This is a genomic window from Actinoplanes sp. NPDC024001, from assembly GCF_040638955.1.
Lineage (GTDB): Bacteria > Actinomycetota > Actinomycetes > Mycobacteriales > Micromonosporaceae > Actinoplanes.
Window position 1 is genome coordinate 1 of record NZ_JBEZZB010000030.1, and the last position, 57,671, is coordinate 57,671.

Below are 57,671 nucleotides of genomic sequence, written 5' to 3' on the forward strand. Positions count from 1 at the left end.
GCGGCGGCGGCGCGCACCGGCCGGTGCCGGCTGCCGAGGGCGGCGCCGGTGGCGAACGCCTCGGCGGTGCGGTGCCCGGCGGCGATGTCGTGGCCGGTCAGCCGGTAGACGGCGGAGACGCAGCGAACCTGTTCGCCGGGGGCGACGGTGTGGCGGGCACAGGTGACCGCGGCCGGCAGGCCGGTGACGGTCAGCCCGGTCACGGTGACGTTGCCGGTGTTGGTGACGACCACGGTGGAGACGACGTCGTCGCGGACGCCGAGCACCCCGTCGCCGTCGGTGTCGGTCCAGGCGGCCCTCTGCCGGGCGGTGAGGCGGGGCGCGGCCGCGGCGACCGGCACGCCGACGACGGTGGTCCGGGCCTCGACCGGGGCGCCGCCGCGGCGGGTCGCGGTGGCCGCGACGGTGGTGGCGATCCGGCGGCCGGCGTCCAGGTCGGCCTGGGCGACGCGGTACGCGGCGGACACGCACGTCACCGACGCGTCCGGGCCGAGGGTGGTGGCGGTGCAGGTCGCGGTTCCGGTACGCGAGTCGCGCGCCACCAGGTCCCCGACCGTGACGTTGCCGGTGTTGGTGATCGTGTACCGGTAGCGGATCTCGTCGCCCGCCTCGACCGCGGCGCGGTGCGCGGACGGGGTGACCGCGGCGGTCACGCTCATCCGCAGGGCGGCTGCGGCGGCGACCACGGGCACGCGCGCGGTGAACGGGCCGAAGCGGCGGGCGGCGGCCGGGGCGGGTGGGGTGCCGGTGACGTACGCCTGGTTGGTGACCGGCCGGTCCGCGTCGACGTCGGCCTGGGTGACCGGGACCGGCCGGGTGGCGGTGCAGGTCATGCCGGCGCGCACGTGCAGCACCGTCTGCGGGCAGGTGACCGGGCCGGCCGGGGCGTCGGTGACGGCCACCGCGGACATCGTCGCGTTGCCGTTGTTGGTGACCCGATAGCGGTAGCGGATGGTGTCGCCGGCGCGGACCGCGTGCTGGTGGGCGTCCGGGTCGACGTCGGCGGCCACCGCGACGGTCAGCGCGGGGGCGGCGATGCGCAGCGGGACCTGGCCGTGCGCCGGGCCGAACCGGACGTCGGTGGTGGTGCCGGGGCGCCGCCCGTACGCGGTGGCGCTGTTCTCGATCGGCCGGCCGGCGTCGACGTCGTCCGCATCGACGGTGTGGGTGCGGGTGGACGCGCAGGTCACCGACTCCCCCACCGCGAGGGTGCGCTGGGGGCAGCCGGCCTCGCCGAGCCGGTCGTCGGTCACGCCGACCCGCTCGACCGTGGTGTTGCCGGTGTTGGCGACGGTGTAGCGGTAGCCGATCTCGTCGCCCTCCTCGACGCCGGCGGCGGCCTCCGGCGGGGTCACCACCGCATCGAGGGTGAGGGTCAGGGCGGTCTCCGGGGCGGCCAGCCCGACGGTGACGGTCTCCGTGCCGTAGCCGGCCGGGGCGGTGGCGGCGGGGGCCCGGCCGCGGGTCTCGGCGGTGGTCGTCAACGGGCCGCCGGTGTCGATGTCGTCCTGGGTGACCCGGTACGGGCCGGTGGCGCAGACCATGTCGGTGGTGGCGGGCAGGGTCGTCCGCGGGCAGCTCACCGGCCCGGCCAGCGGGTCGGTGACGCTGACGTCCTGCATGGTCACGTTGCCGGTGTTGGTGACCGTGTAGTGGAAGATCACCGCGTCGCCGGCCGCCGCCGCGCCCTGCCGCTGCCCCGGGGTGACCGTCGCGATGCCGGCGAGACCCAGCGCGGGCGCCGCCGCGACCACCGGAACCGGCACCGAGTCCTGGGCGGTGACCGGCAGGCCGGCCGGCGCAGGCCCGGTGGCGGTGACCACCGCGTCGCCGGCGATCGCCGCGCCGGCGTCCACGTCGGCCTGCGTCACCGTGTACGGGGTGGCCGCCGTGCAGACGCGGCTGGCGGCCACGGCCAGGTCGCCGGGCGCGCAGGTGACCGCGCCGGCCCGGGTGTCGGCGACGGCGAGCGCGCTGAGCGTCACGTTGCCGGTGTTGGTGACCCGGTAGGAGTAGCCGATGGTGTCGCCGGCCCCGGCGGGCGCGGTCCGCGAGGGGGTGACGGCGAGGGTGAGCGCGGGCGCGGCGGCGGCGACCGGGACCCCGGCGGTGAACGGCCCGAACGCGTAGCCGATCCCGGTGCCGGTGGCGGTGACCGAGGCGGCGGCGGTGACCGGCTGGGCGGCGTCCACGTCGGCCTGGGTCACCGTGTACCGGTCGCCGGGGGCGACGGTGCAGGTCATCGCGTCGCCGACGGCGAGCGACGACTGCGGGCAGGAGGCGCCGGTGGCCCGGGTGACGGTGAGCGCGATCGCCGTCATGGTGGCCGTGCCGTTGTTGGTGACCCGGTAGGTGTAGCCGATCCGGTCGCCGGTGGCCGCGGCGTGCTGGTGTTCGGCCGGTGTCACCACCGGGGTCACCGCGACGGTCAGCGACGGGTGCGCGACCGCCACCGGCACGCTGGTGCTGACCTCGGCGAAGCGGACCGGGTCGTGGGCGGCGGAGGTGACCGCGAACGCGCGGACCGTGTCGACGATCGGCGCGGCCGCGTCGATGTCCGGCTGGCCGACGGTGTGCCCACCGGCCGTGCAGGAGGTGCCGGCGCCCGGCGCCAGGCCGGCGGCGCCGCAGGTGGCGGCCCCGCCGCGGGTGCCGGTGACGGTGAGCGCGGTCATCGTCAGGTTGCCGGTGTTGACGACCGTGTAGCTGTAGTCGATGCGGCCGCCGGCCTCGACGCCGTTGAGGTCGCCGGGCCCGGTCACGGTGGGGTGGACGGTCAGGTGCAGTGCGGGCTCGGCGGCGTCGGCCTGGACGCTGACCGTGGCGTCGTCGTTGGACGCGTCGGTGTCGATGCTGCCGGAGGTGTGCAGCCGGGCCGAGGTGGTGAGGGTGCCGGCGTGCTGGGCGACCGCGGTGAGGTCGAGTTCCGCGGTGCCGCCGGCGGTCAGGCTGGTCAGGGTCCAGGCCACGGTGGCCGGGTCGTAGTCGCCGGCGCCGGCGACCGGCGCGCCGCCGGTGATCAGCAGGCCGCCGCCGGCGCCGAGGCGGATCACCACGTCGGCCGCGTCGGACGGGCCGAGGTTGCGCACCGCCACCCGGAACCGGGCGTCCTCGGTCTGCACCACGGCCGGGGTGCTGGTGGTCTCGGTGATCCGCAGGTCGGCGCGGCGCTCCACGGCGCGGGTGGTGGTGACCGAGTCGTTGGCGGCGACCGGGTCGGCGGTGGTCGCGAAGACCACCGCGGTGCGGGTGTAGACGGTGTCGCTGTAGCCGGTGGACAGCAGCACCCCGGTGAAGTCGAGTCGCCAGGTCCCGCCGGTGGCGAGGGTGGGCCGGGTGCAGACGTAGGCGCCGCCGTCCGCGGTGATCCCGCCGGGCACCCCGGCGCCCTGGAAGGCGCATTCCGGGCTCGCGGCCGGCACCGGCCGCCCGGCCGGGATGGCCTGGCGCACCACGACGCCCTCGGCGCGGGTCCGGCCGTTGTTGGTGACGGTGACCGCGCCGTCGACGGTCTGCCCGGCGACCAGTGCGGTGGCGTCGCCCGGGTTGGTGAGCGTCTGCGCGATGTCCAGGTCGGCGCTGAGGTCGATGGTGAAGGTGACCGTGTCGGTGTCGTTTGCCGCGTTGGTGTCGGTGGTCGGTGAGATGATGGTGGTGCTGGCCCGGCCGGGGCCGGCGGTGGCGTCCGGGCCGATCCGGGCCTGGCCGGAGAGCGGCACCGAGGCGCCGGCCGGCAGCAGCGGCAGGGTGCAGGCGTTGGCGGTGCAGAACTGCGGGTCGCGCAGGATGGTGACGCCGGGCGGGACGACGGTGTTGAAGGTGACGTTGGTGGCCGCGGACGGGCCGTGGTTGGTGACGGTCAGGGTGTAGGGCACGGGGTCGCCGGCGTACGCGCTGGTCGCGCCGAGGCGGAGTGAGACGCCGACGTCGGCGACCGCGGTGCCGGCCGACTGCACCGAGAAGTTGTTGTCGGCCGCGTCCGGGTCCGGGGTGGCCGCGGTGACCGAGACCGCGTTGTTGATCGCGGTGGAGGTGAGCACCATCGTCACGCTGACCGTGGCGGTGTCGCCGGGATTGAGGTCGGGCACCGTGCACTCGACGGTGCCGGTGGCGGTCAGGGCGCAGGCGCCGCCGGCGACCGAGGCGCTGGAGAAGGTGGCGGTGGCCGGCACCGGGTCGGTCAGGACGATGCCGCGGGCCACCGAGGGGCCCCGGTTGGTGATGGTGGCGGTGTAGGTGATCGGCGCGCCGGCCACACCGGGCGTGTTGGTCATGGTGACGCCGAGGTCGGCCAGGGCGGTGACCGCGCCGCTGACCGAGGTGGCGTTGTCGGACTGGTTGATCTCGAAGGTGGTGGCGGCTACCGAGGCGGTGAGGCTGGCCTGCAAACCTGGTGGGGCGGCGGCGGAGAGCCCGCCGGTGACGGTCATGGTGGCGGTGGCGCCGGGTGCGAGGGCGCCGGCGTCGCAGCGCACCGTGGAGCCGGCCGTGGTGCAGGGGCCTTCCGGGGAGGTGGCGGTGACCCCGGTGATGCCGGCCGGCGCCACCGCGGTGAGCTGGGTGCCGGTGGCGGTGTTCGGGCCGGTGTTGCGGGCGGTGACGACGGCGGTGGCGGTGCCGCCGGCGATCACCCCGGGCGCGGTGATCACGGCGGAGACCGCCAGGTCGGCGGCCGCGCCGACGGCGGTGCTGACCGTGGTGGAGACGGCGACCGGCCGGCTGCCGGTGAGCGCGTCGGTGTAGGCGGCGGTCGCGTCGTTGCTGATCGTGGAGGCGGCCGCCGCGCTGGTGACCCGTGCCTGATAGGTGATGCTGCGGGAGTCGCCGACCGCGATCACGCCGCCGGACGCGGCGGTCGCGCCGGTGCCGGCGCGGACCCGCACGGTACGGGTGGCCGCGTCGTACTCGCCGGTGTCGCCGTCCGCCGCGTCGCTGATCGTGGTGGTGGCCGTCCCGCTGATCGAGCGGATCGAGCCGGGCACCAGGGTGGTGCCGGCCGGCAGGTCGTCGGCGAGCACGCTGAGCTGGGCCGGGTTGCCGCCGTCGTTGCGGGCGGTGACCGTGTAGGTGAGCACGTCGCCGACGTCGGCCGCGGTGCCGCTGACCGTGGTGGTGGCGAGCAGGCAGGCGGAGGTGCCGAAGGAGATGGCGTCGAGGAAGTTGCCCAGGCCCTGGCTGCCGCCGGCCGCGGAGACCGACTCGAAGGCGAACCGGGTGGTGCTCTGCCCGTTCGGCACGGTGTAGAAGCCGGACCAGGTGCCCCAGGCGGTCCTGCCGTCGGCGTACTGGCCCTGGCTGACCAGGGCGCCGCCGGGCGCGCCGATGAGCAGCGCCATGGTGTCGATGCCGGCGCGGCCGCGGTGCTTGAGCTCCCAGCGCAGGGTCTGCCCGCCGGTGGTGGCCACGTCCTGGTAGAGGGTGGAGACCTGGTTGGCGTTGAGTTCGGCGTGCTGGGTGCCGGAGGCGGCGTAGACCTGGTTGAACGGCTGCCGCCAGATCTCGATCTTCTTGTCGGTGGCGGTGGTCTGCCAGCCGGGGACGTTGGTCTGCGCCGTGATGACGTAGGCGCCCTTGGTGGCGTCGGTGACGTTGACGACCGGCGTCTCGAAGTCCCCGTTGACCAGGGAGACGGGCGCGGCGCAGGTGGTCGGCGCGGCAGCGGCCGGCTGCTGGCCGAGGGGCAGGCCGACAGCGGCGGCGGCGCCGAGCAGGGCGGCCACCGTGAGCAGGCGCAGCGTCAGTCCGACAATCACCCCCTGCAACCTATGCGGCTGATTAGCGCGTTATGGCGCTTTCGCAGATTTGCCGGTGCCCGGGAACGGGCGACGGGAACGCCGTTCGGACGATCATCTATCGGCCGAATGGTCCTGTACAGGACGCTAGAGGTCTGCTTCCCTCGATGGGCTCCCGGTTGCCGACGATAGGTCCCACAAATGAATGCAACGCCCAAGCCCGGGCGTCACCGGCTCCATCCCCGTCGGATCCTCAAGTACCGGAAGCGACTACTCGGAGCAATCGTCGCCGCACTGTGCGTCGCCCCGCTCGCTCTGGTGAACGGGAACGCGACCGCCGCCAGCACCCTGCCGCCGCAGCCGGGCACCTTCCGGGGGTACGCGTTCGACGCGTGCACCGCCCCGTCGAGCGACGCGATGAAGGCCTGGCTCAAGTCGCCGTACCGGGGCATCGGCATCTACTTCGGCGGCGCGTCGCGCGGCTGCACGCAGGCGAACCTGACCGCCGCGTGGGTCAAGGAGCAGATCGGCCGCGGCTGGCGGCTCCTGCCGATCTACGTGGGCCCGCAGGCCAGCTGCACCACCGCCACCAAGCGCAACCTGATCGACAACACCCGGGCCGCCACGCAGGGCCGGGCCGCCGCCGACGACGCGGTCACCCAGGCCAAGAAGCTCGGGCTGTCGCCGGAGAGCGTGCTGATCTACGACATGGAGGCGTACAAGACCAACGACGCCGCCTGCGAGGCCGGCGTGCTGGCGTTCATGTCGGCGTGGACCGCCCGGTTGCACGACTACGGCTACTTCTCCGGTTACTACAGCAGCGTGAGCTCGGGCATCGCGGACCAGGTCGCGGTCTACAACAAGCCGGGGTACGTGCGCCCCGACTACGTGGACTTCGCCCGCTGGGACAACGTCGTCACGGTCAACGACAAGTCGATCCCGGCGTCGTACTGGACCCCGCAGCGGCGGATGAAGCAGTACGGCGGGCCGCACAAGGAGACCTGGGGCGGCTTCACCATCAACATCGACAGCAACTTCGTCGACTACGCCCGGCTGCCCTCGGCGCGGCTCGGTGACTGGACCCGCAACGGCTGGTCCGACGTGGTGGCGCGGACCCGCAAGACCGGCAACCTCTACGTCTACCCGGGCAACGGCACGGTGGTCAGCGAGGACGCCCGCACCAAGGTCGGCAGCGGCTTCGGCGGCGTCGACGCGCTGATCCGGATGGACCTCAACCGGGACGGCTTCACCGACCTGATCAGCCGGACCACCGCCGGGAAGATGTACTTCTACCCGGGCGCGAGCAACGGCAAGCTCGGCAAGCGCAAGAAGCTCTACGACAACATGAAGCACCTGCGCGAGATCACCTCGGTCGGTGACTTCAACCGGGACGGCTACCCCGACATGCTGGCCTCGCAGACCAGCAACGGCAACGTCTACCTCTACCCGGGCAAGAAGGGCGCCAAGTTCGGCAAGCGCAAGCTGCTGGCGAAGGGCAACTGGAACAACCGCGGCGAGTTCGCCGGGGTGGGCGACTTCAACCGCGACGGTTACCAGGACCTGGCGGTGGTGCACACCAGTACCCGGGTGATGTACCTCTACCCGGGCAGGGGCACCGGCTTCAAGGCCCGCTACAAGATCGGTACGACGCGGGGTTACCGTGACTGGACCGGGATCGGCGACTTCGACCGGGACGGTTACACCGACCTGGTGGCGGTGCAGGCGTCCACCGGCAACCTGGTGCTCTTCCGGGGCCGCGGCAAGGCGCTGTACAACGGCGTACGCATCTCCAGCGGCTACAAGGGCCGTACCCCGCTGTTCTGATCCGACAAGCGCAGACGATGCCGGGCCGCAGCTTTCGCTGCGGCCCGGCGTCGTCTCAGCGGGCCTGGCGCAGGCCTTCGCGCAGCGTGTAGTAGGCCGGCTTGCGGGTGAAGTCGTCCCACATCACGGTCGCGGCGCCCTCGGCCGGGAAGAACACCGGCACCCACGAGTACTTGTCGGTGAAGCCCCAGATGGTGAACGAGTTGCAGTCGTCGACGGCCAGGCAGGCGTCCAGCACCGTGCGGTAGTAGCGGGCCTGGGTCTGCAACTGCTCGGCGGTCGGCTCGCCGCCCTCCGGCAGGTCCATCCGCACGTCGAGCTCGGTGATCGCGGTGTACAGCCCGAGGTCGTCGAAGCGCTGCAGGACGCTGGCCAGCTGGTCGGGCGCGCCGTAACGCATGCTCAGGTGCGCCTGGGAGGCGAAGCCGTGCAGCGGCACCCGGGCCGCCAGCAGCTCCTTGGCGAGCGCCTCGTAGGCGTCCACCTTGGCGCCCGGCCAGTCCACGCCGTAGTCGTTGAGGAACAGCTGCGCCTTCGGGTCGGCCTGGTGCGCCCAGCGGAACGCGTCGGCGACGATGCCCGGCCCGAGCTCGCGGATGAAGATGTTCTCCTGCCGGTACTCCCCGTTCTCGTTGAAGATCTCGTTCGCCACGTCCCACTGGTGGATCTGCCCGCGGTAACGGCCGACCACCGTGTAGATGTGGCTCTTCAGGATCGAGCGCAGCTCGGCCTTGGTGAAGGTGCCCTCGGTGAGCCAGTCCGGGTTCTGGCTGTGCCAGAGCAGGGTGTGCCCGCGCACGACCTGCTTGTGCTGGCGGGCGAACTTCACGATCGCGTCGGCCGGGCCGAAGTTGTAGCGGTGCCGCTCGGGGTGGATGAACTCCCACTTCATCTGGTTCTCCGGCGAGACCGAGTTGAACTCGGCGGCCAGGACCTTGCGGTAGGGCCGGTCGTAGGTGAACGGGTCCGGGTAGGGCTGGTCGACGTGGTGGCCGCCGCCGGCCACCGCGGTGCCGATCCGCAAGTCTCGGGGCGCTGCCGATCGCAGGGTCTTGCCGTCGTGGTGGCCGCCGGCGCTGGCCGGTGGGGTCTGACCGGCGAGGGCGAGCAGGGCTGAGGTGGCGAGGACAGCCACGGTCTTTCTCAAGGTGACTCCTTGGAGGGAGAGGAGCGCGTAACTTTCGGTGTTCACTCGTAAGTTATGCGGACCACCGACGCCCGTCAATGCGGGAGCGAGAAGACGACCGCTGTTCCGCCTCCCGGGTTCTCCTCCACCCGGATGGCGCCGCCGTGCCGTTCGACGATGCGCAGGCAGCTGGAGAGTCCGATGCCGTGCCCGGACGCGGGCGTGTCGTCGAGCCGGGTGAACATGTCGAAGACCCGCTCCCGCTGCTCCGGCGGGATGCCCAGCCCGTTGTCGGCGACCCGGATCTCGTCGCCGTCGGCGGTCACCGTGACCCGGCAGGGCCGGTCCGGATGCCGGTACTTGACCGCGTTCGCGATCAGGTTCTGCAGCAGCTGCCGGGCCAGCACCGGGTCGCAGGAGAGCAGCGGCAGCGGCCGCGGCACGCTGACCCGCGCCCGCGCCTCGTCGATCGCCTCGCGCAGGTCGGTGAGCACGTGGTCGAGGATCTCGCCGAGGTCGGCCCGTTGCCGGCACACCGGGGCGCTTCCGGCCCGGGCGTAACCGAGCAGGGCGGCGATCAGGTCGCACATCCGCCGGACCGCGCGACTGGCCGCGTCAACGTAGTCCCGGGCGTCGCCGGTGACCTCGTCGGCCAGCAGCTCCAGATAGCCGCCGACCGCGCCGAGCGGGGCGACCAGGTCGTGGCTGACCGCGCCGGCGAAGTTGCTCAGGTCGGCGTTGGACCGGCGCAGCTCCTCGTTGGCCGCGGCCAGCTCCCGCCGGGCCTGGTCGATCAGCCGCTGCTGGGCCCGGTCACGGGTCACGTCGGTCATCGCGACGACGGCGCCCATCGGGGTGCCGTCCGGGCCGGCGAGGGCACGGCCGCTGACCACGACGTGCACCGGGTCGCCGTCCTGCGGGCGGATGATGATCTCGGCGCCGGTGACGGTGCCTTCCCGCAGGGCGCGCAGCAGCGGGACCCGGTCCGGGGTCAGGCGGGTGCGGCCGTCGGTCTCGTACAGCCGGTAGCGGCCGGAGAAGTCCCACGGGTCGGCCGCCGGGTCGGCGTCCAGCCCGTGCCACTGCCGGGCGGCCCGGTTGAACAGGGTGAGCCGGCCGTCCTGATCGCAGGCCACCACGCCGACGTCGATGGTCTCCAGCAGGGTGTCGGTCCACCGCCGGCGGGCCTCGGCGACCGCGGCCAGCTCCCGGTTGAGGCGGGCCTGCCGGCGCCGCTCGAACAGCGCCAGGATGATCCCGGCCAGGTCCTTGAGCCGGGCGATCTGCCGGTCGTCGAGGGTGTGCGGCTCGGTGTGGAAGACGCACAGCGAGCCGAGCGCGTGCCCGTCCGGGGTGACCAGCGGCGCCGAGGCGTAGAAGCGCACCTCGGCGAGGGCCCCGGTGACCCACGGGTTGTCCCGGTAGGTGGGGTCCAGGCGGGCGTCCGGCAGGTAGGTGAACTGCCCGGTCTCGAAGCGGATCGCGCACATCGAGTCCTCCCGCGCCGAGTCACCGCCGGGGAAGCCGACCGTGGTCAGCTGGCACTGCCGCGTCTCGTCGATCAGGTTCAGCGTGGCGGTGGGCACCCGGGCGACCGCGGCGGCCACCCGGACCACCGCCTCGAGTTCGTCGCCGGCCGGCGAGTCGAGCAGGCGGTACTCGTGCAGTGCCGCGAGCCGCCGCTGTTCCCGCACATCAGTCATCGACCGGCTCCGGCAGCGTGAAGACGACGGTCGTCCCACCGTCGGTGTTCTCCGTCGTCCGGATGGCGCCACCGTGCCGGTCGACGATGCGCACGCAGCTGGACAGGCCGATGCCCCGCACCTGGTCGCGGTCCCCCGCGGGCGACGCGTCGCCGTCGTCGCTGATCGACACCGCGTCGCCCTCGGCGCGGACCTCGATCCGGCTCGGCCGCCCTTTCAGGGCGTTCGCGATCAGGCTCCGCAGCAGCTGGCGGACCAGCCCCGGGTCGCAGCAGAGCACCGGCAGCCGGCCGGGCACGCTGACGCGCGCCCCGGCCGCCTCGATCTCGGCACGCAGGTCCAGCACCACCTGACCAACAAGATCACTGAGGGGTACGGGTACGCGCCGCACCGGTGCGCTGCCGGCCCGGGAGTGGTCGAGCAGCGCCTCGATCAGCTCCCGCATCCGGCCGACCGTCCGGGCCGCCGCCTCCACCCAGCCGCGGGCCGACTCGTCCACGTCGTCGGCGAGCAGGTCCAGGTAGCCGCCGACCGCGGCGAGCGGGGCGACCAGGTCGTGGCTGACCGCGCCGGCGAAGTTCGTCAGGTCGGCGTTGGAGCGGCGCAGGTCCGCGTTCGCCGCCGCGAGCCGTTCCCGGGCCTGCTCGATCAGGCGATGGCGGGACCACTCGGCGGTCACGTCCTGCACCGCGACCACGGCGCCGAGCACCGCACCGTCGCCGGACTCCAGCGCGCGGGCGTTCGCCCGGACCCGGCGCGGCTCGTGACCCGGCCACCGGATCGCCAGCTCCCGGCCGGTCACCGGCCCCTCGCCGCGCAGCGCCACGGCCAGCGGGACCCGGTCGGCCGGCACCGGGGTCTCGCCGTCCGGTTCGTACAGGGCGATCTCTTCCGGGTCGTGCAGATCGTGGGCGGCCCGGTTGAACATGGTGACCTGATATCCCGGGTCGACGGCGATCACCGCCACGTCGACGGTGTCCAGCACCGTCTCGGTCCACTGCTGGCGCGCCTCGGTCTCGGCGGCCAGCTCGGCGGTGAGCCGGGCGTGCCGGCGCCGCTCGAAGAACGCCACGATGATGCCGGCGAGGTCCTCCAGGCGGCTGATCTGCTCCGCGGTCAGCTCCCGCGGCTCGGCGTCGAAGACGCAGAGCGTGCCCAGCACGGCACCGTTCGGGGTGATCAGCGGCGCCGACGCGTAGAACACGATCGAGCCCAGCACGCCGGTCACCCACGGGTTGGCCCAATAGTCCGGGTCGAGGCGGGCGTCCGGCACGTGCACGAACCGGCCGGCCTTCAGGTGCACCGCGCACATCGCGTCCTCGCGGTCGCAGTCCTGACCCGGGAAGCCGACCGTGGTCAGCTGCCACTGCCGCCGGTCGTCGATCAGGTTGAGGGTGGCGGTCGGCACGCCGGCGATCGCGGCCGCGACCCGGACCACCGCCTCCAGCTCCTCCTGCGGCGGGGTGTCGAGCAGCTGGTAGTCGTGCAGCTCGGCGAGCCGCCGCTGTTCCCCCTCGACCGTCACCTGATACCTATCGGCACCCCAGCCGCAACCCTTACCGGGTCAGTTCCGGGGCCACACCCGTACCGGGACCCTCGGGAACGCGGCGGTCAGGAATTGCTCGGTGAGCCGGTCGCGCAGCAGGAAGTCCGGCCAGGTGTCCAGCACCTGCGCCACGGTGCGGTGGCCGAGCGCCAGCTGCGGCAGCGCCCCCGGCGGGACCGCGGCGTGGACGGCCGGGTCGGTGGCCGGGCTGACCACGCCGGGCACGGCCCGCACCGCGGTCAGCTCGCCGGCGGTGAACTCCAGGCGGGCGGCGCGGCCGTACAGGTCGATGGTCAGCGCCGGCTCGGGCCAGCGCAGGCCGGCGGCCTGCCAGCGTTCGCGCAGGACCGGCAGCAGGTGGCCGAGCAGGCCGGCCGGGTCGCCGATCCGGACGTACCAGCCGCGCTGCCGGGCCGGCACGCCGGGCGGGCCGAAGCGGGCCAGCGGATGCTCCGGGTCGAGCAGCAGCCGCAGCCCGGTGAACTCCCCCGCCGCGGCATGGCGCCCTCCGGCGTAGCCGAGCATGGCTCGGGCCGCCGCCGGCCAGTCCCCCGGGTCTGCGCAGCCCGCGGCGAACACCACCAGCTCGCCGGCGCCGGAGAGCCGGGCGCTGTGCACCAGATACCCGCGTACGCCGGTGCCGTCGTCCAGGACCGCGACCTCGCGCCGGGCGAGATCGCCCGGCCGCCGCCCGGCGATCTCGTAGCGCCACGTCGCGGCGTCGCGCGGGCAGGTCAGGGCGGTCCCCTCGGTGAGCCGCAGGTCGATCTTCGCAAGCGCCTCCGCGTCGGTGACGGCGGCCGGGCGTACGCTCGCGTGCCCCTCCCCCGCTGCCAGCGCCGTGGCGGGCACGCTCGGCGCGCCGTCGTTGGCGAGGGCGTACTCGTAGCCGAGCCGCCGGTAGAAGTACGGAATCCCCTCGATCATCTGCACCAGCACGCCGCCCTCATCGCACCGCTGGTGCAGCGCGGCGAAGAGCCGCTCGGTGAGCCGATTGCCACGGTGCTGCGGCGTCGTCCCGACCAGCTCCACCTGAACGACCGGCAACCGCACCCCGGCCAGGTCCCACTCCTGCCGCAACGCGACGAGGCTGGCCGCCGGCCGCCCGGTCGCGGTGTCCTCGGCGACCAGGAAGTCGTCCGGGGTGACGGTGGGATGCCCGTCGAGCAGATCCTCGACCCAGGCGGCGATGCCGGCGTGCGGCGCGCCGCCGGTCACCGCTTGCAGCTGAACGGCGGCTTGCAGCCGCGCGAGGTCGTCCACGTCAGAGGCCCGCCCAGGCCGAATCGTGTAATGGCCGGTGTCGGTGAGCATGCCTTACTTTCTACCAGCCCGGCGCACGCTCGCCCGGTGCACTCATCTCCACAAAGGCACCGGCGCGACCCGAGAGCCGCCGGGACGAGTTCAGCTGGGCAGCTTCCGCAGTCAAGGTGACCGCCCCAATGTCTCAACGCCCTCGCTGCCGGGGCAGCATCTGGTCCATCCGGATCAGGTTCTGATTGATGTCAGTCGCGGTGTACTCGCACGGTAGGCCGTATTTCCACAGTTCGTCGATCTGGTCGTTCCACAACACCTCGGCCTTCCCGGCCGGCCGCTGTCCGCTGAGGGCAGTCACCCACGCCTGCGCAGCCGAGTAGGTGCCCGCGTCGACTTCAGCGGCGAGCTCATCGAAACGTTGCTCGGAGACCAGCATTTCGACGAGGCGACGAGATGCCGACAGGCTTCCCTGGTCGGCGCGTTCTCGCAGCTCGTCGAACCGGCGTCCCTCGGCCAGCAGGTCCGCCAATCCGCGGGCGGCGTCATTGTCTCCGGCGTCGGCTCGGCTCCGCAGTTCCTGCTCGTTGTGGTCTTCGAGAAGCATGGTGCTCAGATGCTGGGTGGCGTCGACCCACCAATGCCCCCTGCCGTCCGCCGCCCTGCGAAGGATGTCCATCGCGTCGCTTCGACGGCCGCCGTCCACCATGATCGCGACTGCACGCGCTCCAGTCACGGCGTCGACGTCGTCATACGCGGTTCGCATTGCGGTGATCAGTTCGTCGAGGTCCTGTGACGCCAAGGCTGCCTCGACCTGAAGCGGCAGCACGCGGCGTTGGGGACGTGCTCGCGCTCGATTCTCGTCGACGGGTTGGCGGCTCTCGTCGATGTCGGCGACGGCGCGTTGTGCCCAGCGGTAGTTCTGAGCAGCCCATCGCCTGAGCCTGCTTTCCGAGCCTTCTATGCCGTGCAGCCGCCGCAGTTGCTGGAGGTAGGCTCTGGCGACCTCCCCGTTCTCCTCCGCCAAGCGCCTCAGCTCGCCCTCACGAGACGAGCCGCTCAATTCTCTGACGACCACCTCAGCAATCTCCCCATAGACACCGGAGGCCAGCACCGCATCGATTTGGCCGCGTCTGATGAGCAGATGATCGCGATAGCCGCGTGCCCGAAGATCACCGGCTTCCGCGAGAGGCTGCCAGAGCGATTCGGCATATCGGTACAGCAGGCGAGCACTCGCGGCTTCGGCGAGCCGCCAGCGATACCGCGGCTCGTTGGCATGCTCGATCAGCGCCTCCCACACCGTCGACGGTGGCCGGACCGTGCGGCGATGTCGTTTCGATGTTTCCAGTGCTTTGTCCCGGACGACATAACCGATGAAGCTCCCCATCGTCCCGTCACCGGTCGGCACCAAGGCTGGGCCACCGTTGCGAGCCGATGTGGCGGCGGCGGAGAGTGCCCGTTCACACCAGTCCGGCGGAGCCTTCGCCCGATGCGGCTGCTCCAGATAGCCCGGGGCTGCGGCCGCCAGCAATTCCGGAGTCTGGATCCCCTCGTATCCCAGGCGGCGCATATCGACGGCAGCGTCGATCACCGCGGCTACGTACGCTTCGGGCAGGTCATCGTTCTCGACTTCAGGTGCCGGCTTCTCCCACGGCGCCTCGCCGCCTGGCTCGTCATCCGAGGATGAGGCTTCTTCCTCAAGCTCCGCGCGCTGATGCTGAGCCGCCGGGATTGCCCTTTCGACGACCAGGGCGATCCCGGCGGCGCAACCTATCAGAATCACCAGCCCCGCGAAGAGCCACCAATTCCAGTGGGCCGTTACGACGTTGGTGATAAGCGCGATCACGCCGCCCAGGACGGATCCGGTCACGATCGCCAACGCGCGACGTCGTGGAGATGGCCGGCTGGGAGTCGGCGGGTACGCAGCCAATGATCACACCTCCGGGATCATCCCGTGAGCCGACGCCAGCCGGACATCGCACGGAGCCGTCGCGGCCGCGAGGGTGGCCCACCTATTCGAAGAACCGTTCACACGTGCGGGAATCCAGTGCCTCGGAGTTGCTGAGAACCACAATGCGGCGATCGGTTTCCGGGATGCTCGCGGCAAACGCTTTGAAGCCTGCGTTGTGCCCGTTGTGATACCAGCACCGCCGGCCGTTGAGAACACCCACGAATACCCCGTAGCCGTATCCGCCCGCATCGTGGCCTTTACCGGTCTCCGCCTGCGCGGTGATCATCAGAGTGCGGTACGGCTCGCGGAGCAGACGCCCGTTCTGGATCACGTCGAGCCACGCCACCATGTCTCGCGCCGTCGACCACACGTCACCCGCGCCCATGCCCACCACGTCGAGTTCCCAGGTCGCCAGCGGCCGGCCGGTGGCGTCGTGGCCGCGTGCCACGTCCGCCACGGCACCGGGCATCCCGGCGAATGTGCCGTCCGACCCCAGTGGCGCGAAGATCCGGGCGGCGAGGAACTGCCGGTACGGTGTGTTGCTCGCCCGCTCCACGACATGGGCCAGCAGCACGTAGCCCGGGCTGCTGTAGCTCCAGCCCGCGCCCGGGGGATACTTCACCGGCACGCCGTGGAAGGTCTTCACGAGGTCGTCCGGACCGACCCGCCGGGTCAGATCGATCATCGGGTAGTCGTCCCAGTGGCCGAGGCCGGACGTGTGGGTGAGCAGGTGGTGCAGCGTGATGCCACTCCATTGCCATGGGCAGCCGCCGATCCAGCGATCGATGTGGTCGTCCAGGCTCAGCACGCCCTGTTCGGCCAGGATCAGCACGGCGGCAGCAGTGAACGCTTGCTCACCGAAGCCAGCTGATACCGCGTCCGTGTGGTGTCCTCCGCGACGACGTGTGTGCCCTGCCGCACCAGGATCTCGGTTCGCACCATGGTGCCGACCATAAACAGATACCGATGGATTTCACAGCAGTCGCCGGGCGAGGCTGTCGAGGATGAGGTCGAGGCCGATGGCGAACTCGTCGGCGTAGGCGTATCCGGGGCGCAGCGCGTACTCCACCATCTCGGCGAGGTGCGGGAACTCGTCGGCGGGCAACTGCTCGAGCAACCCACCGGCGACCACCTCCAGTTCGTCGGCGTTGGTGAACGGCAGCCCGGCTTCCTGGATGACGAAGCCGTACACGTAGCTGTCGATCAGCGAGAACGCGGTGGCCGCGGCGGCGATGTCGAAGCCGGCGGCGCGCAGGCAGCCGAGCACCGCGTTGTGGTGGCGCAGCGTCGCCGCGCCGGCGTTGGGGCGGGAGTCCATCAGCGACACCGCCCAGATGTGCCGGCCGAGCACGGCGCGCGCGGAGGCCGCCCGGTCGCGCATGGCGGCGCGCCAGTCGCCGCCGGGAGCGGGCAGCTCGATCTCGGCGAAGATCAGATCCACGAGCCCGTCGAGGATCTCGTCCTTGTTGCGGACGTGGTGATAGAGCGACATCGCCTCGACACCGAGCCGCTCGGCGACCGCGCGCATCGAGACGGCGGCGATGCCCCGCTCGTCGGCCACGTCGACCGCGGCCCGGAGGACCGCTTCGCGGCTGAGCGGTGTGGTCCGGCTTCGTGGTGCCATCGTGCCCTCTCGTCCCTGGAATGCCTTGACAACCTTACACACGTAAGGTTGCCTTACACCCGTAAGGAGGGTGAGAGAGACATGGGAGACAGGCTGAAGGTCTGCATCGTGGGCGCGTCCGGCAAGCTGGGCCGCTACATGGTCGAGCACGCGCTCGCGCGTGGCTACGAGGTGGTCGGCGTGTGCCGGCCGAAGAGCGTGGACAAGCTGGCCGGCTTCGCCGACCGGATCACCGTGCTGCCGGGCGCGACGAACGACCGGTCCGTGATCGCCGAGGCGGTGGCCGGCTGCGACGGCGTGCTCACCGTGCTGGTCCCGTGGGGTGTGCACGGATACGCGACGGGCACCGCCCAGGCGGTGCTGGACCACGCCCCACCGGACGCGCGGCTCATCTTCTCGTGCGGCTGGCACATCACCCGCGACGGCGCTGACGTCTACTCACGCCGGCTGCGCGCGGAAGTCGCCGTCGGCGGCCGGCTGGGCCGTTGGCTGCGGCTCGTCGACATCGACGACCAGGTCGAGGCTTGCCGGCGGATCTTCGCCAGCGACCGCCGGTGGACCGTCGTCCGGGGCAGCGACCTCGAAGAGGGCGACAGCCAGGGGCTGCCGGTGTGGAGCCGCCACGTCGGCGACCCGATCCTGGCGAGCAACCGGACCCACCGCACCGACTTCGCGCTGTTCATGGTGGAGGCCCTCACCGACACCTCGCTCGTGCGGGAAGCGCCCGCCATCGTCGGCTGCCGCACCCCGTCCGCCCTCGCCCACGGGCCCACTCCCCGGTAGGCCGCCGTTCCCGGCCTCACCGGCAGCGGGCCCCGGAGTCCGGGACGTCGGCGACGTGCACGTCATAGGTCCCCGCGACCGCGACCGACAGGTTCAGGTAGGCCTTGGCGCCGTCGAGGTCAGCACTGGCACAGAGGATCGCCGGGTTGTCTCCCGTCGGCGGAACCCGTGAGGTCACCCGCCACCCGGCCTGCTCGATCGCGCCGGCGAAGAACTCGACCACCTCGCCCTGGCCGGTGGCGCCGTGATACTGCCGCCCGGCGTACGCGACGACGCGGTCGACGTCGCATCCGGCGTACGGCTCGGACGGCTGCAGACCGGCCGGCCACCTGCCCAGCGGTGCCAGCCCTGCCAGCCGGGTGCCGCGCTGTTCGCAGTCCGCGAGCCGGTCGCGCTGCCGCTCCGCCATCTGATGAACGCCGGCGGTGATGCCCCCGGCCAGCGCCAAACCAGCGATCGCCACCCACGCCACGCTCCGCACGAACAGAAGGTAGCAAGCACTGTTCCGGCCCGGTCAGACGCTCGCGATCAGGGTGGTGACCAGGCGGTCGACGTCGGCCCGGGTGACATGCAGGTGCGGCGCCACCCGGATCGCGTCCCCGCGGCGCGCCACGAAGCAGTTCGCGGCCCTGAGCGCCGCGGCGACCCGGTCGGCCGCGCCGCCGGGGACGCGCACCCCCAGCAGGTGCGGCCCGCGCGGCTCGGTGACGGTGATGCCGGCCCCGGCGGCCACCAGCCGGGTGGTGATCTCCGCCGTGACGGCGGCGAGGGCGGCGGCGATGCGCGGTGGATCCCAAGCCAGGATCTGCTCCAGCGCCGCGATGGCCATCGGCGTCACCTCGAACAGCGTCCGCGCTCCCTGGTCGTAGCGCCGGGCACCGGGCAGGTAGTCGTCCCGGTAGTCCACCAGCCGGGCGAAGTCGTCCGAGCCGGCACGCAGGATCCAGTTCTCCTCCAGCGGCCGGCCCTCGCGATGCTCTTCGGCGACCCAGAGATACCCTCGCCCGAAGGGCCCCAGCAGCCACTTGTACCCGACCGACACGACGAAGTCGGGGCGCAGCGCGCCGACGTCGAGCGGCATCACCCCGAGGGACTGGCTCGCGTCCACCACGAGCCGGGCGCCGGCCTCCCGGGTGCGGGCGGCGACCTGCTCCAGGTCGACCAGCGCGCCGTCGGTCCAGTGCACGTGGGGCACCGACACGATTCCGGTCCGTTCGTCGATCGCGGCCAGCACCTGCTGCGTCCAGGACTGCCCGGGGTCCCGGGTGACCGTCCGGACTTCCGCGCCGGTGCGCTCCGCCACGCGGCGCCAGGTGTACACGCCGGACGGGTACTCCCCCGCCAGCACGACGATCCGCTGCCCGGCCTTGACCGGCAGGTTGGCCGCGGCGACCGCGAACCCGTAACTGGTCGCCGGCACCAGCGCGATCCCCTCGGCATCGCCGCCGACCAGCCGCCCGGCCAGCGCCCGCAGCCGTTCGACGTCGTCGAACCAGTCGGCCTCGCCGATCTCCCACGGCCGGGCCCGCCGCCGCAGCGCCGACTCGCCGGCGGCACGAACCGAACGCAGCGCCGGCGACAGGCTGGCCGCATTGAAGTACGCGACGTCGTCGGGCACGTCGAACAGATCTCGGTGGGAGCCCCATTCCACGTCCACGACCCAGACCCTAACGCTTTGCCTGCCGGCCCGGCGCGTCCATGATGGCCAGATGCGAAGTATGCCGATGTCGGTCGCACTGCGCATGATCGACGACGAGAACCGGGAAGCGGTGTCGGCGTTGCGGGTCCAGCCGGGCCAGGAGAAGTTCGTCGACGGCGTGGCGGCATCGCTCAGGGCAGCGGCTGCCACCCCCGCCGCGCGGCCATGGGTGCGCGCCGTCTACGCCGGCGACGTGCCGGTCGGGTTTCTCATGACGGCCGAGGGGGCCGAGCCCGGCAACGGGGTCATTCCGTGGCCGTACTATCTGTGGCGCTTGCTGATCGACGCCCGCCACCAGGGCCGGGGTTACGGCCGCGCGGCCCTGGATCTGCTGGTCACCCACCTGCGCGAGCGATCCGAGGCGGACATCCTGGTCACGAGCATCGTGCCGGGAGCCGGCTCACCCCACGGCTTCTACGTGCGCTACGGATTCCGGCCGACCGGCGAATGGTTCGACCACGAGCAGGTTCTCACGCTGCCCATCACCCGCGAGCGGTAGCGGCCGCCCCTGGCATTTCGGCCGCTACGACAACTGGACCCGCCGGCTCACGAGGGGTGGTGGCGGGTGTGCTCGCCGGTGGCCGGCGCCGGCGCCTCCGCGACATCCCGCAGCGCCGGCCCGATCAGGAACGCCGACACCGCGAACATCGCGGCGAACCCGGCCACCGCCAGCCCCGGCGCCCACCAGCCGCCGAAGCGGCGGCGCAGGCGCAGCAGCAGCGGCACCATCGCGACCAGCCCCAACACCCCGAACAGCACCGTGCCGCCCACCCCGGCCACCAGCGCCGTGCCCGCCAGCAGCCCGACGTGGTGCAGCAGATGTGGGGCCAGGCCGAGCACCGCGCCGAACCCCGCGCCGAGGCCCCACCGACGGGCCGGCCGCCCCTCCCGCTCAGTCACCGTCGGCCCGGCCCGCGGCGGCTTCCACCAGCGTCGTGAGCGCGTCGATCACCGTGGGCCGCTGTTCCTCCGGGATGTTGCGCAGCAGCTCGGTGAAGCGCGCCGCCCGGGCCACGGCCAGCTCGCCCGCGGCACGGCTGCCGGCCGGCGTCAGCTCCAGCCACACCAGCCGGGCGTCACCATCGCGCTCGGCTCGCCGCACCCAGCCCCGGCCGGTCAGCTGCGCGACCAGCCGGCTGACCGTGCTCTTCTCCAGTCGCAGCCGCTTACCCAGCGCACTCTGCGTCAGCGGCCCGTCCCGGTCGAGCTCGCCGATCGCATGCGCCTCCGAGATCGGCACCGGCGTGCCGCACGGCGTCCGATCGGGCTGGTGCAGGCCGAACGTGCGCACGAACGCCGTGATGCGCCCCTGCAACACCAGCGCCTGATCGAGATCCTCCGACATGGTTCGACCATACAACCAACTAGTTCGACGCTACAACCAATCAGGGGGCCGACGTCGCCGCGGCCGAAGCCGGCTTGGTAGTTCCACGAGCTTCGTCAGATCAGGGGCCCGGGATCGATGCGGCTGGCCGGCGTCGGCTGCTCGCCCGGGAGCCTGGCCCAGGAAAGGCCGGCCATGTCGGTGAAGAACATGACCAGCCCGCCCTCCCCCGCGGCCACCGTGGTGTCGACGCTGAGCGATCTCGTGGGCGCCAGCACCACGGTCTGCTCCAGCACGCGGTGGCCGCCGGGCACGAGATAGCGGATGCTGACGTCGAGAATCGGCCCGGTGCCGAAATTGGTCACCACAGCGTCGACTTTCGTCGATGTCGCGCCCGGGCGTACGGTCGCGGTCTCGAAAAGGATCGTGCGGGCCTGTGCCCGCTGGGCCTCTTGACGCTCCTCCTTGGCCAGTGCCCGATCCTCCTGAGCCCGTGCCCGGTCCTCCGCCGCTTCGGTGCGCTCCTGATGGGCCTGGGCCCGAGCCCGCCGGGTCTCGCCGATCTGGTGCACGAGCAGCCAGATCGTGGCGACGGCCGCGGCCAGCGCCACCACAGCGGCCCCGAGGGTCGCCCACGCCTCCAACTGATCGGTCCAGCTCGGCGGATCCGGGCGGGGAGCCGGCGCGCTCGGCTCCACGAGATCAAGCACCCTGCGTCCCGGCCGGGATCAGGGGCTCGTCCACGGCCAGCGGGCCGGGCCGGACCGCGTCGCTCAGCGCGAAGCGGCGCAGCCGGGCCGACCACCAGATGCCGTTGCCCGGCTTGCCGGAGATCCGGTAGGCGCTGCCGTCGCCACGGATCGCGACCGAGGCGCCGGCGCGCAGTACGTGCAGGGTGGCGGCGAGTTCCCAGGTACCGCACGACCAGATCCGTACGGTGTTGTCCCGGGCCGCCGTGGCGAGCAGGTCACCGTCCGGAGAGAACGTCACCGCGGTGATCCCTCCCAGGTGACCTTCGAGTTCCCTGACGCATCGGTTGCCGCGGGTCTCGAAGACCCGGACCACGTTGTCGGCCGAGCCGGTCGCCACCATCGAGTCGTCGGGGTGCACGGCGACGCAGTTGACGCTCCCCCGGCCGCCGTGGTCGGTGAGGTCTTCGTGTTCGCCGGGTGTGCTGAGGTTCCAGAGCCGGGCGAACCGCCCGCCGGTGCCGGTGACCAGGCGCGTGCCGTTGTTCAGGAAGGCCAGCGCGTTGACCGTCCGTTCGTGGTTGAGTGTCACCTCGGACGCCGGCTCCCCGGTCGCCGGGTCGTAGAGGCGCACCACCTGGCCGTGCCCGATCGCGAGGGCGGTCTCGGGACGCTCGGGTGACAGCGGGCGGAACGCGACGGCGGCCACCGGTTCCCGGCCGAGGACCTTGCGGTAGAGCAGCACGCGGGTCTGCGCGTCCCAGACGGCGAAGGAGCGGTCCTCGGAGATGGTGGCGAGCCACCGGCCGTCGGGTGAGTAGGCGACGCCGGTGACGCCGTCCTTGTGTCCGGCCAGTTCGTGCCGTTCGCCGGCGCGCAGGTCCCACAGGTAGGCGACCGGCGGATCGAGCAACTGCCCGGCCGCGATCTGGGCGCCGTCGGGTGACCAGGCCACGCCGTTGAGGGCGCCGACGTCACCGCCGGGGGCCGCTTCGGCCGTGCCGCCGGGCAGTCTCCACATCATGACCGCGCCGTCCCAGGTGGAGGCGGCCAGCCTCAGCCCGTCGGCGTCCGTGTGGAAGGCCAGGTCGGAGGCCCAGAAGGTGTGGCTGTCGAGGCGGCGCAGCCGGCGGCCGGTGTCGCGGTGCCAGGCGCGGATGGTGCCGTCGCGGCCGGCGGTCGCCAGGTACGGCTCCCCGGCCGGGAATGCGACCGCGGTGACCTCGTCGGCGTGCGCGGGAAGTTTGAACCGGAGTTGACGATGGCTGGCGCGGCAGACCCACACCGACCCGTCCCGGGCACCGACGGCGACGAGCTGTCCGTCGGACGAGAACGTCACGCAGGTCAGCGCCCCGCTGACGGGCAGCCTGCCGATCTCGGAGCCGTCGGCCGCGTTCCACAGGACGGCCTCGCCGTCGTCGGCGACCGTCGCGATCAGCGTCGCGTCCGGCGAGAATGCCACGCCCGTGACGGTGTCGTGGTGTTCGAGCCGGAACAGCTCCCGAGCGGTGTCGAGGTCCCAGGCGATGGCGGTGCGATCGGTCGCCGCGGTCACCACGACCGGTTGACCGGGGGCGAGTGCCACCGCGGTGATCTCGCCACGGCCATGTCGTAGCGCGCGGTGACGCGGGTGGGGCTGCCCGTCCGGCTGCCAGGCCCGCGCGGTGCGGTCGACCGAACCGGAAATCAGGACGCCGCCGTCCGCGGAGACCGCGAGTGCGGTCACCGGCTGGATGTGCGCGCGAACGATCCGCGGTTCCTGGCCGGTACCGATCGGCCAGATACGCAGGGTGCCGTCCTCCGAGGCGCTGATCACCCGCCCGGTGTCGAGGAATGCCACGCCGCGGACGGTGCTGCGGTGCCCGGTGAGGTAGCAGATCGTCTGCGGTATGGGGCCGGTGAGGTCGACGATCTCGACCACGTCGCCACGGCCGGCGGCCAGCAGCCGGTCGTCGGAACTGATGTCGAGGCAGTGGACCATCCCACCGACGACGGCTTGGACGGTTCCCGGGTCGCGGCCGGCGACGACAGCCGCATCGAGTTCTCTGACCAGCGGAACCCCGTGGACGCGGGCCAGGACGGCGCCGGCCCAGCGACTGCCGGCGAGCCGGGCTCCGGCGAGGCTGCCGCCGTGCATCTGCACGTCGCGCAGGTCGGCGCCGGTCAGGTCGGCACCGCTGAGGTCGAGGTCGCGCAGGGTCAGACCGCGCAGGTCGGCGGAGCTCAGATTGGCGCCGGCGAGGCGCCGGTTGCGCAGATCCGCTCGGCGCAGGTCACGCCCGTGCAGGTCCTCGACGCCGGCGGTCGCCGGCGGCGGCACGGACTGGTCCCGCAGAGCCCGGCTGACGCGGTCACGCAGGTCGGCGGCGTTGCGCGCGGCGGTCTCGTCCTCGTCGGGCCGGGTGACCGTCGCCGCCCACTCCTGCGCCCGCTCGGCCGCGATCTCGACGAGGAATTCGCAGGCCAGCGGGGTGAGCCGCACGGAGCGCAACAGTGGGTCGCCGCGGCCGTCGCGCAGGGCGGCAGCGATCTGGTCGGCCACGAGCCAGTCGAGCATCGACTCGTCCGGATATCCGCCGGCGTCCGGCCGCAGTTGCGGGTCCTGCGCGATCTGCAGCGCGCGGACCCGATCAGCCGGGGCGGCCCAGGCGTCGGCCAGCTGCGCGTAGACGGTTGCCCGGGTGACGCTGCCGGAGGTCAGGCTGGGGCTGCGCAGCACCGTTTCGTCGAGGTCGGCGAGCAGCGTGAGCATGCGCGGGTTGCGGGTGAACGGCCGCAGCTGCTCGTTCTCCTCCAGCAGCGCGGCCCGGGTGCGCCCGGCCTCGCCGAAACGCGCGGTCAGGTATTGCTCGACGCGGTCGGCGGTGAAGTCCTCCAGCACGGCGACGCGGGCCCGCGACGGCGCGATCCGGTCCGGATCGCGGCTGGTGAGAACCACTTTCGCGTACGGGGTGAGCAGCTCCCACAACCCGGCCAGCACCGTCTCCGGGGCGGAGTCGGCACCGTCGAGCAGCAGGACGACACGCCCTTCAGCGATCATGTAGCGGATCCGGTCGAGACCGAGTTCGGTGAGCCCGCTGTCGAACAGGTGCCGCAGCAGCAGCCAGTCGAACGACTCGGCGCCACTGAGGTCGAGCAGCAGGGGGACGTCTGGTGCCGGCAGACGGCGGGCGAGCTCGTGCAACAGGGTGGTCTTGCCGCTGCCGGGCCCGCCGCTCACCACGATCACGGAAGTCCGGTCCTCGGCGAGCAGGCCGGTGACCTCAGTGGCGAGGTCGTCGGTCTGAGCCGGCGGTGGTGCCGGTTGGCGCATCGCGAAGGCCTGTGGCACGTAGCGGGTGGCAGCGAGCCGGCCGGCCTGGTGACGCACCACCGCCGACAGGTCGATCACGGTCTGGTAGTCGGCGAGGGTCAGCAGGTCGATGTCTCGATCCCGGGCCTGGGCCCGCAACTCGCCGGAGGCCGCCGGGCCGGCGTGGACGATGACCGCGCGGGTGCCGCGTACCCGATCGGCGAAGGCCGCGATCTGCGCCCGGGTGACCGGGCCGGCGAGTGCCCGCACCACCGGCCAGCGCGCCGCCGGCTCACCGGCGCGGACCACGATGTCACGCTCGTCCGAGTTCTCCTCGAACTGGGCTCCCGGGTTGCGCATCCGGGTCGCCCGGCGCACCCGCTCACGGAAGGCCGCCGCTTCGGCGCGGCGGCCGGGATCCGGCGTGGCTTGAGCGCCGAAGTCGTGCCGGACGGTGTGCACCGGGCCTGCCTGCCAGCCCGGCTCGCCGGTGGCGCTGCGCGACCAGGTGTGCCAGGTCAGCTCGTCCTGCCCGATCCTGATCAGTTGAAAGCTCCCGCCCGGTCCACCGGCGCCCAGCAGCAGCGGCCCGTGTTCCAGCCGCCCGTCGGGTTCGCGGGTCGCGTGCCCGTGCAGGATCAGGCTGATCAGCTGGTCGCCGGCCGCGGCAGCGAGGGCGCCCGCGTCGACCAGGCGGTGCTCAGCCAGGCCGGCACCGGCCGGAGGATGATGCACCACCCCGAGCCGCAGCCAGCCGTCCTCCCGGTAGAGCCGCATGCGCTCGGCCAGGTCGCTGATCTGGAGGTCCGTCAGCTGCCCGTGCTCGCCCTCATGGCCGCTCTCGGTCATCGCCGAGTTGAAGCCGGCCACCGCGACGCGCAGGTCCGGATACGCGAAGACGCTCCACGGCTGCTGGTCGTCGAATCCTGGGCGCTCGACGGGTGAGCGATAGAGCTCGTCCATCGCATCGGCGAACGGACGCCAGCGGCTGGTCCGGGCCGGCTGTTTGAGCAGGAGCGCCTCGAGGTCGTTGAGGGTCCGCAGCCTGCGGCTGACGTCGAGCTCACCGGGCACCACGATGATGCGGTCGACCGGAAGGCCCAGGTTCTGGGCGAGCGTCCGCAGCCACGCGGCCGCGTCGGTGAACGGCCACTCCTCCCCGGTCGCGGTCAGGTCGCCGCTGACCACGATCAGGTCGGGCCGGATCCCGGTCCGGTCCCTCTGCCGGCCGATCTCCTCCGCCAGGCGGTACGAGTGCGCCGTGCTCCCGTCCGGGTCACCGAACCGCAGCTCGGACAGGTGCAGCAGGCTGAGCCGGCCCGGGCCGGGCGCGACCGCGAAGCCCCCGGGCCAGACGCGGCGGATCTCCGCCGCGGAAACCAGATACGCGATGTTCTCGTCGGCATCGCCCTCCAGCGCGAGCAGGAGCCCGGCGCTCGTTCCGGAGACCGGATCGTACGCGGGTGAGCCGCCGAAACCCGGACCCAGCCCGGGCGCCCCGGCCCTGGAGCGGGTCACCTCGATCCGGCGATGGGCCACCACCTCGCCGATGTGCAGGTCCACCACGGTGCCGGAGACGGCACCCGGTTCGGACGGGAACCCGAAGACCCGCGCCGCGCGTGACGGCAGAGGACCGTCCGCCAGCAGCCCCGGCGTGGCGCCGATGGGCAGAACGCCGTCGATCTCCAGGCCGGCGATCTGGTCGCCCGGCTTCCAGAGCACCACGCGAGCGGTGAGCGACGACTCCGTGCCACCGGAACGCAGCCGGGGAAACGCCACCGGGAGCGACTGGTCGGGCCGCTCAGTCGCGCCGGAGCGGCCCAGCACCCGGTTGATCACGGCGATCGTGGTGACGACCTGCCTCGGGCCGATGAGCAGGCCGAAGCCGAGTGGCCGGCTGCCGCTACCCGGACCGGGGAACGAGACTGTCGACCGCAGAGGCAGATCGCTCGGACCATCGCTAGTCATGTGCCGAAGTGCTCCCGTGGGCGGTCGCGTCACGCGAGGAGAGGTTCAGGACTGTCTATGATTTCCACCGTACTGCTCAATGGCCTGTCAACGGGAAGCGGTTCGATTGAGTACGGCGGTCCGCCCGGCACATGTGCACGCCAACGTTCCGATCGTGTCGGCCGCGGACGTCGACCTGCTGCGGCTGCCGCCGCCCGCCCCGCCTCACCCGGTCGCGAAGCCCGGATTCGTCGGCCGCGAGGCCGAGATCGATCGGCTCGCGAAGCTGATGGACTCCGACCGGCGTGTGCACGTGCTCGCCGGGCCACCCGGCATCGGCAAGACCAGCATCGCCCTGGCTGCCGCCGGCAAGGTCAGTGGCGCCCTGTGGGTGCCGGCCCGCGACACGGTGTCGTTCGTGGAGGCGATGGCGGCGGTCGCGCGGGAGATCGGTGTCGACGAGGCGAGTGTGGCGCGCTGCCGGGAGATGTGCGGGTCCCGCCTCGACGACGACGCCGCAGGTCCGCGCGCGTTCGCGTGGACGCTCGTCCGCGAGGAAGCGCTGCGCAACACGGACGGCCGGCGCCGGATGCTGGTGATCGACGGTGCCGACGACCCCGACGCCTACCTGCAGATCCTGCAAGAGGCGGTGTCGCTGCCGTCGTCACGGTGGCTGACCGTGGTGACGACCAGCTACACCGCCACGGCCCTGCTCCCGGCCGGCGTGCACCACGAGACCGTCGAGCCGCCCTCCCGCGAGGAATGCGCGGCGATACTCCTGGGGCGGGTTCCGGACCTGGACCCCTCCCGCCACGAAGCCGCCCTGCCCGTCGCCGAACAGACCGCCGAGCTGCTCGGCAGGCTGCCGCTCGCCGTGCACGTCGCCGGTTCGCAGCACGGCAGCCCGGTCGTCCGGCACACCCTCACCGCCTACGCGGACGAACTGAAGGGACACGCCGGGGCCGACCCGGTACGCGTCGCGGTGCGGCTCGCGACCGATGCCGTCAGCGCGGACCGGTTGGCCGCCCTGGCGGTGTTGCGGCTGCTCGCCGCGATGGCGCCGGCCGCCCCGTTCCCCCTGGACATGCTGGACGCGGCCGCCGACCGGATGCCGGACGACCCGGAGATCCGGCGTGGGTGGCGCACCCTGCGCGACACCGGTCTGCTGGAGTTCGGCGTGGACAACGGGGTGCACGTGGCGACGCTGCATCCGCTGGTCGGTGCGGCGGTCGCCGGCGGCGAGCCCGGTCCGGACCCGGCTGCCGCCCTGGATGCCGCTACCCGCGCCCTGGACACGCCCTCCGAGCCGGCGCTGCGGGTGTGGCTGCTGCTGGTCCCGCACGTCCAGCGGGTCCTCGCCGAGGACGGCCCAGCCTCGGGGGCTGCCCTGCGGGCGGCCTGCCGCACCGTACGCCACCTGCTGCGACGCGGCATGTACCGGGTGGCGGCCGCGCTCGCCGACCGGGCCGTCGAACGATCAGCGACACTGGCGCCGGACAATCCGGACCGGCTCGGTGCTCTCCTGCACCGTGGACTCGCCCGGCAGGCCCTCGGCAGGTACCGGCCGGCCCTGCAGGATGTCCGGCAGGTGGCGACCATCGAACGCCGGCGGCGCGGTGCACCCGATCCGGCCGCCCGGGCCCGCCGCCTGGAGATCGAGTACCACCTCGCGGCGATCCTGCACGACTGCGGCGCCCGCGGAGGTCTGGTCCGTGCCGAACGGTTGCTCCGCGCCGTACGAAAGCTTCGTTCTGATCTTCTGGGCCCGGACCATCCGGACACTCTGACGACCGGGTACCGCCTCGGCCTCGTCCTGCAGGCGGCCGGCCGGCCCCGCGAGGCCCTCGCCGAGCTGGACGCCGTCGTGGCCGCCCGCAGCCAGGAGCATCCGGACACACTGACCGCCATGCAGGCGAGGGCGTACGCCCGGCAGGCGATCGGCGGCGCCGACTCGCTGCGCCAGGCCGGCCAGGACTTCAAGCAGGTGCTGGACCTACGCATCGGCGTGCTGGGCGAATACCATCCGAACACCCTCATCACCCAGCACAACCTGGCCTGGGTCGAGCAGGCCAAGGGCCGCTACGTGGCGGCCGAGACCCTGTTCCGCGACGTTCTCGCGCTGCAGCTGCGCCGGTGCGGCCCCGACCATCCGCACACCCTGGCGACCGCCGCGAACCTGGCCTGGGACCTGCTGCAACGCAAACAGTTCGCGCCGTCGCGGCAACTGTTCGAACAGGTGCTGAGGATCCGGGAACGCCGGCTCGGCCTCAATCACCCGGACACCCAGACCACGCGCGGCAACCTGGGCTGGCTCACCTATGAGGAGGGGAAACTCGACGAGGCCGTCGACCGGCTCACCGATCTCGTCAGCGACCGGGTGCGCTCGCTCGGCGCCGAGCACCCGCGCACCCTCACCACCCGCCACAACCTGGCGCTCAGCCTGCGATCCCAGCGCAAGTACGACGAGGCGCTCGACCAGTTCGACGAGGTGCTGCGGATCCAGTCCCGGGTCATCGGGCCGGGGCACGAGTCGACGCTGAGCACCACCTACAACTATGCCGTCACGTTGCGCATGCACGGGGGCGACAAGATGCTGGACCGGTCGATCGACATGTTCGGCGAGGTCCTCGACCGGCAGTTGACCGTGTTCAGCTCCCGGCATCCGTCCGTGGTGCAGACCCGCGAACAGCTGATCGCCGCGCTACGCCAGCGCGGCACCGCGGCCGACCTGGACCGGGCCAGTGACGAACGCACCCCGAGCCGGGCCGCGCAGGCCCTGAGCCGTCACCGGACCGACCGCGAGTACGACGACGAGCCCAGGCCACCGCTCTCCCGCGACCCGCTGCTCGCTGCCCTCCTCGCCGGTTGAGCCACCAGCACGCTGACACCAGAAGGGCCCGGCGCCGCGCCGCCGTATCGATCACGGCGGCGACCTTACGCAGCGGATGTGCGCGGTCAGTAGCCGACGTCGCGGCGGCGGAAGCCGGCCAGGCCGGCGACCACCAGCACCACCGCGACCGCGCACACCGCCAGCAGCGGCGCCGCGGTCACCGGTTCCAGTGGGGCCTCCGGCACATGGACGAACGGCGACGCCTGCAGCAGCCACTCCGGCAGGCCGAACGAGTCGGCGAACAACTCGACCACCGCGCAGTAGCCGACGGCAACCCACCCGGCGACCGCGGCCGCCTTCGCCCACCAGCCCAGGCTCAGCGCGGCCACGGCCACCACGGCCCACACCGCGGGCAGATAGGCCAGGGCCACCCCGGTCATCCGTACGGCCTGGCCGGAGTCGCCGACCGTCAGCCCGTACGAAAGGCCCTCGCCGAAGCCGGCGGCGATCAGCACCAGCGCGCTGCCCGCGAGTGCCACGCCGAGGTGACTGCCCAGCCAGGCGCGGCGGCTGACCGCGGTCGCCAGCAGCGGCTCGGCGCGCCCGGCGGTCTCCTCGGCGCGCGCCCGCAGCGCCGCCGCCACCCCGAACGCGGCCGCGAGCAGCGCGCCCATGGTGATGGTCAGAGCCAGGTACGCGTCCACGACGTCGGCTGCCCCGCCGGGCAGGAACTCGGCGACCTCCGGGTTGTCGAGGATGTACTGCTCGATGCTGTCGCCGAGCGAGCCGTAGGCCACGCCCAGCATGCCGACGCCGAGCACCCAGCCGATCACCGCGCCGCGGTGCAGCCGCCAGGCCAGCCCGGCCGCGGAGCCGAGCGCCCACGACGCGCGGGGCCGGCCCGGGCGCGAGCGCACCAGGCCCGCCCCGAAATCACGCCGGTCCAGCGCCAGCAACGCGACCCCGACCAGCGCCAGCGCCACGCCGGCCATCACCAGCACCGGCCACCAGCGCTGCTGTCCCCCGTACGGGAAAGTGCGCTGACCCCAGCCGATCGGCGACGCCCAGGAGAGCGCGGGGTTGCCGGCGTCGCCGGCGGCCCGCAGCATGTAGGCCGCGCCGATCGCCAGGCCGACCGCCCCGTAGACGCCGCGGGCGTGCTCGAAGACCTGCGCGGCGACCGCGGTGAGCGCCGCGAAGACCAGCCCGATCCCGCCCAGCGCGGCCGCGACCAGCAGGGATCCGCCGGCCGGCAGGCCGGTGCCGACGGCGACCGCGAAGATCGCGACGGCGACCGCCAGGTCGGCGAGCGCGGCCAGCGCGAGCGCGGCGAAGACCGGCGCGCGCCGGCCGACCCGGGCGGACCGGATCAGTTCGGCCCGGCCGGTCTCCTCGTCGCCGCGGGTGTGCCGGCCGACCAGGAACATGTTCATCAGCGCGACGATGATCGCGGCGAACGCGAAGATCTCGAAGACGATCTCCCCGCCGATGCTGTCGAGCAGCTCGACCGGGCCGCTCATGGCAATGACCGCGGTGTTGCCGCCGAGCGTGCCGCGCAGCGCGGCCAGCTCCTCCGCGGTGCCGTAGAGGTTCTGGCTCTGGACGGACTGGATCAGGAACAGCAGGCCGGTGCCGCCGATCCACAGCGGCAGCCCGATGCGTTCGCGGCGCAGGCTGAAGCCGAGCAGGGTGCCGGTGCCGGTCATGACCGGTCCTCGTCCCCGTAGTGGCGCAGGAACATCTCCTCCAGCGTCGGCGGGGTGCTCGTGATGCTGCGCACGCCGAGCGTGGCGAGCCGTTGCATCACCGGTTCCAGGCCCTGGCTGTCCACGTCGAAACGGGCGCGGTGGTCCTCGAAGACGGCGTCGTGCACGCCGGGCAGGTCGGCCAGGCCGGTGACCGGCCGGGCGGTCTCCACCGCGATCGACGTGCGGGTCAGGTGCCGCAGCTCGCGCAGGGTGCCGGACTCGACGGTGCGGCCCAGCCGGATGATGCTGACCCGGTCGCAGAGCGCCTCCACCTCGGCCAGGATGTGGCTGGACAGCAGCACGGTGCGGCCGTCCTGCTTGACCTGGCGCACGCAGCGCTGGAACTCGGACTCCATCAGCGGGTCCAGGCCGCTGGTGGGCTCGTCGAGCAGCAGCAGCTCGGCGTCCGAGGCGAGCGCGGCGACCAGCGCGACCTTCTGCCGGTTGCCCTTCGAATAGGCGCGGGCCTTCTTCGAAGGATCCAGATCGAAGCGGTCCAGCAGCTCGTCACGCCGCTTGCGGTCCAGACCGCCACGCAGCCGGCCCAGCAGGTCGATCACCTCACCGCCGGTGATTCCCGGCCAGAGGATCACATCACCGGGTACGTAGGCCAGCCGCCGGTGCAGGGCGACCGCGTCGGCCCACGGGTCGCCGCCGAGCAGCCGCACCTCGCCGGCGTCGGCGCGCAGCAGGCCGAGCAGGACCCGGATGGTGGTGGTCTTGCCGCTGCCGTTCGGCCCGAGAAACCCGTGCACCTCGCCCTCGCGCACGGTCAGATCGAGCCCGTCGAGTGCCGTGGTCCGGCCGAACGTCTTGGTCAGGCCGGAGATCGCAATCGCTGACATCGCATCGTCCTTCCTCACTCACCTTCAGCATGCGCCCACCCTGCCAGTCATCGATCGTGTTGAATGGGGGTGCCACCCGACCGAGAAGGAGACCGAGCATGCCATTGCAGCCGTGGCCGACCACCCGCAAAGGCGACGACGGACACCCCGTTCTCACGCTGCAGTACCTGCTGCGGCACCGCGGTCAGACGCTGACCGCCGACGGCGTCTTCGGGGACAAGACCGACGCCGCGCTCCGCGCCTTCCAGCAGGCGAACCAGCTCGCCGTCGACGGGATCGCCGGGCCGCTGACCTGGCCCAAGCTGATCGTCACGGTGCAGCGGGGCTCGGTCGGCGACGCGGTCCGGGCCGCCCAGGAGGAACTGCGCACCCGCGACCAGTCCAGCAACCCGCAACCCACCGTCGACGGCGACTTCGGCGAGAAGACCGAGGCCGCGGTGCGCACCTTCCAGGAGGGCGTCCGCGCCGGCGTGCCGGACATGGCCGTGGACGGCATCGTCGGCCCGATGACCTGGCAGGCGATGGTCAGCGGCATGCTGTCGCACTGAGCCGGGCGCGCCCTTACTGCCGGAGCACCGTCGCCGAGACCTGCTCGGTGCTCAACCGCTCGTACGCGGTGATGAACTCGGCGCGGGGCTTGCCGCAGGAGTCGACCGGAACGCCCGGGCGGCTCCAGCGGCCCTGCCCGTCGAGCAGCGCCAGCCACGGCACGTACGGCAGGTCGCTGTCACATCCGCCGGCCGTGCGGAACTCGTCGTCCAGGCGCAGAGTCTCCACCAGCGCGGACACGTCCCCGGCCCGCTCCTCGACAGCGACCCGCTCGTTGCCGCCGTCGGCCCGCTCCCGCACGTCGACGCGGCAGACGACCGCCGCAACCGGGCGGAAATCGCCGTCGAGACGGGGCAGCTTCAGCGCGTCCTGACCGCCGGCGCCGAACTCGTCGTCGGTGAGCGGGGCCGCGTCCGCACACGACGCCCAGGCCGGCTGCACCGCCGGCAGCCCGTCCGCACGCGGATGCCCGGCGCAGCCACCCAGCGCGAGCGCCACGGTGACCGCCACGATGGCCGCCCTCATCCCCGCCTCCCCCGGTATTCCGCCGGTGACAGTAGCGCATCGGGTGAGGAAAGCCTGGTCAGCGGGGGCTGTGCCGGGCAGGGGTGGGCGTGCGAAACTCGGGGACATGGATCTTCCGACCCGGAGGCGCGGGGACGGCCCCGCCGTCCGGAGCGCAACGCACGTGGGCACGCCGGCGCCGGCCCAGCGGCTGCCGGTGGGCAACTTCGGCTCCGGGCCGCTGTGCCTGTTCCTGGAGCCGCTCGGGTCGGATTACTGGCTGCGGCCGGGCGAGACGTTCATCGTGGTGGGCACCGGCGGCGAGGGCCAGTTCCAGGTCGACAGCGTGCCCGGCGAGGTCAGCGTGCACGTGCTGAAAGGCGACGTGCGCGAGGTGAAGGTGGTCGACTCGGCGACCGGCTGGGTCCTGCCGCCCGGCCACGGCAGGACCACCGTCTAACCCCTCAGAACCACCGGCGCCGGCGGTAGTGCCCGTGGTGCCGGTAATGCCCGTGATGGCGGTAGTGCCCGTGGTGCCCGTAGGCCCCGGGGTGCCCGTAGGCGCCCGGGTGGTGGTACCCGTAGCCCTGACGGCGGGCGATCTGGTGGTTGACCTCCCGCAGGAGTCCGTCGACGGCCGGGTTGTGGTGCTTCTGCGACACCCGCTGAAGCTTCGACGCGACCATCGACAGCACGAACCGCTTCATGAAGCCGCTCACCGGCACCGTCCCCTCTTGCTGAGCCTGTTACCCCAACGGTACGCGGCGGTGTCCAGACTGACCTGAATGTTCCCTGTCTGTTCGCTGGAAGCGGTGCCGGGTCGACGATCCGGCCGCCGACATGTTCGGTGCCCGGCCCGGCGAGGCGCACCTCAACCGCGTCACTCAACTCGGTGAGCAGTGAAGCTGTCGGGCTGACCGGATCGGGTGACGGATGGATAAGCCTCTGACGAGCGGAAATAAATGTCGGCCGTCTACATTATTCCGTTCTGCGGGAGACACGCATACAGTCGAGCGCGCTCTGCCGACCGCCTGCAAGGACCAGCATTTATGATCAAGGTATACGACATTCGGAACCAAGCTGCATGATCGATCCACAGGACAATTTGGTTCGATTGGTTCGCCACTGTCTCGTTCGGGTCGACGCCACCGAAGGCGAGCCGGGAAGCGGCTTCTGGGTGGCTCCTGGCATCGTGCTGACCTGCGCCCATGTCGCTCCACGTGCACAGGCGACCATCACCTGGCAGGGCCGGCGGTTCAGCGGCCAGGTGCTCCAGGCGGCGCCGGACCAACGCGGGCCAGGCATATTGTGGCCCTACCCGGACATCGCGGTGATCACGGTGCCCGACATGATCGATAACGACTGCGTCTGGTTGAGCGAGCAGCTTATCCCGATCAATACGCCGTTGCTTCTCATCGGCCACTCGGAGATTTACGACAACGATCTGACGCCGCACTCCGCGAGCGGCAAATTTGCCGGATCCTATGGTGACCAGGGACAGTTGTGGCGGTTCACCGGTGACGAGATCGCGCCGGGCATGTCCGGCGGCCCGGTACTCGACCTCGCACGCGGCACGGTCTGCGGCCTTATCAAGACCACCCGCAAAAGGCACACCGAGCGCGGCGGCCTGCTGGTACCGATCAGCGGCCTCGACCAACTCGACGCCACCGTGCAGAGCACGCTGTGGCAGGCACACGACCAACGTCATGCACACAGCCCGTGGGGTGAACTCCGGCAGAGGCTGGCGGGGTCCGACGACGTGACCCGGTCGAGCACACTACTGGCTCAGGAGGAGGCGAGCCTGCTCGGTCTGCTGGCCCAACTGAACGGAACACCTGACCTACGGGCTCTCTACACCGAGGTGGTCGCGCCGGCTGCCGGGCTGCCACCCGAGCCGGTTACGAGCATCCGCCGCCTCGCCCACCTGCTCGCCGACCAGCTCGGCAGTTCCGGCCAGCTGCATCCCCTGCTACGCCTGGTGCACCGCCTCGCACAGGACGAACGCGGTACGGTCGGCGCCGCTCTGCACGAATGGACCGTGCGGGTGGCGGCACGTCGCCAGGAGTACGAGCAGCTCGCAGCCTGGCGGGACGCCGCCGGCTCTGGCCGGCACCGCGCGGAGGATCGACCGTCGATCATCGTTCAGGTCAAGCCGCACAGTCTCGATCACCGGCGGTACAACGCGACCATCTGGGTGCATCAGGACGGCAAGCGCAGCAAGAAGGTCTTCTGCGACGACAGTCTCGGCCACGACCTCCACCACACGCGCGAGATCGTCGCCGAGCAGCTCCGTTCGCTGCTCAAGCGTCTGCAGGGGTGGGCGGGAGTGGAGTTCATCGTCCCCGGTGACCTGTTCGACGAAGATTTCGAGAACATGCTGATCGGCCGGTACTCCCGACTCGGCCGGACCAATCCCGTCGTGATCCGCGACCTGGAACGGCTCTCCGACGACGAGACCTGGCGGTCCTGGGAGGACCGCTGGCAGGCGCTGCGCGCGGGCGACGGTAGTGCGGAGTGGCTGACGTGCACCCACCAGGCCAGCTCGGACAAGTTCGACGCGACCCTGCGGCTGAATCCCGAGATCGCCTTGCTCGGTCTCACCATGAGGCCCGGGCAGTACGCGGAGGACGCCTTGGGCGTCGCCATCTATGCCGGTGTCCCCGCTGCGGTGTGGAGCCGCGACAATTGCCCTGAGCACCAGGATGCGTGGCCTCCCCATCCGTGCTCGGGCGACCGTTTCCGCAACTCCTTCGCACGAGCGATCGACGGGCGCCGGCTCGCCGAGCTCCCCGACATCATCCAGCGGGTCCGCAACGCGGCCGCCGCCGGTGAGGAACCGTCATGGGCCAACATCGTTCTGCTCTGGGACGACCCCGAACATCGCCCGGAGCCGAACGCACCGCTCGTGGAACTGGCGTGACCGAACGGAGCATGGGATGACCGACTGGCACATCTTTCGTGGATCGGGGACACCACACGACTGGGTGACGCCGCCCGCCCCGCCGTGGCGAAACTTCGCCACGGCGGCCAGCCTGCGGCTCGCCGAGAACCTTTGGTGGGAACGGAACCCGATCGACCTGGAGCGAGCTCGGACCTACCAGCCGGAGCCGAAGGAATTGGAGGCGCTCAACGTCGCACTGTTCCTCCGCCGGCCGTTGCTGATCACCGGTCCGCCGGGCACCGGCAAGTCGACGCTGCCCTACTCCGTGGCGTACGAGCTCGGGCTGGGATCGGTGCTCCGATGGCCGATCAACAGCCGGTCGACGCTTCAGGAGGGCCTGTACCGCTACGACGCCGTCGGGCGGCTGCAGGACAGCAACCTGTCCGGCGTCGGTGACCGGCACTCGCCCGCCGGCATCGGCCAGTACATTCGGCTCGGTCCGCTGGGCACCGCCCTGCTGCCGTTCGACCGGCCCCGCGTTCTGCTCATCGACGAGATCGACAAAAGCGACGTCGACCTGCCGAACGATCTGCTCAATGTCCTCGAGGAGGGCGAGTTCCAGATCCCTGAGCTGATCCGGGGCGGCGAGCGCGGCGAGCACGTCTTCATCCACGGCCAGGACGAGCCGGTGCCTCTGCCCGGCGGAACCGTTCGGTGCAGCACGTTCCCCGTGGTCGTGCTGACCAGCAACGGCGAGCGCGACTTCTCGCCCGCATTCCTCCGCCGTTGCGTCCGCCTCGAGCTGTCCGTTCCCGGACCGGACCGGCTCGCCCGGATCGTCGAGTCCCACCTCGGCCCGGAATACCGGTCCCGGTCGGCCGACCTGATCGCTCACTTCCTGTCCCAGCGCGACTCGGCGCAGTTGTCCACCGACCAGTTGCTGAACGCGGTCTTCTTGACTATGAACGTCGAGGTAGCCGACCGCCGCCAGCTGATCGACAGTGTTCTGCGCAGCCTCTCCTCGACGGTCTGAGCATGCGCACCAGCGAGCTCATCGCGGTCCTGCACCGGGCCGGACTGCCGGTGGAAGCGATCGAGGTCGCCGAGTCGCTGTGGCTGGCGGCCACTGTCGAGGCGCTGGTGCCGCAGCATCAGGTTGCCACACCACCGCTCGTCGTAGGTCCTCCTGCGGGTGTGCCCGACGATGTGCCGCTCGCCAACATCGGCCAGACCGCTGATGAGGAGCCGACGCTCGACCTCGGGCCGCTGGGCACCGACGACGATCCCACCATCGATCTGATGGCCGAACCCGCCATCGAAGGCGTACCGCTGACCCTGCCCACCGCCGGCGAGCCCGAGGTCGTCGAGGTGGCCGGCCGCGCCTTTCCGGTTTCGAAAGCACCCGCGCTGCCCGATCGCGCCGCGCTGCTGCGCGCGCTGCGCCCATTGAAACGCCGCATCGACTCCCGGCGGGACGAGGTGCTGGACGAGGATGCGACGGCTCAGCGCATCGCTGACGGAGGACCACCCAGCCCGGTGCTGCGGCCTGCCCGGGAACGCTGGCTGGATGCCGTCGTCGTGGTCGACTCGGCACCGTCCATGGATCTCTGGACCAGCACGGCCAGCGAACTGCGCTCGGCGCTACGGCAGCTCGGCGCCTTCCGTGACATCCGCCAGTGGCGGATGGTCGCGGACAGCCGGAACGGCCCCGCCATCACGCCGTACCGCACGCAATCCGCTCTCGACCAGGAGGTACGCGCACCGAGCGAGCTGATCGACTTCTCCGGCCGCCGCCTTTTCCTGGTGTTCACCGACGCCACCTCGGAGGCTTGGCGGAACGGCTCCGCTGCGGCGATGCTGGCCGGATGGGCCAAGCGCGGCTACGTGGTGATCGTGCAGCCGCTGCCCGAACGGCTGTGGCAGAGAACAGCACTTCACGTCCGCAGCGGTACTTTCCAGTCCTTCCGGCCAGGGACATTCACCGGCGAGCAGACCTTCGTCGAGCGGCGCCGCCGCCCGCGCGGGCTGAAGGACCAGGAACTCGCGGTGCCGGTGGTCGAGTTGCAGCCGGCCTGGTTCGCATCCTGGTCCAGGACGTTGTCCGGGGCGGCGGAGGGAGGCGTCGAGATGGCTGCGGCGATCATCACGTCCGACCCGCCGGCCCACGGATCGGCGTCCCCTGGTCAGATACCGGCCGCGCCGGGCGCCGTGGTGGATCAGTTCCTCGCCACCGCCTCGCCGCAGGCCTGCCGGCTCGCCGTGTGCTTGGCGGCTGTACCGATCGACCTGCACGTCATCCATCTGGTCCAGCGAGCGATGGTGCCGAAGTCCGGGCCGACCCACGTGGCCGAGGTCCTGCTCTCCGGATTGCTGCACCGTGTGACGGGCGGTACGGCGCTGCATCGCTTCGACTTCCGTGCCGGAGTCCGAACCCTGCTGCTGGATGAACTGCGGATCTCCGAGATGCGGCAGGTGCTGGAAGCCGTCTCCGACTATGTGAGCGCGCATGGCGGCCTGTCGGACGCCACCTTCACCGCCATCGCCGCCGACGACGGCGGCACCGAGGTAGCGGTGGTGAATCGCCCCTTCGCCTGGATCCCCGACGAACTGGTCAAGCGGCTCACCACCGGAGTCGCAGAGCCCCCGCCGGAGCCGAAGCGGCCGGCGCCGCCAGTCGACGCGGCGACAGAACTTGCCAACATCGTCCCGGGCACTCTCCTGGGCAACCGCTATCAGCTCAACGAGCGTATCCGCCACGGCCGGACAGGTGACGTCTGGCGTGGCACAGACCAGGTGCTCCGCCGGACGGTCGCTGTCAAAATCTCGCCCAGCAGGTACTTCGAGGATCCGCAGTCCCGAGCAGCGTTTCACCGGCAGGCAAGAACCATCGCTGCTATCTCCCATCCCAGCGTCGTCGAGGTCTACGACACCGGCTCCATCGAGCCTGGAGGCTCACAGTTCGTGGTCATGGAGTATCTGTCGGGCTCCGACCTGTCGGAGACGCTGAGGATTCCGGGTCGCCCCATGGCACCGGCGCCGGCGATGATGCTGATCGCCCAGGCAGCCGACGCGCTCCATGCGGCCCATCTCGAGGGCGTCGTGCATGGGGACGTCAACTTGGCCGCCCTCCGCGTTCTACCCAGCGGTAGGCTCGTGTTGACCGGCTTCACCCTGGTCAGCCCGTCATTCCGCGGCGAGGCACCCGTCGATGCAGTGTTCGGCAACGCTTGGTACACGTCACCGGAGCAGGCTTCCCACAAGGCCGTAGCGGCATCGGACGTCTATGCCCTCGGCGCGGTGGCCTACCACTGTCTCAGCGGAGATCCTCCGTTTCAGGGCGACAGGACCATGTCGGTGCTCATCAAACACCTCCGGGAAGAACCGCCTCCTTTGCCCGTTGCAGTTCCCGCCGCGGTGGCGACGCTGATCTCCATGGCCATGGCCAAGGACGTGGCGGCACGGCCGTCCGCGACGGCGTTCGCGGGCGCGGCATGGCAGGTGACCGGTACGCTGGCGCCGCCGGTCAGAGGCATCGCCGCGGTCTCACCCCCGCCACACAGAACCCGATACATCGACACAAATTTCAAGGCGGCGGCCTCAGTTGCCCAACCCCTACGCCGTCGAGACCTGGACGACACCGTCGTGTTGCTCCCGGTCAGTACGGGTGATCGCGGAGAACAAACACCGGGCAGTGAGATGACCGACGCCGAGTCGGAGCTCGTCCGGCTCTATCCACCTACGCCGCGGAGACTCTTCCGACAGCCACTCAACGCCGTGACGATCCTGCGTGAACTGGTCGCCGCTGCCCGCCGCGCACTGCTCAACGACGGACACGGACATCAAACGGTGCCGAACCGCTACCTCGTCTCGCTCTCGGAAGCAGACCATGAGCATTTCCGGCGGCTTGTTCCGCCGATCACTATCACGCTCTCCAGGAGTCTGACCCGAATCTTCGCCGCGCCGGGCTGGGCTGGACCGGAGTGGTTCGTTCCGGCGTATGTCACCGTCGAGTTGGTGGCGAGCCCTCAGATCCGGTCACCACGGTTTGTCGTCATCGCCGAAACGGATCCCGCCCGGTGAGCGATGGCCGATGTCCCGTGCCCGGCGGATGATGCGAGCCTGGCAGCGGCCACCGTCGGCGACGTAAAGACATCGTGTGCCGCCCGGATAGGCAGGGTCGATCACACGATGTGCGGGAAACCGGTCAGCGTTGCGCGGCGGCGTTGTGTTTCGCGACCAGGTCCGGCAGCTCGTCCAGCGAGTCGATGCGGAACTGGCACCGCTCGGCCACTCCGGGCATCTCCAGGATGTGACCCCACGGGCTGCGCCGGATCAGGCACGCCTGCAGGCCGGCCCGCAGGGCCGGCAGCGCGTCGTTGTCGGGGCGGTCACCGACGTAGAGGATCGTGGACGCCTCGCCGCCGGCCTCGCGGATGAGCCGGTCGAAGAAGGCCGGTGCCGGCTTGTCGATCCCCCAGCCGTGGGAGGTGCCGATCACGTCCACCGGCAGGTCGAGGGCGCGCAGCAGCGCCTCGGCGTGGGCCGGCTGGTTGCCGGCCAGGCCCACGCGCAGGCCCTGGCGTTTCAGGGCGGCCAGGCACGGCCGCGCGTCCGGGTAGAGATCCTGCTCGCCGAACGTCTCCGGCTTGCCGGCTCCCGCCCGGCGCCGCAGCTCGGCGTCGAGGTCGAAGTCGGGGCGGAAGGTCCGAAAGGTCTCCCGCCAGTCGAGGCCGCGGGCGATCACCGCGCCGAAGACCGCGGACAGGGTGTGGCGGGGGACGCCGAGCCAGTCCGCCCAGGCCTCGAACTCGCGGGACTCGTCGAGGATCGTCCCGCCGACGTCGAAGAAGACCGCGCCGATCGTCACGGCCTGCTGGTGCGCCGGCGGCGGCGCCAGGCGAACAGGGCGGCGGCGAGAGCACCGGCGGCGAGGGCGAGCAGACCGACCTCGCTGGGTGAGGCGAGCTCGACGAGCTGGGCGTCGCGGTTGGTCTCGGTCTCCTCGTTGATCTCCATGTGTCCACCTTAGATCGACTCGTCAACCGGTAGCGTGGCGCCATGGCCGCACCTCGACCTGGACAGCCCGTACGCGGTTCGAGCACGGGCCGGCCGCTGATGGCCGCCCTCGACCTGTTCGGGCGCCGCTGGAATCTGCGCATCGTCTGGGAGTTGCGGCACGGCCCGGTCGGGTTCCGCGCCCTGCAGCAGCAGTGCGACGGCATGTCGTCGAGCGTGTTGCGGCAGCGGCTGACCGAGCTGGTCGACGCCCGCCTGGTCGAGCAGCTGCCGGACGCCAGCTATGCGCTGACCGAGCTGGGGCACGGCGCGCACCGCGCGCTGCGGCCGCTGGTCCGCTGGTCGCAGGACTGGGCGACAACCCTGGATTGAAGGAGTGCACATGGCAGCCGGGTACACCGAACCGCACTGGTCCTCGTCCGCGCTGGTCGTCATCGACATGCAGGTGGACTTCGCCGAGGGTGGGGCGTTACCGATCGCCGGCACCGGCGCGGTCACGCCGAACGTACGCCGGCTGGCGGACGGCTACCGGCGGGCCGGGCTGCCGATCGTGCACATCGTCCGGCTCTACCCGCCGGGCTCCTCGGACGTGGATCTGCCGCGGCGGGCGTTCATCGAGGCCGGCGGGGTGGCTGGGGCGCCCGGCACACCCGGTTCGGCGGTGATCGCGGGCATCGCCGCGCCCGGTGAGCCGCTGCCGGTCGACGCCGACGTGCTGCTGGCCGGCAAGCCGCAGGTGCTCGCGGAGAACGAGATCGTGCTGTTCAAGCCGCGCTGGGGGGCGTTCTACCGCACCGAGCTGGAGGGCTGGCTGCGCGACCGGCAGGTGGACACCGTGGTGGTCGCGGGCTGCAACCTGCCGAACTGTCCGCGGGCCACGCTGTTCGAGGCGAGCGAGCGGGACTTCCGGACGGTGCTGGCCGAGGACGCGGTGTCGCAGGTCAGCGCTGAGCGGCTGGCCGATCTGGCCGGGATCGGGGTGGTCCTGGCGACCACCGGAACCGTCCTGGACGGGGTTTCCGCAGGAGACTGACGGCGCGGGAGGCTTGCCTCCCGCGCCGCCGCTACTACTACTTACTTGCGGGTGGTGCCGGCCTCTTCCTCGGCGCCCGCGCCGGCCTCTTCCTCGGCACCAGCGCCGGCCTCTTCCTCGGCACCAGCGTCACCGGCCGCGGCGGCCTTGGCGTCGGCGAGCGTCAGGCAGGCCTGCAGCAGACCCTGCTGCGCCTCGGCGACAGCCGCGGCGGCGTCCTCACCGGCAGCACCCTCCTCGCCCGCGCCTTCCTCAGCAGCGCCTTCCTCGGCAGCGCCTTCCTCAGCAGCGCCCTCTTCGGCGTTGCCCTGACCCTTGCCCTTGCCGTTGCCCGCGCCGTTGGCCTTGCCGGCCGCCTTCATCGCCTTGGCCCACTTCTTCGCCAGGGCCTTGCGCTGCTTCTTGGTCTCGGCCGCACCCTGCTCCTCGGCGCCGGCACCGGCTTCCTCGCCTGCCTCCTCGCCGGCTTCGCCGCCCTCCGCGGCTGCGATGTCCGCGACGAACTGGTCGCACGCCGCCTCCAGCGCCAGCGCCGCCGCGGCCGCCGCGTCGTCGGGCGCCTGCTCCTCGACCGGCGCCAGTTCCTCGCCGTCGCAGACCACGACACCGCCGTCGATCGCGAGTTCGGTGCACTGCGACACGTCGAACTGCTGTCCATCCACGTTGATCACATCGGCGGCCTTGGCCTCGGTGCCCGCCGAGGCCAGTTGCACGCCGGTCAGACCGGTCGCCAGCAACACTCCCGCGACCGCCACCGCGCCGATCGTCTTCCGCCGACTGCTCTGGTCGCCTCGGTATCCGCGCGCCCTCATGCTCACTCCTCGTCGTTGGACTGTCGGTGTGCCCGGTCGGGGGCCAATACGGGCGGCGGGTCTCCAGCGGTTCAACACAAATCGCCGCAACGGCCGCGTGACGCCCCCAACCTGTCCACGAAAGGCCAGGTCAGGGCCTTCAAGACCGACTGGGAAAAACATCGGGAATTCACGCCACCGGCACTCGAGGCACGCTTGCGGCGGCAGCGACACGAGCCAAGGCGATCACGGTACGCAACGACTACGCTGAATGGGTGATCCCGACGCTGATCCTGTTCGGTCTGCTGGCCGGCCATTGGTGGCGGTCCACCCTGCTCGCCGCCGCGCTCGGCTGGCCGCTCCTGCTGGTCGCCACCGGGGTGATGGCGTTCGGCCCGGGGCTGCTCGGCGCGTCCGCGCTCGCGGTCGTCAACGCCGCGGCCGGCGTGCTCGTCCATCAGGGCGTCGCCCGTGTCGTGCGCGGGACCGCGCGGTTCTGCCGGGTCCGTGATGATGGGGCGCATGGATGAGCGCGCGAACGGGTTCGTAGCCAGTTTCCAGGCCTTCCTCGACGAGGTGGTGTTCGCCCAGCGAGCCGCCCACGGTGACGAGCCGCGCCTGGTCGCCGTGCTGACCGAGCACCTCGGGGCTGATCCGCGCCGGCTGCCGGTGGTCACCGAGGAGATCCCCGCGCACCTGTTCGTCGACCTCGACGTGGCGCTTGCCGAGGTGCAGGAGAGGTCGGCGGAGCACCGGCTGCTCGGGATCGGCGGTGGCGAGCAGCGCCGGCACAACTCGCTCAGCGAGATCCTGGAGCATTCCGAGCGGCACGGGAACTTCCCGGTCGGGGCGGTGGACTACCGCGGCATCCCGACCGGCCCGGACACCGTCCGCCAGGTGATCTCGTTCGGGATGCGGCTGTTCACCGTCGAGGGTGCGCCGGTGGCGGTGCTGCAGCGCACCGCGGAGCGCCGGTTCGGCATGCCGCACGCCCAGATGGAGGTTCTCACCGCAGCTGACGGGGTGGCCGCCCGGCTGATCGCCGAGGTGCGGGAGCTGATGCTGCTGCGCTCGGTGCTGCGCGGGCAGGTGCTGTCGCTGGGCGGCTCCGATTACGAGCCCGGCGTCGGCGACATCGTCTTCCACCGGCGGCCGGCGCTGACCGCCGACCAGATCGTCCTGCCGCCGGGTGTCCTGGACCGGGTGGTGCGGCACGTCGCCGGGGTGGCGCACCACCGGGACCGGTTGCGCGCCGCCGGCCAGCACCTCAAGCGGGGCCTGCTGCTTTACGGCCCGCCCGGCACCGGCAAGACCCACACCGTACGGTATCTGCTCGGCGCCCTGCCGGAGCTCACGGTGATCCTGCTGGCCGGGCCGTCGGTCGCGTTCGTCGGCGACGCCGCTCAGATGGCGCGGGCGTTGCAGCCCGCGCTGGTGGTCCTGGAGGACTGTGACCTGGTCGCCGAGAGCCGTGACCATCACACCGGCGCGCAGCCGCTGCTGTTCGTTGTGCTGGAGGCGCTCGACGGTCTGGCCGACGACGCGGACGTGGCGTTCCTGCTCACCACGAACCGTGTCGACATGCTGGAGCCGGCGCTGGCGCAGCGTCCCGGCCGGGTCGACCTGGCCGTGGAGGTGCCGCTGCCGGACGCCGAGGCCCGCCGCCGGCTGATCGCCCTGTACGCCCGGCGGCTCCCGTTCGGCGAGGCGGCGCTGGACCGGGCCGCGGACCGTTCGGCCGGCATCACCGCGTCGTTCGCCAAGGAGCTGGTGCGCCGCGCCGTACTGATGGCTGCCGAGGCCGGCCACGAGCCCAGCGACGCCGACCTGGATCACGCCCTGGACGAGATGCTCGCCGAAGGCGAGTCGATCACCCGCTCGCTGCTCGGTGCCCAGCCCGGTATGGTGCGCCCATGAGTCGCAGCGTCCTGGTCACCGGGGCTTCCTCGGGCATCGGCAAGGCGACCGCGGCGGCCCTGGCCGCCCGCGGCTACCGGGTCTTCGGCACCAGCCGCAAGCCGGAGTCGCTCACCGACGACCAGCGGGCGCCCGGCGTGGAGTATGTGGCGCTCGACCTCACCTCCGACGAGTCGATCGAGTCCCTGGCGGATCTGCTCGCCGGGGTGGACGTGCTGGTCAACAATGCCGGCGAGAGCCAGTCCGGCCCGTTCGAGGAGCTGCCCACCGACGCGCTGCGCCGGCTCTTCCAGGTCAACGTGTTCGGCCCGGTCCGCCTGGCCCAGCTGGCCCTGCCCGGCATGCGCGACCGCCGCTACGGCCGGGTGGTCATGGTCGGCTCGATGCTGGCGTCGTTCCCGCTGGCCTACCGCTCCTCCTACGTCGCGTCGAAGGCGGCGCTGAAGGGTTTCAGCAACGGCGCCCGGCACGAGTTCTCGCCCTTCGGCGTGTGGCTGACCACGGTCGAGCCCGGCTCGATCAGCACCGGCATCAGCGAGCGGCGCACCAAGTACATCGGCGCCGGCTCCCCGCACCGCCGCGACTTCGAGACGATGCTGGCCGCCCTGGACCGCAACGAGCGCGCCGGCGTCACCGCCGAGCGGGTCGCCGCGACCATCGTCGCGGCCATCGAGGCGGAGCGGCCCAAGCAGCGGTACGCGGTCGGCAGCAACGCCCCGCTGGTCTTCGCCCTGCGCCGTCTGCTCCCGGCCGGCGTCGTGGAGAAGGTCACCCACCGCAAGCACAACCTGCCCCGCTGACGATCACCGGCGCCGACGGCGACAGCGCTCACATCAATTCCTGCATCCGTGAGTGGAAGGGGTGCTCCACCATTCCTTCGATGATCGCTCGGCGCATGACCGTTATGGACAGGCCGAGTCGTATTGTTCCCTGAACCAGCAGGAGCGCAGCGACAGCGATCGCGGCCGGCGCCCACCACCAGCCGATTCCGAAGCCGAACACGAAACCCAGTGCGATCACGGGCAGGCACAGGTTGATCCGGAAAGCGGCCTCGGCAGCGAGCCGATCGTATTCGCCATACATTTCCGGGCTGCGCACCAGCAGCCGCGCGCGAAGGTCCGCCACGCTGGCATCCATCCTGATCAGCGCTTCACGGCGAGGCTGGAATTCCTCGGCCTCCGCTCCCTTCTCCGTGCGCTCGAGAAACTCGATGCGCTCCAGCGCGATCCTCATTCGGCGATGCAACGAGAAATCGCTCCAGGCATTCGCAAGGCTCTGCTCCACCCGGCCGACGGCAGCCGAGCGCTCATCAGGGCTCAGGCTCCGCAGCCGCCTCACGATCCCGCCCTGCAGGTAGTTCTCGTATTCCAGGGCCGTCAGCCGGAAATCGGCAGACGGCAACGGCAGGCGGTTGACGACGCCGACCAGCAACCGGCTGTCGGTCGGGATGGTGAGCAAGGCACCCAGCACGTAGGCGATGAACGACAACGCGGCGATGGTGGTGGCGGATCCCACCAGCCGGCTGAGATCGAAGAGCCGCGCCACCAATCCGCCGTCCGGCGGCTTCGTTCGTGGAAGATCGTCAGCCAGGACGAGCCACAGGATCACGAGCCAGAGGTAACCGACGGTCAGCGGCGTGCGTATGTCGCGCAGTCCGGGTAACAGGCTCGCCAGCATCGCCACACCTCCGGCTTTCGCGTCGGCACCGCCTGCGACGTTCCGCCCCGATGTCGCCCAGTGCAGTCAGCAGGCAGACAGGAGTCGACCGCGCACCCGGGCGGGCGCAGAAAGTCGCTTGTCCTGCGCCGGTCCTGGCTCTTACCGTCGGCGCACCGAGCGAGAGGATCACGCGAGTGATGGATATTTCGGTGCGGCGGCTGGGGCCGGATGACTGGCGGGTCTGGCGTGCGGCCAGGCTGGCAGCGCTCGCCGAGGCGCCGCACGCTTTCGGGTCGTCGCTCGCGAAGGAGCAGCAGTACCAGGAGGGCGACTGGCGGGACTGGCTGGACCCGGGCCGGGGGCTGAAGGCGGTCGCCGGCGACCTCGCCGGCATGATCGGCGCCTGGGTTCCCGAGGACCGCGGCGGGGCGGTCGAGATCTACAGCGTGTATGTGGCGCCCGCGTGGCGCGGGCGCGGGGTCGGCGATCTGCTCGTCGGCGAGGCCCTGGCGTGGGCGCGGGAGAACGGGCACGAGCGCGTCGACCTCTGGGTGGTGGACGGCAACGCCTCGGCGGCCGGCCTCTACCTGCGGCACGGGTTCCGCGCCACCGACGAGGTTCAGCCGCTGCCGAGCAACCCCGACCTCGTTGAGCGGATCATGAGCCGGGATCTTCGTCAGCCGGACCCAGTTTCGTGATGACCGCGGACAGGGCTTCGGCGGTCAGTTCGTAGGCGGTGTCGCCGAGCTGCGGGTCGCGGGCGTGCAGGGTGTGGCAGACCGGCGAGTGCGGGCCACCGAGGTCGATCAGGGAGGCCGAGGCGCCCTTGACCGCGCGCTCGGTGCCGGGGGTGGCGGTCAGGTCGATGCGGTTGACCACGCCGGGCGTCACCCAGACCGGGACGCCGGCGAGCATCGCGGACAGCTGCAGGTGGAAGTGGCCGCAGAGCACGATGCGCACGTCGCTGCCGCGGATGGCCTCGGCCAGGTCGGACGGGTTGCGCAGGCCGAGCGCGTGCTGCACGGCGACGCCGGGGACCGCGACTGGTGGGTGGTGGAAGGCCACGACGCTGCCGTGCGGAGCGGGCTCGGCGAAAACCTCGCGCAGCCAGGTGAGCTGGGCGGCGCTGAGGTGTCCGTAGCCCTTGCCGGGCACCAGGGAGTCCAGGGTGATGATCCGCCATCCGGCCACGGTGGTGGCGGCCGCCAGTGAGCCGCCGGCCTCCACCAACCGGATGTCGGGGCCGTCGAGGTGGCCGCTGCTCAGGATGTCCGCGAAGGCCGTACGGTCGTCGTGGTTGCCGGTGGTGAAGATCAGCGGGATGGCGCGCTGCCGGGCGAAGGCACCGGCGAGCTCGCGCGCGGCGGTGTAGGCCTCGCGCGAGCCGTCGTCGGCGATGTCGCCGGTCACCACCACCGCGTCGAGATCGGGCAGCTCAGCGCACTCGTGCAGGATGCGCCGCAGCGACTCGCGGGTGTCGACGCCGGTGGCGTTCGGGCCGGGCGCGCGGGTGAGGTGGGTGTCCGACAGGTGCAGGATCCGCATGCCGCGAGGCTACCGATCGTCCGGCGGATCAGCTGTGCAGGCGGCCGAGTTCCAGGTCGCCGGCGCCCTTGGTGACGACGGCCGTGTGCCGGTGCCGGCGCAGGCCCCGGCAGCGGGTCGCCACGACGATCTGCCAGGCCGGGGTGTGGCCGCCGGGCATCACCTCCAGGGAGAGGTCGCGCCCCAGAGCGGCCGGGCAGCGGGCGCAGCCGGTGCCGGCCGCGATCGTCTCGTAGACGATGCGCACCAGTTCCCGATCGGTGTCGGTGGGCACGCGGGCGGCCGGCGGCACCGGCGGCGGCACCGGCCAGGTTCTGAACATCGACCAGTACATGCTGGGCAGCAGCCATTCCATACCGGAGACGGTCGCTGGTGGACCGCTGCGGGCGCGCCCGTGACCGACCCTGGTCGTGGACCCGGGCACACGGGGCGCGGCGGCCCGGGTGTGAGCTTCGGATCAGCGGTTGAACCGGGCCGGCCGGGCGGCGTCGTTGCAGCGACGGACGCTACCGGCTGGATCGGAGACAACGATGACGAGGTTGCACGCGGCGCTCGCCCGGGCCCTGGCGGATCACGGCGTGGAGACGATGTTCGGCCTGATCGGCGACGGCAACATGTTCCTCGTGCACAGCTTCGTGCACGAGCAACGGCGGCGTTTCCTCGGCGCGGCCCACGAGGCCGGCGCCATGTTCATGGGGTACGGGTACGCGGCGCTGACCGGGCAGTTGGGTGTGGTGACGGTGACCCACGGGCCGGCGCTGACCAACACGCTGACCGGGCTGGTGGAGGCGGTCCGCGGCCGTACGCCGATGCTGCTGATCGCCGGGGACACGCCGACCGGCAGCCGGGGCGGGCTGCAGGACATCGCGCAGCGTGACGTGGTGCTGCCGACCGGGGCCGGGTTCGAGCAGGCGCGCACCCCGGCGAGCGCGCTCGGCGACCTGGCGGTGGCGGTGCGGCGGGCGCTGGTGGAGCGGCGGCCGATCGTGTTCAACGTGCCCGCCGACTTCGCGCACGTGCAGGTGGAGTACCGCCGGGTTCCGCTGCTGCTGCCCGCGCCGCAGACGCCGCATCCGGATCCGGAGGCGGTGCGCCGTGCGGCGGTGGTGCTGGCCGGCGCGCGGCGGCCGGTGGTGCTGGCCGGGCGGGGTGCGATCGGGGCGCGCGAGCAGGTGCTGCGGCTGGCCGGCCGGATCGGGGCGCCGGTGGCCACCACGGTGAAGGCGCGGGACCTGTTTCTGGGTGAGCCGTTCGATCTGGGGCTCGCCGGGAGTCTCGCCGGGCCGGTCAGCGGCGAGATCCTGGAGGGCGCCGACGTGGTCGTCAGCGTCGGGGCGGGGCTCAACGCGTACACGACGATGCAGGGCCGATTGCTGCGGGGCCGGCGGCTGATCGCCGTGGACCTGGATCCGGCGGCGGTGGCCGCGGATTTCGCGGCGACCGTCGCGGGCGACGCGGCAGTGACCGCGAGTGCGCTGGTGGCCGCGCTGGACGAGCTCGGCGCCGCGCCGAGCGGCTTCCGGGATGCGGCGATGGCCGACCGGCTGGCCGGGCAGGCCGAGCTGGGCGAGCGGCCGGTCACGGCGCCGGGAACCGTCGATGTGGAGACCGCGCTGCGGCGCCTCGACGGGATCCTGCCCGCGCCGCGGGTGCTGGTCAGCGACGGTGGCCGGTTCATGATGGAGTCGCTGCGGCACCTGCACGCCGGTGATCCGCGGCTGCTGGTCTTCCCGGAGAACTTCGGGTCGATCGGCACCGGGATGGGCGCCGCGATCGGGGCGGCGGCCGCGCGCCGGCATCCGGTGGTGCTGGTGAGCGGGGACGGCGGGTTCATGCACGGTGGGGTCGCCGAGTTCGCCACGGCGGTGCGCGAAGGCCTCGATCTGATCGTGGTGGTGTGCGATGACGGCGGTTACGGGGCCGAGCACGTGCAGCTCGTCGACCGTGGGCTGGATCCGGCGTTGTCGCTGTTCGCCTGGCCGGATCTGGCCGCGGTCGCCGAGGCGATGGGCGGGACCGGGGTGACCGTGCGGGCCCTGGACGATCTGGAGCTGGTGGCCAAGGCGATCGCCGGCCGCAGCGGCCCGCTGCTGATCGATGTGCGCCTGGATGTGAACTACATCCGTCCGATGCCGCACTGAGGACCAGGGACCCGGCCAGGGTGGGTCACGGGCGCGCCGCCCCGGGTGGCTGGGCGACGGTGGAGGCATGAACGTGAGTCTGGCCCTGATCGGGTTCGTGGGCGGTGTGATCACCGGCCTGTCGCCGTGCATCCTTCCGGTGCTTCCGGTGATCCTGCTGTCCGGCGGCGCGCAGGGTGCGCGCGACGGCGGCGCCGGGCGTGGCCGGCGCCCGTACCTCGTGGTGGCCGGGCTGGTGCTCAGCTTCAGCGTCTTCACGCTGGTCGGCACGGTGGCGCTGGCGGCGCTGCCGGTGCCGCAGTCGGTGATCCGGTGGGCCGGGCTGGGTGCGCTGGTGCTGCTCGGCATCGGGTTGATCGTGCCGCGGGTGGAGCGGTGGCTGGAGGCGCCGTTCGCGTGGATCCCGCAGCGGCAGGCCCGGGCGGAGGACGGCGGGTTCGTGCTCGGCCTGGTCCTCGGGACCGTGTACGTGCCGTGCGCGGGCCCGGTGCTGGCCGCCATCGCGGTGGCCGGCGCGACCGGCCGGATCGGCGCGGACACCCTGGTGCTGACCGGTGGTTTCGCCCTCGGCACCGGGTTGAGCCTGCTGGTGTTCGCCCTGGCCGGGCGGGCCGTGGCGGAACGGGTCAGCGCGTTCCGCCGCCACCAGCGGGCCATCCGGATCGCGTCCGGGGTGGCGGTGCTCGGGCTGGCGGTCGCGCTGACGTTCAACCTGGCGGCGGTGGTGCAGCGGGTCATCCCCGACTACACCTCGGCGCTGAGCCGCGGCATCGAACGGCTCACCGAGCCGGCGCACAGCTCGGCGGCGACCGCGGAGCTGGCGACCTGCGTGGACGACTCGCTCTACACCGCACCGGCCGGCCCGCGCGACTGCGGCCCGGCGCCAGCGTTTCCGCAGGTCACGGCCTGGCTGAACACGCCGGGCGGCAAGCCGGTCGACCTGAGCGAGCTGCGCGGCAGGGTGGTGCTGGTCGACTTCTGGACCTTCGACTGCATCAACTGCCGGCACGTCATCCCGCACCTCGAGGACTGGTACCGGACCTACCACGACCAGGGACTCGACGTGGTCAGCGTGCACACGCCGGAGTACTCGTTCGAACGCGACATCGACAGTGTGCGGGCGGCGGCCGGGCGGCTCGGTGTGAACTATCCGATCGCGGTCGACAACGACTACGCCAGCTGGTCGGCGTGGGGTGTGCTGGCCTGGCCGACCGTGTTCCTCATCGACGCGACCGGGACGGTGCGCTACATCGCGACCGGTGAGGGCGGGTACGACGCGACGAAGCGGGTGATCGAGACCCTGCTCGATCAGGCCTGACGCCAGACGCGGAAGGTCTGCTGCAGCCGCCACGTCCCGTCGGGTTGCCGGGCCTCGTTGCGCCAGCGGAACCCGTCGGGCTCGATCTCGGAGAAGGTCCAGCGCAGGTCGCCGCCGTCGAGCACGATCTCGTCACCGGAGCGGGTGGCGAGGAAGGTGTGCACGCGGCGGCGGCCCGGCCCCACCCAGGTGGAGCGCCAGACGCCCGGCCCCGCGGCCGGGTCGGGGAAGCGCACGCTGACGCCGTGTTCGACGCCGGGCAGGATCCAGACGTCGGTGGTGGCGTGGCCGCCGAGCGCGTAGCCGAAGTGCCACTCGCCGCGGCGCACCGTGGTGGAGCCGTCCGGGTGGTACTCGGTGCAGTCCAGCTCCCAGGAGCCGGCGAACTGGCCGAACAGGCTGAGGTCGACGCCGTCGGCGGGGCCGTCGGCGAGGAGGGCGGCGGCTAGCAGGTCGGCCACGGGATCAGCCCAGCAGCTCGGAGAGCTTGACCGGCCGCAGGCCGCGCCGCTGCAGGCCGGCCAGGATCTTGGGCAGGGCGTCGTCGGTGTACTGGGCGTTCGCCTCGGTCACGTGCATGACGATAATCGATCCGGGTTTGACCTGGGAGAGCACGGCGCGCACGATCGGCGCCGGGCCCTGGGCGAACGGGTCGCCGCTGACCACGTCGCCGTCGACGACGGTCAGGCCGAGCGGCGCCAGCGCCTTCAGCGCGGGCTTGTCGTGGCAGAGGCCCGGGAAGCGGAAGTAGCGGGTCTGGCGGCCGCCGTACGGTTGCAGGGTGGTGAAGGTCTTGGCGACGTCCTCGGTCATGGTGGCGGGCGGCAGCTGCGGCAGGGTGTAGCAGTCCGCGGTGAAGGCGGCGTGCTCGTAGCTGTGATTGGCGATCTCGAACAGGTCGTTGCCGGCGATCCGGCGGGTGATCTTCGGATATTCCTCGGCCCACTGGCCGGTGACGAAGAACGTGGCCGGAATCCTGCGCTGCTCCAGCATCTTCAGGAGGGTGACGTTCGCGTACGACGAGACCTTGCCGCTGCGCAGCCGTTCGGCCATGGCATCGGTCATGTCGGCGTCGAAGGTCAGGCTCACCCACGGGGTGTCGCGGGGGCCGTGCTGGACGACCGGCGGCCGGGCACCGGTGCGGGTGGCCCCCGGAATCCCGGCCGGCGCGGACGCCGACTCGGGAATCGGGGTGGCCGGCGCCGGCCCGGACTCATGAACGGCCGGTGTGCTCGACGCCGCCGGGACGGGTGCGGGCTGGGCGGCCCCGCATCCGGACAACAGCAGCACCGCGCAGAGAGCAAGAAACCGATCATGGCTGGGCATGCAGGGCAGGATGCCATCGCCATGATCGATGCCGCTACCCGGCGGTGCCGGCAGTCGACGACGGCGAGGTCGCCGGCGACGTAGAGGTGGCGGGTGGTGGCCCGCATGGGGACGCCGATGTCGAGCCACCGAAAGCCGCGCAGGAGGTCGTCAGCGGGCGTGGCGCAGGGCCCAGTCGAGGGCGAAGTCGGCGATCTCCTCCCAGCCCTTCTGGGCCGGGAGCAGGTGCGCGTACCCCTCGTACTCGACGTGTTCGGTGATGGTGTTCGACTTGTAGTGCTGGACGTTGGAGCGCTGCACCGACGGCGGCATGATGTGGTCCTCGCTGCCGGAGATGAACAGCAGCGGGGCCCGGTTGTCGTTGTGGTAGTCGACCCAGGTGTCCTGGTGGCCGGGCTGGAAGTTGGCGAGCACGCTGCCCCACAGGATCCCGCCGTTGGCCGGGATGTGGTAACGCTCGTACAGCGCCTTGGACTCCTCGTCGCTGAACGTGTTGGTGAACGCGTACTTCCACTCGTCCAGGGTCAGCCCGACCGACCGGTGCCGGTTGCCCGGCGACTTGAGGACCGGGAAGGTCGACTTCACCTGCGAGAGCGGGACCACCCGTACGCCCTCGGTGGGCGCCGAGTTCATCGCCACGCCGGCCGCGCCGTACCCGTGGTCGAGCAGGATCTGGGTGAACGCGCCGCCGGCCGAGTGACCGATGATGATCGGCGCCTCGGGCAGCGCTTTGATCTCCGCCTCCAGTTTCTCGATGATCGCCGGGACGGTCACCGCGGTGATGATGTCGGGGTTGGCGTTGAGCGCCTCCACCTCGACCTCGAAGCCGGGATAGCCGGGGGCGATGACCTGGTGCCCCTTGGCCTCGTAGTGCGCCTTCCAGTTCTCCCAGCTGCGCGGCGTGACCCAGAATCCGTGGACCAGGACGATCGGTTTCATGCGGTGTACTCCTTGAGGAAGGTGAGCAGGTCGTCGCCGAGCTGCTGCTTGTGGGTGTCGGTGATGCCGTGCGGCGCGCCCGGGTAGACGATCAGCTCGGCGCCCTTGACCAGCGCGGCCGACGCCTTGCCGCCGACCTCGAAGGGCACGACCTGGTCGTCGTCGCCGTGGATCACCAGCGTGGGCACGTCGAACGCGGCGAGGTCGTCGCGGAAGTCGGTGGCCGAGAACGCGGCGATCGACTCGTAGGCGTTGCGGTGCCCGGCGGCCATCGACTGCAGCCAGAACGCCCGCCGGATGCCTTCGGAGACGTTCGTTCCGGGCCGGTTGTGGCCGAAGAACGGCCCGTCGGCGAGGTCCCGGTACAGCTGCGAGCGGTCGGCGACGGAGCCGGCCCGGATGCCGTCGAACACCTCGGCCGGTACGCCGCCGGGGTTGTCGTCGCGGCGCACCATCAGCGGCGGCACCGCGGACACGAGCACGGCCTGCGCGACGCGGCCGGTGCCGTGCCGTCCGATGTAGCGGGTGATCTCCCCGCCGCCGGTGGAGAACCCGACCAGCGTCACGTCGCGCAGGTCGAGGTGGTCGATCAGCGCGGCCAGGTCGTCGGCGTACGTATCCATGTCGTTGCCGTGCCAGGTCTGCGTGGAGCGGCCGTGCCCGCGCCGGTCGTGCGCGATCACCCGGTAGCCGTTGTCGGCGAGGAACAGCGCCTGCGCCTCCCAGCTGTCGGAGTTGAGCGGCCAGCCGTGGCTGAGCACGACCGGGCGCCCGGAACCCCAGTCCTTGTAGAAGATGTCGGTGCCGTCGGTGGTGGTGACGAAGGGCATGCTGGGTCCTCTTCGCGATCGGAGCAATTCCTGTCGCGGAGAACGCTATGGCGATGGCCCCGGCCGGCGCGTGAGTCAGATGACTGCACCTGTCAGATCCGGTGTTCGGCGGCCATCCGTTGCAGCTCGCCGCGGGAGGCGATGCCGAGTTTGGGGAACATCCGGTACAGGTGGCTGCCGACGGTGCGGTGGGAGATGAACAGGCTCTTGGCGATGTCGCGGTTGGACCGGCCCTGCGCCACCAGCGACGCGATCTGGATCTCCTGCGGCGACAGCACCGCCCAGACGTCGGCGTCGCTGGACGTGCTGTGCTCGCCGGCGGCCCGCAGCTCCTCCCGGGCACGTTCGGCGAGCGGAGCGGCGCCGAGCCCGTCGAAGCCGTCGCGGGCGAGGCGCAGGTAGTCGCGTAACTCGCGGACCCGCCGGCGGCGGCGCAGCGACCTGCCGTACGCCAGCAGCAGGCGGTACCGCTCGTACGGCCACATCGTCATGTCGGCTTCCAGGGCACCGGCGAATCGCGGCTCCGCCTCCTCGTCGGGGGCGAGCACGGCCCGCGCGAAGCCGAGATTCATCCGGCCCGTGGGTGAGGTCGTCTCGCGGACGTCCGCCGGCAGTCCGTCGATCAGGGCGCGGGCAGCGGCGGCCTCGCCGCAGGCCGCGGCCGCCTCGGCCAGACTCGCCAGCGACCACAGCGCGTGCACCGGGTGATAGGCGGGGTTGGCCGGGTCGTGCAGCTGCGCGAGACAGGTGTACGCCTGGTCGTGGTGGCCTCGCCCGGACGCGACGGCTGCCCGCGCCACCAGCTTGATCGCCTCGACGGTGGCGAACCGGCGGAAGCCGAGCTCATCGGTGCGGGCGACGAGTTCCTCGGCGGTCGCGAAGTCGCCCCGGAACGCCGCCACGGTGGCGTGGGCGGCCAGCGCGGCCGCCTCCCAGAACGGCTGACGGGTCTCGGCGCACAGCCGGGCGCTCTCCTCGGCGACGGCCACCGCGTGCGCCCACTGCCCGCGGCGCAGGGCGGTCCACGACAGCAGCGACAACGTCCGGCCGAGGATGTAGAGGTGCCCGGCCGAGCGCAGGCCCTCCGCCGCCTCGGTGAGCAGGATCTCGGAGACGTCGAAGGCTCCCGCGCACGCCGCCGCGTGGGCGAGCCGGTACGTGGTCTCGGCGTCCCGGGCGCCGGCCGGGACCTGGGCGATCAGCGCGCGTACCGTGCCGTCGCTGTCGAAGGGTGAGCCGTAGGCGAGCAGGGCGGCACGCGTCACGGGGTCCGCGACGCCCATCCGGTCCGCCGCGGCGATCACCTGCTTGCCGACCGGGCGGCCGGGTACCAGGTTCCAGCACCGCAGCGCCGCCGCGCGCAGCAGGTCGGTCGCCAGTTCGTCGTCGGGGACGGCGCAGGCCCGGGCCGCGAAGTCGACGAGCCGGTGGATGCGCTGGTCGCCGCCGCCGTCGGCGCCGCCCAGCTCGTTCAGCCACTCGTAGCGCAGACCGTCGTGCTCGCTGTCCACGAGGTCCCGGAAACGGGCCCGGAGCTGGTCACCGGAGTGGGGTGTCCCGACCGCGTACGCCAGAGCCGCCGCCCGGTAGGTGCGTGCCCTGCGATCGCGCATGTCGGCCGACAGCTGAGCCGCGCGCTCCAGGGCGCGCAGCGCGTTCGTCGGGGCACCGCGCGAGATCGCCTGCTCGGCGTGGCGTTCGAGTTCGGCCGCCAGTGCCGCGTCGGGTCGCACCGCGGCGGCCGCCGCGTGCCACACGGATCGCTCCCGCTGCCCGATCACCGCGGTCAGGGCTGCGTGGCAGGCGCGCCGGCGGTCGGGCCCGAGGCGCTGCAGCAGAGCCGACCGGATCAGCGGATGCCGGAACCGCACGGCGCCGCCGTCCACCACGATCAGCCCGGCCGACACCGCCGGGTCGAGCGACGGTGTGCTCTCCGGGCCGGACAGCAGCTCGGCGGCGGCAAGGATCTCGCCCAGGTCGTCGGCGTCGCTGAGCGCCGCCACCTCCAGCACCGTGGTGGTCTCGGCGCCGAACTCGCCGATGCGGGCGAGGAACGAATGCTCCAGGCGTGCGGTCAGCGGGAAGCGCGCGGCCAGCGGAAGGCGCTCGCTGGTGCGGCCGATGGCCCGGGGCAGCTCCAGCAGCGCGAGCGGGTTGCCGCACGCCGCGTCGAGCAACCGCGCCCGGGTCGCCGTGTCGATCGCACCGGTGACCCGGTCGAGCAGCAGCTCCGCGTACTCCGCGTCGAGCGGGGCGAGACTCATCGAGGCGATCGCGGGGTCGAGCAGGGACCCGGTTTCGTCCTCGCGCAGCGTCGCGAGCAGGACGACACGGTCGGCGGTGATCCGGCGCGCCAGGAAGGCCAGTGCCTGTTGACTGGCCGGGTCCATCCACTGGGCGTCGTCGGCGAGTATCAGGATCGGCTGCTCGGCGGCCACCTCCGCGAGCAGTTCGAGAGCCGCCATCGCCACCGTGTACAGGTCCGCGGGCGCCCCCGGCGCCCGGCCGAACGCGACGTCGAGGGCGCCGGCGTAGTGAGCGGTCAGCCGCTTGCGGTATCCGAGAATCGGGTGCAGGAGCTGGTGCAGTGCGGCGTACGGCGGCAGACCGAGTTCGGTGACCGCGCCGGTCGCCCGCAGCAGGCGGAACTTGTCGCCGACGGTGGCGGCGGCCCACTCCAGCAGCGCCGACTTGCCGACGCCGGGCGTACCGCGCACGACCAGCGCGCCGCCCGCCTCAGCGGCGCCGTCCAGCAGCGCGCCGATGGTTGCCTGTTCGGCTGCCCGCCCGATGAGCGGAAGATCTGTCACACCCGGCCCCCGATCCTCGACTGAGGAGAGTGTGGCCGGGCAGCTCTGAACGAAGTCTGAACGTCACCGGTCAGCCCGCGGTGAGTTTGGTACGGACCTCGTCGGTGCCAGGGTGACCGATCTCGGACATGATGACCAGGGCCTGCCGCCAGTGGGCGTGTGCCTCGGCGGGTTCCCCGGCGGCATGGTGATTGTCGCCGAGGCGGTGCAGGACGTCGGCCTCGTACACCCGGGTCCCTTCTTCGCGGCGCAGCCGCAGCGACGCCAGGTAGCACTCCCGGGCGCGGGGGTAGTCACCGAGTTTGTGGTGTGCGTGGCCGAGGGTGTCCCAGGTGCTGGCCTGGCCGTTGACGTGGCCGATGTCCTGGAAGATCGCCAGCGCCCGCTCGCCCTTGTCGATGGCGAGCGCCGGCTCGCGGTCGAGGACGTGGATCCAGGCGGCGTGGTTGAGCGACCTGGCCACGTCGGGCCGGTTGCCGGTGGCTTCCTGAAGGC

The 57,671-nt window shown here is 72.0% G+C and carries 47 protein-coding genes (1 of these 47 running past the window's edge); 17 read left to right on the forward strand and 30 right to left on the reverse strand.

The genetic code is table 11. The annotated features are described in order from the left end of the window. The coding region (locus tag AB0F81_RS14230; RefSeq protein WP_360196258.1) for a hypothetical protein at nt 1-5,753 on the reverse strand (5,753 nt) is incomplete at its 3' end. A 297-nt stretch (nt 5,754-6,050) separates the two neighbouring features. On the opposite strand from AB0F81_RS14230, the gene AB0F81_RS14235 reads away from it, so the two are divergent. Beyond that, nucleotides 6,051-7,556: a glycoside hydrolase domain-containing protein gene (locus AB0F81_RS14235; RefSeq protein WP_360196261.1), complete on the forward strand. Its 1,506-nt coding sequence runs from the start codon at nt 6,051-6,053 to the stop codon at nt 7,554-7,556. Nucleotides 7,557-7,611: 55 nt separating this feature from the next. On the opposite strand, the gene AB0F81_RS14240 is transcribed toward AB0F81_RS14235, so the two are convergent. From AB0F81_RS14240 to AB0F81_RS14270, 7 genes are all read right to left on the reverse strand, one after another. Beyond that, entirely contained in the window at nt 7,612-8,703 is a 1,092-nt protein-coding gene (locus AB0F81_RS14240) for an endo-1,4-beta-xylanase (protein WP_360196264.1), read from the reverse strand. Between the two features lie 74 nt (nt 8,704-8,777). After that, a complete protein-coding gene (locus AB0F81_RS14245; protein ID WP_360196267.1) occupies nt 8,778-10,385 on the reverse strand; it encodes an ATP-binding protein in 1,608 nt (535 codons plus the stop codon). Beyond that, a complete protein-coding gene (locus AB0F81_RS14250) occupies nt 10,378-11,910 on the reverse strand; it encodes an ATP-binding protein (protein ID WP_360196270.1) in 1,533 nt (510 codons plus the stop codon). The genes AB0F81_RS14245 and AB0F81_RS14250 overlap by 8 nt, the downstream gene beginning before the upstream one ends. Before the next feature lie 39 nt (nt 11,911-11,949). After that, nucleotides 11,950-13,245, reverse strand: a complete 1,296-nt coding sequence (locus AB0F81_RS14255) for a GNAT family N-acetyltransferase (protein ID WP_360196273.1) — start codon at nt 13,243-13,245, stop codon at nt 11,950-11,952. Nucleotides 13,246-13,378: 133 nt separating this feature from the next. Next, entirely contained in the window at nt 13,379-15,064 is a 1,686-nt protein-coding gene (locus tag AB0F81_RS14260) for a hypothetical protein (RefSeq protein ID WP_360196276.1), read from the reverse strand. 133 nt (nt 15,065-15,197) lie between these two features. Beyond that, nucleotides 15,198-15,968 carry a serine hydrolase domain-containing protein gene (locus AB0F81_RS14265; protein ID WP_360196279.1) on the reverse strand — a complete coding sequence of 257 codons (771 nt, stop codon included), beginning with the start codon at nt 15,966-15,968 and terminating at the stop codon, nt 15,198-15,200. Nucleotides 15,969-16,109: 141 nt separating this feature from the next. Next, complete coding sequence (locus AB0F81_RS14270; protein ID WP_360196282.1) at nt 16,110-16,760, reverse strand: TetR/AcrR family transcriptional regulator C-terminal domain-containing protein; 651 nt, start codon at nt 16,758-16,760, stop codon at nt 16,110-16,112. An 81-nt stretch (nt 16,761-16,841) separates the two neighbouring features. Here AB0F81_RS14270 and AB0F81_RS14275 point away from each other — a divergent pair, with 81 nt between their 5' ends. Next, a complete protein-coding gene (locus AB0F81_RS14275; RefSeq protein WP_360196285.1) occupies nt 16,842-17,543 on the forward strand; it encodes an NAD(P)H-binding protein in 702 nt (233 codons plus the stop codon). 16 nt (nt 17,544-17,559) lie between these two features. Here AB0F81_RS14275 and AB0F81_RS14280 read toward each other — a convergent pair whose 3' ends face one another. Both AB0F81_RS14280 and AB0F81_RS14285 read right to left on the reverse strand, forming a co-directional pair. Further along, entirely contained in the window at nt 17,560-18,024 is a 465-nt protein-coding gene (locus AB0F81_RS14280; RefSeq protein WP_360196288.1) for a hypothetical protein, read from the reverse strand. A 33-nt stretch (nt 18,025-18,057) separates the two neighbouring features. Then, complete coding sequence (locus AB0F81_RS14285) at nt 18,058-19,200, reverse strand: aminotransferase class V-fold PLP-dependent enzyme (RefSeq protein WP_360196291.1); 1,143 nt, start codon at nt 19,198-19,200, stop codon at nt 18,058-18,060. A 52-nt stretch (nt 19,201-19,252) separates the two neighbouring features. Between AB0F81_RS14285 and AB0F81_RS14290 the strand changes: the two genes are divergently transcribed. Further along, on the forward strand, nt 19,253-19,741 hold the full coding sequence (locus AB0F81_RS14290; RefSeq protein WP_360196293.1) for a GNAT family N-acetyltransferase: 489 nt from the start codon (nt 19,253-19,255) through the stop codon (nt 19,739-19,741). A gap of 47 nt (nt 19,742-19,788) precedes the next feature. Here AB0F81_RS14290 and AB0F81_RS14295 read toward each other — a convergent pair whose 3' ends face one another. The 4 genes from AB0F81_RS14295 to AB0F81_RS14310 all read right to left on the reverse strand — a co-directional run bounded on the left by AB0F81_RS14295 (nt 19,789) and on the right by AB0F81_RS14310 (nt 26,515). After that, the gene (locus tag AB0F81_RS14295; RefSeq protein ID WP_360196296.1) at nt 19,789-20,142 is read right to left on the reverse strand and encodes a hypothetical protein; all 354 of its coding nucleotides are present in this window, start codon (nt 20,140-20,142) and stop codon (nt 19,789-19,791) included. After that, nucleotides 20,135-20,587 carry a MarR family transcriptional regulator gene (locus tag AB0F81_RS14300; RefSeq protein ID WP_360196299.1) on the reverse strand — a complete coding sequence of 151 codons (453 nt, stop codon included), beginning with the start codon at nt 20,585-20,587 and terminating at the stop codon, nt 20,135-20,137. Before AB0F81_RS14300 ends, AB0F81_RS14295 begins: the two co-directional genes overlap by 8 nt. Before the next feature lie 95 nt (nt 20,588-20,682). Further along, nucleotides 20,683-21,276 (reverse strand): hypothetical protein, encoded by a 594-nt coding sequence (locus AB0F81_RS14305; RefSeq protein ID WP_360196301.1) that lies wholly within the window; start codon nt 21,274-21,276, stop codon nt 20,683-20,685. Beyond that, the gene (locus tag AB0F81_RS14310) at nt 21,269-26,515 is read right to left on the reverse strand and encodes a pentapeptide repeat-containing protein (RefSeq protein WP_360196303.1); all 5,247 of its coding nucleotides are present in this window, start codon (nt 26,513-26,515) and stop codon (nt 21,269-21,271) included. The genes AB0F81_RS14305 and AB0F81_RS14310 overlap by 8 nt, the downstream gene beginning before the upstream one ends. A gap of 154 nt (nt 26,516-26,669) precedes the next feature. On the opposite strand from AB0F81_RS14310, the gene AB0F81_RS14315 reads away from it, so the two are divergent. Further along, the gene (locus AB0F81_RS14315; RefSeq protein WP_360196305.1) at nt 26,670-29,363 is read left to right on the forward strand and encodes a tetratricopeptide repeat protein; all 2,694 of its coding nucleotides are present in this window, start codon (nt 26,670-26,672) and stop codon (nt 29,361-29,363) included. Between the two features lie 86 nt (nt 29,364-29,449). Here the strand turns inward: AB0F81_RS14315 and AB0F81_RS14320 are convergent, their stop codons facing one another. Next, complete coding sequence (locus AB0F81_RS14320) at nt 29,450-31,030, reverse strand: ABC transporter permease (RefSeq protein ID WP_360196308.1); 1,581 nt, start codon at nt 31,028-31,030, stop codon at nt 29,450-29,452. Continuing rightward, nucleotides 31,027-31,917, reverse strand: a complete 891-nt coding sequence (locus AB0F81_RS14325) for an ABC transporter ATP-binding protein (protein ID WP_360196311.1) — start codon at nt 31,915-31,917, stop codon at nt 31,027-31,029. The genes AB0F81_RS14320 and AB0F81_RS14325 overlap by 4 nt, the downstream gene beginning before the upstream one ends. A gap of 98 nt (nt 31,918-32,015) precedes the next feature. Here AB0F81_RS14325 and AB0F81_RS14330 point away from each other — a divergent pair, with 98 nt between their 5' ends. Beyond that, a complete protein-coding gene (locus tag AB0F81_RS14330; RefSeq protein ID WP_360196313.1) occupies nt 32,016-32,465 on the forward strand; it encodes a peptidoglycan-binding protein in 450 nt (149 codons plus the stop codon). A gap of 13 nt (nt 32,466-32,478) precedes the next feature. Here the strand turns inward: AB0F81_RS14330 and AB0F81_RS14335 are convergent, their stop codons facing one another. Next, nucleotides 32,479-32,991, reverse strand: coding sequence for a hypothetical protein (locus AB0F81_RS14335; protein ID WP_360196315.1), 513 nt, complete (start codon nt 32,989-32,991; stop codon nt 32,479-32,481). A gap of 106 nt (nt 32,992-33,097) precedes the next feature. Between AB0F81_RS14335 and AB0F81_RS14340 the strand changes: the two genes are divergently transcribed. Continuing rightward, nucleotides 33,098-33,430: a hypothetical protein gene (locus AB0F81_RS14340; RefSeq protein ID WP_360196318.1), complete on the forward strand. Its 333-nt coding sequence runs from the start codon at nt 33,098-33,100 to the stop codon at nt 33,428-33,430. A 4-nt stretch (nt 33,431-33,434) separates the two neighbouring features. On the opposite strand, the gene AB0F81_RS14345 is transcribed toward AB0F81_RS14340, so the two are convergent. Then, nucleotides 33,435-33,677 (reverse strand): hypothetical protein, encoded by a 243-nt coding sequence (locus tag AB0F81_RS14345; protein ID WP_360196321.1) that lies wholly within the window; start codon nt 33,675-33,677, stop codon nt 33,435-33,437. 377 nt (nt 33,678-34,054) lie between these two features. On the opposite strand from AB0F81_RS14345, the gene AB0F81_RS14350 reads away from it, so the two are divergent. Genes AB0F81_RS14350 through AB0F81_RS14360 form a run of 3 tightly spaced genes read left to right on the forward strand, consistent with a single transcriptional unit; the run spans nt 34,055 to nt 39,931 of the window. Next, nucleotides 34,055-35,890, forward strand: coding sequence for a trypsin-like peptidase domain-containing protein (locus tag AB0F81_RS14350; protein ID WP_360196324.1), 1,836 nt, complete (start codon nt 34,055-34,057; stop codon nt 35,888-35,890). A 16-nt stretch (nt 35,891-35,906) separates the two neighbouring features. Further along, a complete protein-coding gene (locus AB0F81_RS14355) occupies nt 35,907-36,884 on the forward strand; it encodes a MoxR family ATPase (protein ID WP_360196327.1) in 978 nt (325 codons plus the stop codon). Nucleotides 36,885-36,886: 2 nt separating this feature from the next. After that, nucleotides 36,887-39,931 carry an FhaA domain-containing protein gene (locus AB0F81_RS14360; RefSeq protein ID WP_360196329.1) on the forward strand — a complete coding sequence of 1,015 codons (3,045 nt, stop codon included), beginning with the start codon at nt 36,887-36,889 and terminating at the stop codon, nt 39,929-39,931. Between the two features lie 124 nt (nt 39,932-40,055). Here AB0F81_RS14360 and AB0F81_RS14365 read toward each other — a convergent pair whose 3' ends face one another. Further along, entirely contained in the window at nt 40,056-40,718 is a 663-nt protein-coding gene (locus AB0F81_RS14365) for an HAD family hydrolase (RefSeq protein ID WP_360196332.1), read from the reverse strand. Beyond that, nucleotides 40,715-40,867, reverse strand: a complete 153-nt coding sequence (locus AB0F81_RS14370; RefSeq protein ID WP_360196334.1) for a hypothetical protein — start codon at nt 40,865-40,867, stop codon at nt 40,715-40,717. The genes AB0F81_RS14365 and AB0F81_RS14370 overlap by 4 nt, the downstream gene beginning before the upstream one ends. Before the next feature lie 42 nt (nt 40,868-40,909). On the opposite strand from AB0F81_RS14370, the gene AB0F81_RS14375 reads away from it, so the two are divergent. Continuing rightward, nucleotides 40,910-41,239: a helix-turn-helix domain-containing protein gene (locus AB0F81_RS14375; protein ID WP_360196337.1), complete on the forward strand. Its 330-nt coding sequence runs from the start codon at nt 40,910-40,912 to the stop codon at nt 41,237-41,239. 10 nt (nt 41,240-41,249) lie between these two features. Then, nucleotides 41,250-41,900: an isochorismatase family cysteine hydrolase gene (locus AB0F81_RS14380; RefSeq protein ID WP_360196340.1), complete on the forward strand. Its 651-nt coding sequence runs from the start codon at nt 41,250-41,252 to the stop codon at nt 41,898-41,900. Between the two features lie 41 nt (nt 41,901-41,941). Here AB0F81_RS14380 and AB0F81_RS14385 read toward each other — a convergent pair whose 3' ends face one another. Further along, nucleotides 41,942-42,655, reverse strand: coding sequence for a hypothetical protein (locus AB0F81_RS14385; protein WP_360196343.1), 714 nt, complete (start codon nt 42,653-42,655; stop codon nt 41,942-41,944). 311 nt (nt 42,656-42,966) lie between these two features. Here AB0F81_RS14385 and AB0F81_RS14390 point away from each other — a divergent pair, with 311 nt between their 5' ends. From AB0F81_RS14390 to AB0F81_RS14400, 3 genes are read left to right on the forward strand one after another with little or no spacing between them, the layout of a single operon-like run. Then, complete coding sequence (locus AB0F81_RS14390) at nt 42,967-43,221, forward strand: hypothetical protein (protein WP_360196345.1); 255 nt, start codon at nt 42,967-42,969, stop codon at nt 43,219-43,221. After that, nucleotides 43,214-44,608 (forward strand): ATP-binding protein, encoded by a 1,395-nt coding sequence (locus AB0F81_RS14395; protein ID WP_360196347.1) that lies wholly within the window; start codon nt 43,214-43,216, stop codon nt 44,606-44,608. Before AB0F81_RS14390 ends, AB0F81_RS14395 begins: the two co-directional genes overlap by 8 nt. Next, nucleotides 44,605-45,408 (forward strand): SDR family oxidoreductase, encoded by an 804-nt coding sequence (locus tag AB0F81_RS14400; RefSeq protein WP_360196350.1) that lies wholly within the window; start codon nt 44,605-44,607, stop codon nt 45,406-45,408. Before AB0F81_RS14395 ends, AB0F81_RS14400 begins: the two co-directional genes overlap by 4 nt. 28 nt (nt 45,409-45,436) lie before the next feature. Here the strand turns inward: AB0F81_RS14400 and AB0F81_RS14405 are convergent, their stop codons facing one another. Continuing rightward, nucleotides 45,437-46,285, reverse strand: a complete 849-nt coding sequence (locus AB0F81_RS14405) for a hypothetical protein (protein WP_360196353.1) — start codon at nt 46,283-46,285, stop codon at nt 45,437-45,439. A gap of 179 nt (nt 46,286-46,464) precedes the next feature. On the opposite strand from AB0F81_RS14405, the gene AB0F81_RS14410 reads away from it, so the two are divergent. After that, nucleotides 46,465-46,965 carry a GNAT family N-acetyltransferase gene (locus AB0F81_RS14410; RefSeq protein WP_360196356.1) on the forward strand — a complete coding sequence of 167 codons (501 nt, stop codon included), beginning with the start codon at nt 46,465-46,467 and terminating at the stop codon, nt 46,963-46,965. On the opposite strand, the gene AB0F81_RS14415 is transcribed toward AB0F81_RS14410, so the two are convergent. Beyond that, entirely contained in the window at nt 46,925-47,812 is an 888-nt protein-coding gene (locus tag AB0F81_RS14415) for a metallophosphoesterase (protein WP_360196359.1), read from the reverse strand. The genes AB0F81_RS14410 and AB0F81_RS14415 overlap by 41 nt on opposite strands. 28 nt (nt 47,813-47,840) lie before the next feature. After that, nucleotides 47,841-48,167, reverse strand: coding sequence for a hypothetical protein (locus AB0F81_RS14420; protein ID WP_360196362.1), 327 nt, complete (start codon nt 48,165-48,167; stop codon nt 47,841-47,843). Nucleotides 48,168-48,342: 175 nt separating this feature from the next. Here AB0F81_RS14420 and AB0F81_RS14425 point away from each other — a divergent pair, with 175 nt between their 5' ends. Continuing rightward, complete coding sequence (locus AB0F81_RS14425; protein WP_360196364.1) at nt 48,343-49,953, forward strand: thiamine pyrophosphate-binding protein; 1,611 nt, start codon at nt 48,343-48,345, stop codon at nt 49,951-49,953. 67 nt (nt 49,954-50,020) lie between these two features. Then, the gene (locus tag AB0F81_RS14430; RefSeq protein ID WP_360196367.1) at nt 50,021-51,271 is read left to right on the forward strand and encodes a cytochrome c biogenesis protein/redoxin; all 1,251 of its coding nucleotides are present in this window, start codon (nt 50,021-50,023) and stop codon (nt 51,269-51,271) included. Here AB0F81_RS14430 and AB0F81_RS14435 read toward each other — a convergent pair. The 6 genes from AB0F81_RS14435 to AB0F81_RS14460 all read right to left on the reverse strand — a co-directional run. Beyond that, complete coding sequence (locus AB0F81_RS14435; RefSeq protein ID WP_360196370.1) at nt 51,262-51,732, reverse strand: hypothetical protein; 471 nt, start codon at nt 51,730-51,732, stop codon at nt 51,262-51,264. The genes AB0F81_RS14430 and AB0F81_RS14435 overlap by 10 nt on opposite strands. Before the next feature lie 4 nt (nt 51,733-51,736). Then, nucleotides 51,737-52,597: a polysaccharide deacetylase family protein gene (locus AB0F81_RS14440; protein ID WP_360196373.1), complete on the reverse strand. Its 861-nt coding sequence runs from the start codon at nt 52,595-52,597 to the stop codon at nt 51,737-51,739. Between the two features lie 150 nt (nt 52,598-52,747). Beyond that, on the reverse strand, nt 52,748-53,536 hold the full coding sequence (locus AB0F81_RS14445) for an alpha/beta hydrolase (RefSeq protein WP_360196376.1): 789 nt from the start codon (nt 53,534-53,536) through the stop codon (nt 52,748-52,750). Further along, on the reverse strand, nt 53,533-54,366 hold the full coding sequence (locus AB0F81_RS14450; protein WP_360196379.1) for an alpha/beta hydrolase: 834 nt from the start codon (nt 54,364-54,366) through the stop codon (nt 53,533-53,535). The genes AB0F81_RS14445 and AB0F81_RS14450 overlap by 4 nt, the downstream gene beginning before the upstream one ends. 92 nt (nt 54,367-54,458) lie before the next feature. Further along, nucleotides 54,459-57,176 carry an AAA family ATPase gene (locus AB0F81_RS14455; protein WP_360196382.1) on the reverse strand — a complete coding sequence of 906 codons (2,718 nt, stop codon included), beginning with the start codon at nt 57,174-57,176 and terminating at the stop codon, nt 54,459-54,461. Between the two features lie 70 nt (nt 57,177-57,246). Then, nucleotides 57,247-57,671: the end of a tetratricopeptide repeat protein gene (locus AB0F81_RS14460; protein ID WP_360196385.1), read on the reverse strand. Its footprint extends 2,368 nt past the window's final position; only the last 425 of its 2,793 coding nucleotides appear in the window; its start codon lies off the right edge, out of view; its stop codon occupies nt 57,247-57,249.

What these genes read in the sequence shown, in the direction of transcription:
- AB0F81_RS14245 (WP_360196267.1), bottom strand. Translation starts at nt 10,385, where the DNA reads ATGACTGATGTGCGGGAACAGCGGCGGCTCGCGGCACTGCACGAGTAC.
- AB0F81_RS14255 (WP_360196273.1), bottom strand. Translation starts at nt 13,245, where the DNA reads ATGCTCACCGACACCGGCCATTACACGATTCGGCCTGGGCGGGCCTCT.
- AB0F81_RS14270 (WP_360196282.1), bottom strand. Translation starts at nt 16,760, where the DNA reads ATGGCACCACGAAGCCGGACCACACCGCTCAGCCGCGAAGCGGTCCTC.
- AB0F81_RS14275 (WP_360196285.1), top strand. Translation starts at nt 16,842, where the DNA reads ATGGGAGACAGGCTGAAGGTCTGCATCGTGGGCGCGTCCGGCAAGCTG.
- AB0F81_RS14290 (WP_360196293.1), top strand. Translation starts at nt 19,253, where the DNA reads ATGCGAAGTATGCCGATGTCGGTCGCACTGCGCATGATCGACGACGAG.
- AB0F81_RS14300 (WP_360196299.1), bottom strand. Translation starts at nt 20,587, where the DNA reads ATGTCGGAGGATCTCGATCAGGCGCTGGTGTTGCAGGGGCGCATCACG.
- AB0F81_RS14310 (WP_360196303.1), bottom strand. Translation starts at nt 26,515, where the DNA reads ATGACTAGCGATGGTCCGAGCGATCTGCCTCTGCGGTCGACAGTCTCG.
- AB0F81_RS14320 (WP_360196308.1), bottom strand. Translation starts at nt 31,030, where the DNA reads ATGACCGGCACCGGCACCCTGCTCGGCTTCAGCCTGCGCCGCGAACGC.
- AB0F81_RS14325 (WP_360196311.1), bottom strand. Translation starts at nt 31,917, where the DNA reads ATGTCAGCGATTGCGATCTCCGGCCTGACCAAGACGTTCGGCCGGACC.
- AB0F81_RS14330 (WP_360196313.1), top strand. Translation starts at nt 32,016, where the DNA reads ATGCCATTGCAGCCGTGGCCGACCACCCGCAAAGGCGACGACGGACAC.
- AB0F81_RS14335 (WP_360196315.1), bottom strand. Translation starts at nt 32,991, where the DNA reads ATGAGGGCGGCCATCGTGGCGGTCACCGTGGCGCTCGCGCTGGGTGGC.
- AB0F81_RS14340 (WP_360196318.1), top strand. Translation starts at nt 33,098, where the DNA reads ATGGATCTTCCGACCCGGAGGCGCGGGGACGGCCCCGCCGTCCGGAGC.
- AB0F81_RS14345 (WP_360196321.1), bottom strand. Translation starts at nt 33,677, where the DNA reads ATGAAGCGGTTCGTGCTGTCGATGGTCGCGTCGAAGCTTCAGCGGGTG.
- AB0F81_RS14350 (WP_360196324.1), top strand. Translation starts at nt 34,055, where the DNA reads ATGATCGATCCACAGGACAATTTGGTTCGATTGGTTCGCCACTGTCTC.
- AB0F81_RS14355 (WP_360196327.1), top strand. Translation starts at nt 35,907, where the DNA reads ATGACCGACTGGCACATCTTTCGTGGATCGGGGACACCACACGACTGG.
- AB0F81_RS14360 (WP_360196329.1), top strand. Translation starts at nt 36,887, where the DNA reads ATGCGCACCAGCGAGCTCATCGCGGTCCTGCACCGGGCCGGACTGCCG.
- AB0F81_RS14370 (WP_360196334.1), bottom strand. Translation starts at nt 40,867, where the DNA reads ATGGAGATCAACGAGGAGACCGAGACCAACCGCGACGCCCAGCTCGTC.
- AB0F81_RS14375 (WP_360196337.1), top strand. Translation starts at nt 40,910, where the DNA reads ATGGCCGCACCTCGACCTGGACAGCCCGTACGCGGTTCGAGCACGGGC.
- AB0F81_RS14380 (WP_360196340.1), top strand. Translation starts at nt 41,250, where the DNA reads ATGGCAGCCGGGTACACCGAACCGCACTGGTCCTCGTCCGCGCTGGTC.
- AB0F81_RS14395 (WP_360196347.1), top strand. Translation starts at nt 43,214, where the DNA reads ATGGATGAGCGCGCGAACGGGTTCGTAGCCAGTTTCCAGGCCTTCCTC.
- AB0F81_RS14400 (WP_360196350.1), top strand. Translation starts at nt 44,605, where the DNA reads ATGAGTCGCAGCGTCCTGGTCACCGGGGCTTCCTCGGGCATCGGCAAG.
- AB0F81_RS14405 (WP_360196353.1), bottom strand. Translation starts at nt 46,285, where the DNA reads ATGCTGGCGAGCCTGTTACCCGGACTGCGCGACATACGCACGCCGCTG.
- AB0F81_RS14410 (WP_360196356.1), top strand. Translation starts at nt 46,465, where the DNA reads ATGGATATTTCGGTGCGGCGGCTGGGGCCGGATGACTGGCGGGTCTGG.
- AB0F81_RS14415 (WP_360196359.1), bottom strand. Translation starts at nt 47,812, where the DNA reads ATGCGGATCCTGCACCTGTCGGACACCCACCTCACCCGCGCGCCCGGC.
- AB0F81_RS14420 (WP_360196362.1), bottom strand. Translation starts at nt 48,167, where the DNA reads ATGGAATGGCTGCTGCCCAGCATGTACTGGTCGATGTTCAGAACCTGG.
- AB0F81_RS14425 (WP_360196364.1), top strand. Translation starts at nt 48,343, where the DNA reads ATGACGAGGTTGCACGCGGCGCTCGCCCGGGCCCTGGCGGATCACGGC.
- AB0F81_RS14430 (WP_360196367.1), top strand. Translation starts at nt 50,021, where the DNA reads ATGAACGTGAGTCTGGCCCTGATCGGGTTCGTGGGCGGTGTGATCACC.
- AB0F81_RS14440 (WP_360196373.1), bottom strand. Translation starts at nt 52,597, where the DNA reads ATGCCCAGCCATGATCGGTTTCTTGCTCTCTGCGCGGTGCTGCTGTTG.
- AB0F81_RS14445 (WP_360196376.1), bottom strand. Translation starts at nt 53,536, where the DNA reads ATGAAACCGATCGTCCTGGTCCACGGATTCTGGGTCACGCCGCGCAGC.
- AB0F81_RS14450 (WP_360196379.1), bottom strand. Translation starts at nt 54,366, where the DNA reads ATGCCCTTCGTCACCACCACCGACGGCACCGACATCTTCTACAAGGAC.